52 protein-coding genes, 3 tRNA genes, 2 pseudogenes and 1 riboswitch (2 of these 58 only partly in view) are annotated in these 57,671 nt (G+C 37.1%); of the genes and pseudogenes, 11 read left to right on the top strand and 46 right to left on the bottom strand.

All coding sequences use genetic code 11. The features are described 5' to 3' along the window. The 3 genes from IGL13_RS05555 to IGL13_RS05545 form a co-directional block, all read left to right on the top strand. On the top strand, positions 1-480 hold the 3' portion of the coding sequence (locus IGL13_RS05555) for an ATP-binding cassette domain-containing protein (protein ID WP_002360456.1). Its footprint begins 1,860 nt before the window's first position; only the last 480 of its 2,340 coding nucleotides appear in the window; its start codon lies off the left edge, out of view; the stop codon is at positions 478-480. A gap of 118 nt (positions 481-598) precedes the next feature. Then, positions 599-1,099: a plasmid sex pheromone cAM373 precursor gene (gene camE, locus IGL13_RS05550; RefSeq protein ID WP_002358931.1), complete on the top strand. Its 501-nt coding sequence runs from the start codon at positions 599-601 to the stop codon at positions 1,097-1,099. Between the two features lie 196 nt (positions 1,100-1,295). After that, a complete protein-coding gene (locus IGL13_RS05545; RefSeq protein ID WP_002355960.1) occupies positions 1,296-1,757 on the top strand; it encodes a hypothetical protein in 462 nt (153 codons plus the stop codon). Positions 1,758-1,799: 42 nt separating this feature from the next. On the opposite strand, the gene trxB is transcribed toward IGL13_RS05545, so the two are convergent. Next, a complete protein-coding gene (gene trxB, locus IGL13_RS05540; protein WP_002357780.1) occupies positions 1,800-2,714 on the bottom strand; it encodes a thioredoxin-disulfide reductase in 915 nt (304 codons plus the stop codon). Between the two features lie 168 nt (positions 2,715-2,882). Next, positions 2,883-3,314, bottom strand: a pseudogene (locus IGL13_RS05535) (cupin domain-containing protein). Between the two features lie 576 nt (positions 3,315-3,890). Here IGL13_RS05535 and IGL13_RS05530 point away from each other — a divergent pair. Next, complete coding sequence (locus tag IGL13_RS05530) at positions 3,891-4,595, top strand: LytR/AlgR family response regulator transcription factor (RefSeq protein ID WP_002399975.1); 705 nt, start codon at positions 3,891-3,893, stop codon at positions 4,593-4,595. Further along, entirely contained in the window at positions 4,595-5,905 is a 1,311-nt protein-coding gene (locus IGL13_RS05525) for a sensor histidine kinase (RefSeq protein WP_002401514.1), read from the top strand. Before IGL13_RS05530 ends, IGL13_RS05525 begins: the two co-directional genes overlap by 1 nt. A gap of 21 nt (positions 5,906-5,926) precedes the next feature. Here the strand turns inward: IGL13_RS05525 and IGL13_RS05520 are convergent, their stop codons facing one another. From IGL13_RS05520 to IGL13_RS05485, 8 genes and pseudogenes are all read right to left on the bottom strand, one after another. After that, entirely contained in the window at positions 5,927-6,661 is a 735-nt protein-coding gene (locus IGL13_RS05520) for a hypothetical protein (protein WP_002382255.1), read from the bottom strand. Then, a complete protein-coding gene (locus tag IGL13_RS05515) occupies positions 6,633-7,346 on the bottom strand; it encodes an ATP-binding cassette domain-containing protein (RefSeq protein WP_002378341.1) in 714 nt (237 codons plus the stop codon). Before IGL13_RS05515 ends, IGL13_RS05520 begins: the two co-directional genes overlap by 29 nt. Before the next feature lie 8 nt (positions 7,347-7,354). Then, entirely contained in the window at positions 7,355-8,113 is a 759-nt protein-coding gene (locus IGL13_RS05510) for an ABC transporter permease (RefSeq protein WP_002401516.1), read from the bottom strand. Beyond that, positions 8,091-9,035, bottom strand: coding sequence for an ABC transporter ATP-binding protein (locus tag IGL13_RS05505; protein WP_002378343.1), 945 nt, complete (start codon positions 9,033-9,035; stop codon positions 8,091-8,093). Before IGL13_RS05505 ends, IGL13_RS05510 begins: the two co-directional genes overlap by 23 nt. Before the next feature lie 260 nt (positions 9,036-9,295). Next, positions 9,296-9,901, bottom strand: coding sequence for a hypothetical protein (locus IGL13_RS05500; protein WP_002378344.1), 606 nt, complete (start codon positions 9,899-9,901; stop codon positions 9,296-9,298). Beyond that, positions 9,865-10,862: pseudogene (locus IGL13_RS05495) on the bottom strand (ThiF family adenylyltransferase). The gene IGL13_RS05500 and the pseudogene IGL13_RS05495 overlap by 37 nt, the downstream one beginning before the upstream one ends. A gap of 664 nt (positions 10,863-11,526) precedes the next feature. Beyond that, the gene (locus tag IGL13_RS05490) at positions 11,527-12,234 is read right to left on the bottom strand and encodes a GntR family transcriptional regulator (RefSeq protein WP_002357800.1); all 708 of its coding nucleotides are present in this window, start codon (positions 12,232-12,234) and stop codon (positions 11,527-11,529) included. Positions 12,235-12,440: 206 nt separating this feature from the next. After that, entirely contained in the window at positions 12,441-16,688 is a 4,248-nt protein-coding gene (locus IGL13_RS05485) for a 2-hydroxyacyl-CoA dehydratase (RefSeq protein WP_002401519.1), read from the bottom strand. A gap of 175 nt (positions 16,689-16,863) precedes the next feature. Here IGL13_RS05485 and IGL13_RS05480 point away from each other — a divergent pair, with 175 nt between their 5' ends. Beyond that, entirely contained in the window at positions 16,864-17,475 is a 612-nt protein-coding gene (locus tag IGL13_RS05480) for a TetR/AcrR family transcriptional regulator (RefSeq protein ID WP_002357803.1), read from the top strand. A gap of 55 nt (positions 17,476-17,530) precedes the next feature. Here the strand turns inward: IGL13_RS05480 and IGL13_RS05475 are convergent, their stop codons facing one another. From IGL13_RS05475 to IGL13_RS05440, 8 genes are all read right to left on the bottom strand, one after another. After that, positions 17,531-17,710, bottom strand: coding sequence for a hypothetical protein (locus IGL13_RS05475; protein ID WP_002357804.1), 180 nt, complete (start codon positions 17,708-17,710; stop codon positions 17,531-17,533). Positions 17,711-17,864: 154 nt separating this feature from the next. Further along, positions 17,865-17,936, bottom strand: a tRNA-Gln gene (locus tag IGL13_RS05470). Positions 17,937-17,945: 9 nt separating this feature from the next. Beyond that, positions 17,946-18,026 (bottom strand) — tRNA-Tyr (locus IGL13_RS05465). A 96-nt stretch (positions 18,027-18,122) separates the two neighbouring features. Beyond that, positions 18,123-18,356 carry a DUF2969 domain-containing protein gene (locus tag IGL13_RS05460; protein WP_002357806.1) on the bottom strand — a complete coding sequence of 78 codons (234 nt, stop codon included), beginning with the start codon at positions 18,354-18,356 and terminating at the stop codon, positions 18,123-18,125. Between the two features lie 146 nt (positions 18,357-18,502). Continuing rightward, positions 18,503-19,972 carry a flotillin family protein gene (locus IGL13_RS05455; RefSeq protein ID WP_002357808.1) on the bottom strand — a complete coding sequence of 490 codons (1,470 nt, stop codon included), beginning with the start codon at positions 19,970-19,972 and terminating at the stop codon, positions 18,503-18,505. 16 nt (positions 19,973-19,988) lie between these two features. Beyond that, complete coding sequence (locus IGL13_RS05450) at positions 19,989-20,522, bottom strand: hypothetical protein (RefSeq protein ID WP_002357809.1); 534 nt, start codon at positions 20,520-20,522, stop codon at positions 19,989-19,991. A 183-nt stretch (positions 20,523-20,705) separates the two neighbouring features. Beyond that, entirely contained in the window at positions 20,706-23,342 is a 2,637-nt protein-coding gene (locus IGL13_RS05445) for an FtsX-like permease family protein (RefSeq protein ID WP_002388781.1), read from the bottom strand. Positions 23,343-23,351: 9 nt separating this feature from the next. Further along, positions 23,352-24,053, bottom strand: coding sequence for an ABC transporter ATP-binding protein (locus tag IGL13_RS05440; protein WP_002360463.1), 702 nt, complete (start codon positions 24,051-24,053; stop codon positions 23,352-23,354). 160 nt (positions 24,054-24,213) lie between these two features. Between IGL13_RS05440 and IGL13_RS05435 the strand changes: the two genes are divergently transcribed. Further along, complete coding sequence (locus tag IGL13_RS05435) at positions 24,214-24,873, top strand: DNA/RNA non-specific endonuclease (protein ID WP_002363828.1); 660 nt, start codon at positions 24,214-24,216, stop codon at positions 24,871-24,873. 13 nt (positions 24,874-24,886) lie between these two features. Next, on the top strand, positions 24,887-25,273 hold the full coding sequence (locus IGL13_RS05430) for a hypothetical protein (RefSeq protein ID WP_002360464.1): 387 nt from the start codon (positions 24,887-24,889) through the stop codon (positions 25,271-25,273). A 43-nt stretch (positions 25,274-25,316) separates the two neighbouring features. Here IGL13_RS05430 and nagA read toward each other — a convergent pair whose 3' ends face one another. Next, complete coding sequence (gene nagA / locus IGL13_RS05425) at positions 25,317-26,465, bottom strand: N-acetylglucosamine-6-phosphate deacetylase (RefSeq protein WP_002357814.1); 1,149 nt, start codon at positions 26,463-26,465, stop codon at positions 25,317-25,319. A 100-nt stretch (positions 26,466-26,565) separates the two neighbouring features. Next, positions 26,566-27,393, bottom strand: coding sequence for a helix-turn-helix domain-containing protein (locus IGL13_RS05420; protein ID WP_002381942.1), 828 nt, complete (start codon positions 27,391-27,393; stop codon positions 26,566-26,568). 177 nt (positions 27,394-27,570) lie between these two features. On the opposite strand from IGL13_RS05420, the gene IGL13_RS05415 reads away from it, so the two are divergent. Then, the gene (locus IGL13_RS05415) at positions 27,571-27,747 is read left to right on the top strand and encodes a hypothetical protein (RefSeq protein ID WP_002357816.1); all 177 of its coding nucleotides are present in this window, start codon (positions 27,571-27,573) and stop codon (positions 27,745-27,747) included. Positions 27,748-27,812: 65 nt separating this feature from the next. On the opposite strand, the gene IGL13_RS05410 is transcribed toward IGL13_RS05415, so the two are convergent. The 12 genes from IGL13_RS05410 to mgtA all read right to left on the bottom strand — a co-directional run bounded on the left by IGL13_RS05410 (position 27,813) and on the right by mgtA (position 42,445). Continuing rightward, on the bottom strand, positions 27,813-29,030 hold the full coding sequence (locus IGL13_RS05410; RefSeq protein WP_002357817.1) for a pyridoxal phosphate-dependent aminotransferase: 1,218 nt from the start codon (positions 29,028-29,030) through the stop codon (positions 27,813-27,815). 246 nt (positions 29,031-29,276) lie between these two features. Beyond that, positions 29,277-29,360: transfer RNA gene (locus tag IGL13_RS05405), tRNA-Leu, on the bottom strand. A 68-nt stretch (positions 29,361-29,428) separates the two neighbouring features. Then, positions 29,429-29,890, bottom strand: coding sequence for a SprT family protein (locus IGL13_RS05400; protein ID WP_033600782.1), 462 nt, complete (start codon positions 29,888-29,890; stop codon positions 29,429-29,431). Between the two features lie 26 nt (positions 29,891-29,916). After that, positions 29,917-32,109 (bottom strand): Tex family protein, encoded by a 2,193-nt coding sequence (locus IGL13_RS05395; RefSeq protein WP_002366578.1) that lies wholly within the window; start codon positions 32,107-32,109, stop codon positions 29,917-29,919. A gap of 97 nt (positions 32,110-32,206) precedes the next feature. After that, entirely contained in the window at positions 32,207-32,941 is a 735-nt protein-coding gene (locus tag IGL13_RS05390) for a metallophosphoesterase family protein (RefSeq protein WP_002361705.1), read from the bottom strand. Between the two features lie 238 nt (positions 32,942-33,179). Further along, positions 33,180-34,349, bottom strand: coding sequence for a molecular chaperone DnaJ (gene dnaJ, locus IGL13_RS05385; RefSeq protein ID WP_002357822.1), 1,170 nt, complete (start codon positions 34,347-34,349; stop codon positions 33,180-33,182). A 54-nt stretch (positions 34,350-34,403) separates the two neighbouring features. Beyond that, entirely contained in the window at positions 34,404-34,526 is a 123-nt protein-coding gene (locus tag IGL13_RS05380; protein WP_002357824.1) for a hypothetical protein, read from the bottom strand. 114 nt (positions 34,527-34,640) lie between these two features. Beyond that, entirely contained in the window at positions 34,641-36,470 is a 1,830-nt protein-coding gene (gene dnaK, locus IGL13_RS05375; protein ID WP_002357825.1) for a molecular chaperone DnaK, read from the bottom strand. Positions 36,471-36,529: 59 nt separating this feature from the next. Further along, positions 36,530-37,069 carry a nucleotide exchange factor GrpE gene (gene grpE, locus IGL13_RS05370; RefSeq protein ID WP_002357827.1) on the bottom strand — a complete coding sequence of 180 codons (540 nt, stop codon included), beginning with the start codon at positions 37,067-37,069 and terminating at the stop codon, positions 36,530-36,532. 54 nt (positions 37,070-37,123) lie between these two features. Continuing rightward, complete coding sequence (gene hrcA / locus IGL13_RS05365; protein ID WP_002357828.1) at positions 37,124-38,167, bottom strand: heat-inducible transcriptional repressor HrcA; 1,044 nt, start codon at positions 38,165-38,167, stop codon at positions 37,124-37,126. Positions 38,168-38,392: 225 nt separating this feature from the next. Continuing rightward, positions 38,393-39,541, bottom strand: coding sequence for a radical SAM family heme chaperone HemW (hemW, locus tag IGL13_RS05360; protein WP_430604642.1), 1,149 nt, complete (start codon positions 39,539-39,541; stop codon positions 38,393-38,395). Between the two features lie 243 nt (positions 39,542-39,784). Next, positions 39,785-42,445 carry a magnesium-translocating P-type ATPase gene (gene mgtA / locus IGL13_RS05355; protein WP_002378256.1) on the bottom strand — a complete coding sequence of 887 codons (2,661 nt, stop codon included), beginning with the start codon at positions 42,443-42,445 and terminating at the stop codon, positions 39,785-39,787. Positions 42,446-42,558: 113 nt separating this feature from the next. Then, positions 42,559-42,729: riboswitch (M-box (ykoK) riboswitch) on the bottom strand. A 252-nt stretch (positions 42,730-42,981) separates the two neighbouring features. On the opposite strand from mgtA, the gene IGL13_RS05350 reads away from it, so the two are divergent. Together IGL13_RS05350 and IGL13_RS05345 are read left to right on the top strand one after the other, a co-directional pair. Next, positions 42,982-43,857 (top strand): LysR family transcriptional regulator, encoded by an 876-nt coding sequence (locus tag IGL13_RS05350; RefSeq protein ID WP_002382245.1) that lies wholly within the window; start codon positions 42,982-42,984, stop codon positions 43,855-43,857. Between the two features lie 23 nt (positions 43,858-43,880). Further along, complete coding sequence (locus IGL13_RS05345) at positions 43,881-44,768, top strand: LysR family transcriptional regulator (RefSeq protein WP_002357832.1); 888 nt, start codon at positions 43,881-43,883, stop codon at positions 44,766-44,768. Between the two features lie 61 nt (positions 44,769-44,829). Here IGL13_RS05345 and IGL13_RS05340 read toward each other — a convergent pair whose 3' ends face one another. The 14 genes from IGL13_RS05340 to IGL13_RS05275 all read right to left on the bottom strand — a co-directional run. Then, positions 44,830-45,978: an FtsW/RodA/SpoVE family cell cycle protein gene (locus IGL13_RS05340; RefSeq protein WP_002357833.1), complete on the bottom strand. Its 1,149-nt coding sequence runs from the start codon at positions 45,976-45,978 to the stop codon at positions 44,830-44,832. Continuing rightward, positions 45,944-47,119 carry an FtsW/RodA/SpoVE family cell cycle protein gene (locus IGL13_RS05335; RefSeq protein ID WP_002378254.1) on the bottom strand — a complete coding sequence of 392 codons (1,176 nt, stop codon included), beginning with the start codon at positions 47,117-47,119 and terminating at the stop codon, positions 45,944-45,946. Before IGL13_RS05335 ends, IGL13_RS05340 begins: the two co-directional genes overlap by 35 nt. A 158-nt stretch (positions 47,120-47,277) precedes the next feature. Then, the gene (locus IGL13_RS05330) at positions 47,278-47,538 is read right to left on the bottom strand and encodes a DUF2087 domain-containing protein (RefSeq protein WP_002378253.1); all 261 of its coding nucleotides are present in this window, start codon (positions 47,536-47,538) and stop codon (positions 47,278-47,280) included. Positions 47,539-47,563: 25 nt separating this feature from the next. Next, on the bottom strand, positions 47,564-47,905 hold the full coding sequence (locus IGL13_RS05325) for a DUF1048 domain-containing protein (protein WP_002357836.1): 342 nt from the start codon (positions 47,903-47,905) through the stop codon (positions 47,564-47,566). 3 nt (positions 47,906-47,908) lie between these two features. Next, positions 47,909-48,232: a PadR family transcriptional regulator gene (locus IGL13_RS05320; RefSeq protein ID WP_002357837.1), complete on the bottom strand. Its 324-nt coding sequence runs from the start codon at positions 48,230-48,232 to the stop codon at positions 47,909-47,911. Between the two features lie 149 nt (positions 48,233-48,381). Further along, complete coding sequence (locus IGL13_RS05315) at positions 48,382-48,978, bottom strand: GNAT family N-acetyltransferase (protein ID WP_002360474.1); 597 nt, start codon at positions 48,976-48,978, stop codon at positions 48,382-48,384. After that, a complete protein-coding gene (gene ribF / locus IGL13_RS05310; RefSeq protein ID WP_002363808.1) occupies positions 48,978-49,928 on the bottom strand; it encodes a riboflavin biosynthesis protein RibF in 951 nt (316 codons plus the stop codon). Before ribF ends, IGL13_RS05315 begins: the two co-directional genes overlap by 1 nt. A gap of 25 nt (positions 49,929-49,953) precedes the next feature. Then, on the bottom strand, positions 49,954-50,874 hold the full coding sequence (truB, locus tag IGL13_RS05305) for a tRNA pseudouridine(55) synthase TruB (RefSeq protein ID WP_002378252.1): 921 nt from the start codon (positions 50,872-50,874) through the stop codon (positions 49,954-49,956). A gap of 154 nt (positions 50,875-51,028) precedes the next feature. Beyond that, a complete protein-coding gene (locus IGL13_RS05300) occupies positions 51,029-52,153 on the bottom strand; it encodes an SH3 domain-containing protein (protein WP_002401525.1) in 1,125 nt (374 codons plus the stop codon). A 118-nt stretch (positions 52,154-52,271) separates the two neighbouring features. Next, positions 52,272-52,667 (bottom strand): phage holin family protein, encoded by a 396-nt coding sequence (locus tag IGL13_RS05295; protein WP_002357842.1) that lies wholly within the window; start codon positions 52,665-52,667, stop codon positions 52,272-52,274. A 23-nt stretch (positions 52,668-52,690) separates the two neighbouring features. After that, on the bottom strand, positions 52,691-54,460 hold the full coding sequence (locus tag IGL13_RS05290) for a hypothetical protein (RefSeq protein ID WP_002378249.1): 1,770 nt from the start codon (positions 54,458-54,460) through the stop codon (positions 52,691-52,693). 32 nt (positions 54,461-54,492) lie between these two features. Further along, positions 54,493-55,950, bottom strand: coding sequence for a phage tail protein (locus IGL13_RS05285; protein ID WP_002378248.1), 1,458 nt, complete (start codon positions 55,948-55,950; stop codon positions 54,493-54,495). Positions 55,951-55,962: 12 nt separating this feature from the next. Then, a complete protein-coding gene (locus IGL13_RS05280) occupies positions 55,963-56,889 on the bottom strand; it encodes a distal tail protein Dit (RefSeq protein ID WP_002365553.1) in 927 nt (308 codons plus the stop codon). Between the two features lies 1 nt (position 56,890). After that, positions 56,891-57,671, bottom strand: the 3' end of a protein-coding gene (locus IGL13_RS05275) for a phage tail protein (RefSeq protein ID WP_016627154.1). 2,153 nt of this gene lie beyond the right edge of the window; 781 of the gene's 2,934 nt are visible here — the last part of the coding sequence; its start codon lies off the right edge, out of view; it ends in the stop codon at positions 56,891-56,893.

The following is a 57,671-nucleotide window of genomic DNA, read 5'->3' as shown; positions in this document are numbered from 1 at the left end:
AAAGATAAAAAAGACCAAATCATCTATTCTGATTTAGCTGGAACAATGACCCGCTTAACAGGTGGTTTAATGGATGCCATCACTTATGTGCTGATTGCATTTGCTGGGATTTCCCTTGTTACAAGTATGATTATGATTGGGATTATCACCTATACTTCTGTCATTGAGCGGACCAAAGAAATCGGTATCCTGAAAGCGTTAGGAGCTCGTAAAAAAGATATTACCCGGGTGTTCGATGCCGAAACTGCTATTTTAGGCGTTGCCTCTGGTATTCTTGGTGTTGTGATTGCCTTTCTCGCAACATTTCCGATCAATGCAGTGCTCTATAACCTGACTGATTTAGAAAATGTTGCCACCTTAAATCCAATTCACGGGATTATTTTGATTGTAATTAGCACAATCTTAACCATGATTGGTGGCCATATTCCTGCCCGAATGGCAGCGAAAAAAGATGCGGCAGTTGCTTTACGTGCAGAATAAATAACAAAAAATAATCCTTTAATTTCTCTTAAAGGATTATTTTTTGTTTGTAATTTTTATAAAACCACCGTATACTAAATGATTGTGAATGCTTAATAAAAAGAAACGAGGTAATTTCATGTTAAAAAAACCATTTTTACTATTTTTTTCACTTTTAGGAGCTATTTTTATTTTAGCTAGTTGTGGCATAGGAAAAGATGCTGTCACTGATACTAAGTACAAAGTTAGTTTGCAGCAAGCTGCTGAAATCTATGAAAAAGAAGCTGGCAACAGCAAACCATTAGTAAATGTCCAATTTGATACAGAACCAGCAAGTGACTACAGCTATATCTTTACTAACGATACAGAAACACTTTACGTGAATCCTGAAACAGGAAAAGTCACCAAAAATACTGAAGCAAATCAACTTGGAGAAAACGAGACAGCCTTTTCAGCTGCTGAAGTCAAAGAATTAGGCGCTGTTAACGACGTTTTAGCCAAAGCAAAAAAAGAAGTTGGAGGACTTTCTCCACGTATTTTGACTTGGAAGTTAACCAAAAATAACAATAAACTTGTTTATACAGTAGATGTTAAAACAACTACGGCAGATGAAAAAGTTACCTTAGATGCCAACAAATAAGCACAAGCGTATAACTTATCACGAAATAACCAAATCTTAAAATACTCTTTGGGACAGAACCTACGCATTCGGAAACCTTAACATTTTCCGAAGCCGATCGTTCTGTCCCAATTTCATTCTTTTAAGTAATAATAATTGTTCGTTACCCCTGCTACCGTTATACTTAGTTTAAAAGAAAAGATGGGAGTATCAATTCATGGTTTATACAGTTGATTTTAAAGAAGTAGCCACTATTGGTTTAGAAAGTTCACCAGTGGCACCTGCCCTTGCTGGACTAAGAGCGAATGAAGCTCGCTATTTTTGGAATAAATACAAACATCGCTTTACGACCGTCCCTGCCTCTGAAGCTCCAGAAACATTGGCCTGGATTGAAAAAATTTTATTAGAACGAGAATTACATTTCCCTTACAAGCCACTTGAAATTTCTTCTTTCACTTTAGATGGCATAAAAATGGCCTATGTATTTTATGAAAACGGCTTAGCAGTTAACGTGATGTACACATTAGCTGAGGAAGGCAAACGCGCCGTTGGGTTTAAACTTTCAGATGGTATGGCAATCCCTGCAGAATTTGAAGGAAAATTCAAATTTGCTCGTCAAAAATCAAAATTAGCTGGAACCATTCGCGGCTCTTATTTTGTCATTAAAGGAACCTATTAAAAAAATGCTTTTGCCCTTATTATTAAAGGCAAAAGCATTTTTTTATTTTAATTCTTCAATATAGTTAAATACTTGTTGTCCAGCAATACCGCCTTCACCGACCGCTGTCGTGATTTGACGCAATGTTTTTTCACGGACATCACCAATGGCATAAACACCAGGAATTTTTGTTCTCATTTCTTGGTCTGTTTCAATCCAACCAGCCTCATTCGTAATACCAGCTTTTTTAAATGGTTCTGTTAATGGATCTAGCCCCACGTAAATGAACACGCCGTTTGCTTCAATTTCAGAAACTTCATCTGTTTTGACATTCCGTGCTTTCACACCTGTCACGACCATTTCATTGCCAACAATTTCTTCGACAACTGTATCCCAAACAAAGGAAATCTTTTCATTTGCAAAGGCACGATCTTGAATGATTTTTTGCGCACGCAATTCATCACGACGGTGAACAATCACTACTTCAGAAGCAAATTGCGTTAAATAGATTGCTTCTTCAACTGCAGAATCGCCGCCGCCAACGACTACTAAGCGTTTATTTTTAAAGAAAGCACCGTCACAAACAGCACAATAAGAAACACCACGGCCAGCAAATTCTTCTTCGCCTTTTACACCCAATTTTCGGTGTTCACAGCCTGTTGCAATAATTACCGCTTTAGCTTCATAAGATTTGTCATCACAAATCACTTCTTTATAGGATCCGTGGTCTTCAATGCCCATCACAATACCATACGCATTTTCCGTACCAAATTTTTCTACATTTTCATACATTTTATAGGCCAATTCTGGACCCATAATAGAATCAAAGCCTGGGTAATTCTCTACCTCAGCAGTGTTGTTCATTTGCCCACCAGGCGCACCGCGTTCAATCATTAATACAGAAAGATTGGACCGTGATGCATAAAGTGCTGCCGTCATCCCAGCAGGACCGGCACCAATGATAATTACATCATACATTTTATTTCCCCCAAAATTTTAAGTAAGTTTACTTTACTCCTTAAACAATTTCTTGTCTACTTTTCTGCCCTTTTTTGACATTCGGAGTAGGTGTGTCTATTACGTAAGTTATTGTACCACGGTTTTGTGTTTTCTAGGAGGGGGAAAAGAAAAGTTTAAAAATAACGATCACAACGAATCATTGATTTTTAGAAGCCGTTGTACTGCCGCATCAGAGAATTCTTCTTTATCATTTTTTATGCATTCTTGTTGATTTTGCCCTTGTGGAACAAAACGAAATACTGTAAATGATGCAGATAACGTATCAGGATTACTAATCCGATGAAGACTTTTATGCATCCGAATAAGTTCTCCTTCTGCACAAATTCTTGAAATAATTTGCTAATTTTCTAGCTCTTCTATTTTCACTTTTCCCGACTGCACAAGTAAAACTTCTTCGATTTCGTGATGCTTATGCCAACCTTGCACAGTTTTTCCTGGCAAGCTATTTATATGTATTTCAAACTCTGGAAATAGAAAATAATTTACTTCTGTTCCATCTGGCTTTTTACGAAAGATGACCTCGTCTCTTGTTAAAATTTCTATATATTTCTGTAACATGGCAGGCTCCTTTTAACTTTTTTTATAGCCGAAAGCTATTCTTTCAAACTAAGTTTGAAGCTACTTTCTGAAAATTCGAGTTCCTTTAAATATACTTTTATTACCATTTGAAAATCACTTTTTTTAAAACAATTGACTGTTCAGTATCAATCTTCACTAATCCATCTGTTCACCAGAAAAAATATAGTATTTCCGATTATTCACGAACTTATTATTCAACTTCAAAGGAAAATCAGTCAACATACAGCCCACATATCTAACATCAGAAACACTTCTACTTTTCTCAAGTACTGCTATGGTATACATTGACCTTACTAGTAACATTATAGCATCAAGTTTTAATCATATGTAGATTTAAAAAAAACTGATAGCACCCTAACAGATGTTTTCGTTGCTCATTTAATTTACATGATTATTTTTTAGATGCTAATTAAATGTTTGTCAGTAACCTGAATTTTTGATATTTTTATCCAGATTACTTATGTCGGTTTATCAGTTGTGCTAACAAAAAATGATTGTTTTTAAAGATAATTTAATTCATAATATATATAGAATGAAAAAAAGGAGGTTTTATTGTTGAAAGTTGCTATTTGTGATGACAATCCAACGTTAACCGAAAAAATAAACACGATGCTATTTAATTATAACCCAAATATATTTGAAACCTATACCTACTACAATCCTCTCAAGTTAGTCAATCAACTTGACCAAGAAAATTTTGACTTTTTTATTTTAGATATAGAAATGAGTGAAATGAGCGGAATAGACTTGGCAAAAAAAATCCGAGAACGTGATATTTTATCACCTATCGTTTTTTTGACGAGTTACAAAGAATACATGGAAGAAGTCTTCCAAGTACAAACTTTTGATTATTTATTGAAACCGCCTACGGAAGATCGGTTGCACCAAGTTTTGGAAAAACTGAGACAACAGCTAGAAAAAAAAAGAAATTACTTTGTATTTTCTAGTAACAAAGTTACTTATAAAATACCAACCAAAGATATCATTTATTTCGAAAAAGATAAAAGACAAGTATTGATTCATACAGTTGGAGAAATCTACAAACCCTATATGTCAACGAATCAGATAAACGAACAACTTGATACGAATTTTGTGCAAGTCCACTCTTCTTTCATAATAAATTGCGCTTATATAAAAGAGTTAGGAAAAAATTTCCTATTAATGGATTCTAAAGAAAAATGTATTGAAATACCAATAAGTAGGCGCTTCAAAGCCGCCGCTCATAAAAGTATAGTTATGTCCATGAGAGGAAAGATATAATGCTTGATATAACATTACGAAGCCTAAGTTTGTTAGTTTATTTATTTCTTATCTCTTATTTTTTTTCTAATTGGTCAACAGCTATTAAAAGTCATAGAGAATTTTATAATGTCATCTGGATTGTTATAATCATATCAGCCATGGTTACGATTATATTATCCAATGCTTACATACCGAACATTTATTTACCGTATCTTAACTTATTACTAAGTTTCATTTTAACTTACACTATTGCTATGCTACACTCGGTCCCTTATCTCGACTCGGCCGTATGGACAATGACACTTATATCAATAAATTTAATCTGTGAAGTATTGTCGTTACACTTTACGAAAATAATTTTAAATGCAGAATTAACATCCTATGGTAGCCCTACTTTTTTCATAACTTCAATAACAATTACAACTTTGATTGGGGTAGCCTGGATAGTCATACTTAAATTTTCAATAGTTAAAGAAGCAAAGTCTGAATTATCGACAAACTTATCATTTATTGTGATTTTATTACCTATTCCCATACTATCAATAATCATTTTATTTGGGCTTTTAATAGGAAACAACAATGACAAAATTTCTGAGATTACTATTACGATTAGTGTCATATTTTTAAACATCTGTGTAATTTTTCTTTATAAAATCACTATAGAATATCAAAAAAATCAATATGATCTTACTTTGAGAAAAAAAAATATCGAAGTGGAGTATAGAATTTTAAATGAAATAAAGAGAAACAGAACTAACGTTTTAAAATTAAAACATGATTTGAAGAATCAATACTTAACAATCCTCGGACTTATCGAAAATGAAGAAGTTAATGAAGCTATCGATTATATTAAGAGTAGTTTTGATATTTTAGAACCACCAACAAAAACTTATGCTGCCGATGGAGTATTAAACTACCTATTGAATGAAAAGCTTGCTGAAGCAAGAAAGAATCAAATTAATGTTGATCATCAGATATTTGTCTCTAAAAATATAAAAATTAATAATGACGTTCTAACTATTGTAATTGGAAATATAATTGATAACGCCATACAAGCATCGAAGAGAATCAAGCCGATTGACAGATATGTCAATATAATTATCAAGCAAGTCAATAATGATTTATTTATTGAAGTATCTAATAACTATAATTCTGAAGAAATTTTTACAAGAAAACATAGAAAAAATAAAGGTTTAGGAATGAAAAACATTGATGATCTCTTACAACAATTAGGTGGTATTCAACGTCACTGGACGAAAGAACGTAGATATTTTGTAACTATAGTTATATTTAATGTATACAAAGGAAACAAATGCGGTGATAACTAATCAAGTAAATCACCGCATTTTTTAGTATACTTCCATGTCGCATAATTTATCAGAAAATTTCAAAAATAACCAAACAAGCATCAATCCCATAATCGTTGAAAATAGGAACGTTATAGTTGGAAAATTCATAAGACCCATAGCAGAAAAATTCGAATATATTAGCATTAGTACCACTGACGTTATTATTGAAGCAATTTCCGATTGTTTCCAAATTGAAATTATTTCTGACAATATCAAAATTACGAATAGTAGACTACAACTTGTAACTATGGTAATAAGACCAAGGTAAATTTCAAAAAATAAATTTGAACTATGAAACTTCAAAATTAAGTTAAGCAAAACCTCAGTCACAAATGAAATAAGAAGCGCACTTCCAAAGCTAGATAAGATTATTACGTAAAAAGAACTTGTTTTTTTTACGAGAAGCTCTTTTCGATCAATCGGAAAAAGAAACGTTCTATTCCGGTGATTGCCAACATAAAATCGTACAAGCTCTTTCCTTAGTAATACAGCTCCATAAATTGATATGCCGCACATAGAAACAGTGTTCGATAATGCTATAATTCCTTGAAATGACGAGATCGTATCAGCACTTTCATCAAATATTCCCACAAATGAGAAAAACATAAAAAATAACATTTGGATTACCAGTGTAATTAAGAAAACTTTAAACCAAACATTTTTAATTTTATCTAATTCATATCTATAAACATTCAATTTTGAGTCACTAATCATGTTTTCTCTTTTGTTCATCATAATACTCTTTCAACCCCTCTCTATACTCTTCTCGAATCTCAACCATTGATTTTGGTTCTTGTACATTGCCTTTCTCTATAAATATAACGTCATCAAGAAATGTTTCCATATCTCTCAATATATGACTACTAATTATCAACACTCTATTTTCGGACAAGGTCTTAACATTCTCAATAAATAACTCTACACCATCAGGATCTAAACCGTTAAATGGCTCATCTAATAATACTAATGAAGGGTTGTGAGCTGTAGCAAGACCTAGCAAAAACCTTTGTTTCATTCCTAAAGACATTGTATTAAACTTTCTTTTTTTATTTACATTTAGACCAACATCCATTAATAGAGTCTCTATCATTAACAAATTTTTTAACTTGTAATAAAAAGCATGGTCATTATATATATCTTCAAGCATAAATCCATTTAAACTATCTGAGTTAACAAAGTTAGTACCCACCTGCAATAATATTTTAGGGTCTGCTATTTCTACTTGCCGATTGTCTATTTTAAGTATTCCACTATCAGGTCTAAGCAAACTACATAGACATTTCATCAAAGTTGTTTTACCTGCACCATTCGGACCAACTAATCCATAAATTTTCCCTACTTCTAAATCTAATTGATCAACCTTTAAATTGAATGTATCACTTACTTTTTTATATAAATTATTTATATTTATTGTTTGCATTTTGCAATTCAGTCCCTTCTTGACAATGAAATAAGTGAAAGTAATGTAGTTAACACGAACCAAAAACAAACTACAATAATATTAGAAACATTAACAGTATTCTGTTCATAAAACAGTGATCTTATCAAATTACTCGATGGAACAAATGGTAAAAATTCAAAAAAGTTCACTAAAGCAGAAGGCAATCTATCTGTTGGATAAGTAATAGGCGAGAATAAAAGTCCACCTATCATAATTATCTGAGTTGCTAATCCTACTACATTAGGTGTTAGCCAATATGCCAAAGCAAAACCTATAGAGATCATACATAATTGAATTAGACTAAGAATAGCTAGGGCCTTCATTGAGAATCTAATTTGGACATCGAATCTTAAATATGCCGCTAAAAATGACATAAACACCCCAGGTAGTGAGGCCATTCCCCAAATTATAAAGTCGGAAATTAATATGTTCAACCGAGAAACTGGCAATGTCCTTTGATAGTCCACAATGCCCTCTTGTTTTGCTGTACTTACTATTTGAGCAGCAAGAACGCGCCCTACCGCAATAATCCCAAGAGTAGTTGCTCCAGATGACAGATAGATAGCTGTCTGATTATTCACATCTGGTATTAGAAGTGCTAACCCGTAGACAATTGCTAATGATAGAAATACTTGAGTTAATGTAAAAACAGGCAATAAGTATTTATGTCTTAATAAACTCCACCCTACTAAAGCAAATAATTCCTTAATCATTGATTTTCTTCTATAATTTTTTATCATTTTCATCTATTAACTCTCCATAGGTTTCATTTAAGGATTTTGGGGAAACTTTATAATTTTGAATTTTTCTTTCTATTACTAATTTCATGACCCAGTCAACTGCTTCTAACACTTGACTGTTCTCTAATTCCATTTCTATCATTAATTCCTCATCGTTTATGTTAGTCTGAATTGCACTCGGTACTATTACACTCTTCAAATCACTTAGATTAAGAAAGTTAACAGTCATATAATTTCGATCGTTTATTTTTATAGACTGTTTTTTTAAGTTCTTATCCTCAAGAACCTTTCCATGATTCATTAAAATATATCTATCAGCATATTTTTCAACTTCTAAAATATTGTGTGTGACCACGATGATTATATGCCCCTTATTAGATAATTCTTTCAGATATCTCCATATTTTTTGCCGTCTAATAGGATCCACATCATTAGTAGGTTCGTCAAGGACTATTATTGGAGAAGGATATACAACGGCCATTGCAAATGAAGTGAGCCTTCTAAGTCCGCCTGAAAGTTTCTGTCCTGGTATATCTTTCCATCCATCTATTTTTAATTCTTTTAAAATTTTAATACACTCTTCTTCAGCTATTTTCTGACTGCCTCCTCTTATTCTTATTATTGACTCGACAGATTGAGCCATCGTTATACCTGCCAAGGGAGCATGTAGTTGAGGCATCATAGAGACATATTCTCTTGCAATTTTACTATCTCTCGCAAATGATAGACCATTAAATGTTATAGAGCCCTTTGTTGATTTCGTTATACCTATAATCTGATTCAACATTGTTGTTTTACCAGCGCCGTTATGTCCAGCTATGGCAGTTATTTCACCTTTATTAAAGCGCAAATTTATATTATCATTTGCATAGCTCTCTGATTTCTTGTACTTTTTACTTAGCGAATGTAATTCTAACTGTTGATTCAAAGCAAACCTCCTATATTTAGACTTAATTAAATTGATTGATAACAGGTTGGAACCATAACCAAATTATCATTGCTAGCACACTTATGCTTATTACTTTAATAATGATTAATTTCATAATTGCGACCTCTTCAAAGTAGAAAGGATTATCAACCACAAAAGAAATCAAAATGTTAATATCTGTTTTTTGTATAATGATAAATTGCCACAATATCCTTGTTATAAGTATTGATGCCGCAATAGAATTAACTCCAACACTTTTATTATTCATAATCAAAAAAAATAACAAGAATATTGCATCCGACGACATTCCAGAGGTGATCGCCGTGATTCGTCATAGGTATCGTAGCAACGGCTTTAGCTATGTTTAAATTGATTTTCCTTGAATTCCTTGAAAATATAATGTGCATAAATTCATGAAAAGTTGTAGATACGATTGAGACAAGAATAGCAATTAGAAGAAATTTTAAAGGATTTGTAAACAAAACATTTACTGCACTTCCAAAAGGAGACCCCTTGATTACGAATAAAAATATGCTAATCGTAAACGCAACAATACCGTTAACATCAATCAGGAAAGAGGAGCTTTTAAATAAGATATTCTTAGGCTCGACAAATAGCGGCTTATAATCATCTCTCTGATCGGCTTTTTTTATCATAATTTTATTTTCAACTAATTCATTAAGTACCTCTTCTTCGATTAGTTCGGATGAATTAATTTGTCTCGCCACTTCATCACTCAACACTAATAGTTGATTTTCTTCTGATACATAAACCCAATCGCCATTGTTTAGCTTACGTTTTAACGTACGAGCTTCGGTATAGTCTCGGCCTATTTCTTCTCTTGATAATATTGAAATATTTCCCATTGGGAGACATCTCCTTTACCACAAGTTGGACATTCACTCTCAAACCTTGGCCAAGTTTTATGCGTGAACGAGTTTCCGTCCTCATAGTTAATTTCATATTGCGTTCCCAAACTTTTTGGCTCAGCATATCTTGTTACCACTCTTATTAACTCATCTACAATTGATGCTGTTAATTGAAAGATACCAGGACCATAAGCTATGGATGGGGGAGCAAATTGAATATTTCTAAAACCTACAAATTGTTCAACAAATTTAGGGTCATTTTTACTGAAGTTCAAATTCATGCAATCAAAGCATCCTGTTTTCTGGGGTATTACAGTGTATACTCTTCCTCGGCTAACCTGTGAGGCACCAAACACGCACGGCAAACCAACTTTTACAATAGCTTCATTCACAATTCTATGTATAAGGAAAGGGGGTTCATCAATAGCGCAAACAATGATATCTATTCCTTCTGTCAATTCAACAACATCATTCACATCTATTATTTTTTTATCTACAGTTTCAACGTTAATATTTGAGTTCATTTCATTAATGGATCTTTTAGCAACTACAGTTTTCTTCTCACCAATATCTGCTTCTCTATATAGTAATTGACGACCTAAATTACTTGCTTCAACTCGGTCATAGTCCACCATTCTGATCATCTTGGGGCCAAGACCCGCTAGTAAAGTTAGAATATTTGATCCTCCTCCACCAAGACCTAATAATAGTATTTTCAAGTTATTTATCTTTTCCTGTATTTCAAATCTATCATCATCAGCTTTACAGTACCTACTAAAGTAATTCACATTAGCTAAGTATCTATCTTCAATCATTCTACCAGGAAACGTCTCCTCGATTAGACCTTCATCATCATCAAATTCAATAGTGATTCCTAATTGGGCCCAACTCTAAATCTCTCTTTATTTAATTGATATAATGGATAGATTGGTTTTATTCTGGGATATTTATACTTCATTTTTTTCACTCCTTATTAAAAAAATGACGAGATATTTCTATCTCGTCTAACCGTTATTTGGTTATCAAATTAGATAATAATCCACCATGCTGTTGCATCAACTGTATCGGCTTTACGTACGTTAATTTTTTTCATTCCGCATCACTCCTTCCGCTAAACTTTTTATTGAAAAAGAAAATAAATTTCTCTTTCAGTATATCTATATAATAACTTTGACAATCATAAGTATTATTGATTGGTAATAACTAACAATTTCAATGTAACAATTTGCAAAACAACTGCTGATTTTGCAACTATTTGATTAAAGCGTTGAACGGGTATATCTTATATTAGGTTACAGTTTAAAAAAGAAATGTAAAAAATGGACAAAAATGAACTACAGCCAAAAAAAGAATAAAAGCAAATAAACTAGCAGCTATTATAAGTTTATTTTTTAACAATATTTATAGCGGGACAAACCATCTCACTTTTCTGGTATTCAGACTTGCTACTCTATTCAATATTTATTTGAATTGAGATGCTTTCACTAATTTTAATTTGAATTCTACCTGATAAGTTCATAAAAAATAACCTCCAAAAATTGTATTTTTCAGATACAACTTTTGGAGGTTAAAATATCTTACCTCAGCCTATTTCTTGGCATTTTTCCATACTTATCATTTCTCTACTTCTCTAAATAAAACTCAAATCGACTTCCTGCATACTGCGTACGAACATATTCAAAAGGTAGTCCGTTTTCAAAATAGGATACTTGGCGCACACGCAGAATCGCATCGCCTCGTTTAATCTCTAAATATTCTGCGATCTGTTCCGATGCTTGAACAGCAGAGATTGTTTGGTTAGAATGGCCAATTTTGTGGCCAGATTTGGCTTCAAGTGTTTTATAAAAAGAGTTCGTGATTTCAGATTTGCCATATTGCGAGACCAATGAATAAGGAATGCTCGCCACCTCAAAACAAATCGGAATGTCATCCGCAAAACGAATTCTTTCCATTCGTAAAATTGAATCTTCTGGACCTAGTTGTAATTTTTCCATCTCACTAGAACTAGGTTTCGCTACAAAATAAGACACCGTCCGACTAGAAGGAACGCGATTTTGAGACAAGGTAATTTCTGTAAAACTAGTGGTACCTGTCATTGTTTCTTGAACTTTCTTACGTGCTACATACGTTCCTGAACCAATTTTTCGTTCTAAAATCCCTTCGTCTGCTAAAGTCTGGATGGCTTGGCGTAAGGTCATTCGACTAACATCAAATTTCAAGGCTAATTCTCGCTCAGAGGGCAAACGATCCCCGATGCTCCAGACACCTTTTTCAATATCTTCTTTGATTTTATCGTGAATTTGAATATAAATTGGTATATTTTGAACCATTTACGCTTCCTCCTCTTCGTTCATCTCCTCTTCTATTATAACTGGTATAGACCGTGTAAACAACCAAAAAATGATAAATAAAAGAGGAATTGGAATTTTTATCAAAGTTGGTCTAGTTGCATGCTTTCTTTTTATAACAAAAACATTTGGCTTAGTCAGTAAAAAGTGACCAAGTCAAATGTTTTTAAACGAATTTCTATTAGTTATTATCTTTTTACATTTTCTTCTTTCAACAACTTGTTCGCTGTGGCCATCATCAAACGGATTCGGTTCAACTGATTAACCAAAGATACCCCTGGATCATAATCCACCGCCGCAATGTTTGCTTGCGGATATTGACGTCGTAGCTCTTTCACGACCCCTTTTCCAACAATATGGTTTGGTAAACATCCAAACGGCTGCATACAAACGATGTTATTCACCTCGTGTTTTAAGAGCTCAATCATTTCAGCTGTTAAAAACCAACCTTCACCCGTATGATTTCCAATTGATAAAATTTTACTTGCGTCTGCTGCCATATCATAAATGGAATGAATACCATCAAAACGGACCGATTTTCTCAATGCCTTATCCATTGGTTTTTCTACCAATTCAATGATTTTTATCGCAAATTCTGCTAAACGTTTGCTTTGTTTTGACATGCCCATATTTTCGTATTTCCAAATTTGATTGTACAAAGAATAGTTCATAAAGCCAACAATATCTGGCACAACTGCTTCAGCACCTTCTTCTTCTAGCAAACGCACAATATCATTATTCGCTGTCGGCGAATATTTCACTAAAATTTCCCCGACCACACCGACTTTTGGTTTTTTTATCTCTTGTAAAGGAATTTCATCAAACGTCCGAATAATTTTTTTCATGAAGTGATTAAATTGTGTCAGCGAACCATTCCGGACATTGGCTTCCACTCTTTTTAGCCAATCTTGGTGCAGTTGATCCACCATTCCTTTTTCTGTTTCATAAGGTCTTGTTCGATAAACTACTCGTTCGAATAAGTCACCATATAAAAAGGCAACTACTAAGCGCTTGATCATTGGCAACGTAAATTTAAATCCTGGATTGGATTCGACTCCTTTATTGCCCATCGAAACTGAAACTACAGGAACTTGAGAAAAACCAGCATCATTTAAGGCTTTTCGTAATAATGGAATGTAATTCGTTGCGCGACAACCGCCCCCTGTTTGCGTCATTAAGACACTGACATTATCCAAATCATATTGACCACTTTCCAAAGCTTCAACTAGTTGTCCGATGGAAATAATTGCTGGGTAACACGCATCATTATTGACATATTTTAACCCGACATTCACAGCTTCTTTGTCTTGCGCAGGCAAACAGACGACATGATAGCCAGAAGCTTGTAATGCTACATCGACTAATCCAGATTGATGAATCGGGCTAAGCATTGGTAACAGTAAAGTATGTGTTTTTTTCATTTGTTTTGTAAACACAATTTTCTCTGGCTCTTCCATTTGCATATGCGGAACAAACTGTTGCTTCTCCCGCTCATTGACAGCCGCTTTCAAGGAGCGCAACCGAATACGAATTGCGCCCAAATTCGCGCCTTCATCGATTTTGAGGACTGTATAAATTTTGCCAGACCGATCCATGATTTCTTCTACTTGATCGGTTGTCACAGCATCTAAGCCGCAACCAAAGGAATTCAGTTGGACAAGTTCTAAATTTTTCGTCTTAGCCACTACTTTAGCCGCCGCATATAAGCGAGAATGATAGACCCATTGATTCACCACACGTAAATTCTGCACGTCTCCAAGATGCGAGATACTGTCTTCTGTCAAGACATGGAATCCTTCCTGTGTAATGACTTCGGCAATGCCGTGATTAATCTCTGGATCCAAGTGATACGGTCGCCCCGATAAGACAATCCCTCTCTGGCCTTTTTCAGTTAACATGGCTAACGTTTCTTCGCCTTTTTCTTGAATTTCTTTTTTAAAGGCTGCTAATTCTTGATAACCATGATGCAGCGCTGTTTGAATTTCTTCTAAGGAAATCCCTAAATCAGCAAAATTTTCAGCTAAAACTTTGGCAACTGCAGTTTCATTCGCTAAATTAAGATAGGGATTTCGATAATCCACTTGGCCCTCTCTGATGGCATCCACATTATTTCGAATAACATCTGGGTAGCTTTGCACAATTGGACAATTAAAATGATTATCTGCTTCCACTGTTTCTTGCTGTTCAAAAACGACACCAGGATAAAAGATGATTGGCACGTGCGCATCAATTAATGCTTGAATATGTCCATGCGCCATTTTCGCTGGGTAACAAACCGTATCACTGGGAATCGTTTCAAGGCCTTGTTCATAGATTTGTTTATTAGAACGTGGCGATAATTCGACCCGAAAGCCTAAGTCAGTAAAAAATGTATGCCACAAAGGATAATTTTCATACATGTTTAGGACTCTAGGGATACCCACGCGCCCACGAAACGCTTTACTTTCCCGCAAAGGTCGGTACTTAAATAACTTGCGGTACTTATAATCAACCAAATTCACTTTGCGTTCTTCTCGTTTAATTTTAATTCGTGCACCACGTTCACAGCGATTTCCCGTAATAAATTGGCGCCCATCTGAAAACACTGTGACCGTTAATTGACAATTGTTTTCACACAAGCCGCAATGAGTAAATTCCTTTTCAGAGGTAAATGCCGCTAACTCTTCTAAAGAAAGAAGCGTGGTTTCTTCCCCAATTTCATAAGCGTCCAAAGCAATCAGCGCTGCTCCATAGGCCCCCATCAAACCAGCAATAGATGGACGAACCACTTCACGACCGCTAATTTTTTCAAAAGCTCTCAAGACCGCTTCATTGTAAAATGTTCCTCCCTGGCAGACAATCTTTTCTCCCAACTCTTCAGGTCGGCGAACTTTAATGACTTTATAAATGGCATTTTTGATGACTGAATAAGATAGTCCAGCAGAAATATCGCCGACAGAGGCCCCTTCTTTTTGAACCTGTTTCACTTTTGAGTTCATAAAAACAGTACACCGAGAACCTAAATCAACAGGCGCTTGCGATTCTAAAGCCGCCAAAGCAAAATCCTTCACATTATATTTTAAAGATTGCGCAAAGGTTTCGATAAAGGAACCGCACCCAGAAGAACAAGCTTCATTTAATTGTATCGAGGAAAGCACGCCATTTTTAATGGTCATCGCTTTCATATCTTGTCCTCCGATATCCAAAATAAAATCCACACCTGGCTGAAAATGGTTGGCTGCTTTGTAATGGGCCATCGTTTCAACTTCACCAATATCGACTTTTAACGCATTTTTTATTAGCTGTTCTCCATATCCTGTAACAGCCGCTTTTCCGATAAAAACTTCTTCAGGCAGTTGTTGATAAAGTGATTTCAGTACTGTCATGGCGGTTTCTAAAGGTTGCCCTTGGTTATTACCATAAAAAGAAAACAACAAATGACCATCTTCATCAATCAATGTGACTTTTGTCGTTGTAGAGCCTGCATCAATCCCTAAAAAGGTCACGCCAGTATGTTGAGATAAAGGTTTCTCCGTTGCTTGAGCTTGCGCGTGTCTTTCTCGAAAATCTGCCAAATCTTCTGCGCTGTTAAATAACGGTGGTAACGTGTCGCTCGGCTGTAAATCAGTAGCCTGGCTGTTCACTAAGCGCTGAATTAATTCTTCCAATGTACATTCGGCTGCATCTTCTGAATAAAGTGCTGCACCCATTGCTACAAACAGTTGCGGTTGTTCTGGAAAAATAACATCTTCTGGCTGAATTGCTAAGGTTTCAACAAACCGTTTTCTCAATTCTGACATGAAAAATAAAGGTCCCCCTAAAAATGCTACTTTACCTTTAATTTTGCGACCAGCAGCTAACCCGGCGATTGTTTGATTAACTACCGCTTGAAAAATACTCGCCGCGATATCTTCTTTCGCTGCTCCTTCATTGATTAAAGGTTGAACATCCGTTTTAGCAAAAACCCCACAGCGGGAAGCAATCGGATAAATAGTTTGATAATTCTTCGCCAATTCATTCACTCCATTGGCATCCGTTTTAAGTAAAACAGCCATTTGATCGATGAAGGCGCCTGTCCCACCTGCACAACTACCATTCATTCGTTGCTCTAAAGCACCATCAAAAAAAGTGATTTTTGCATCTTCTCCGCCAAGTTCAATAGCAACATCCGTTTCTGGGATTATTGTTTCAACAGTTCGTGTACACGCGATAACTTCTTGAACAAAGGGAATCCCTAATACCTCAGCCAGCCCCATACCACCAGAGCCAGTTATGCTCATTGTCACAGGTTGGTCTGCACCGATCCTTGCTAGCCCTTCTTTTAAAATGCGTTCCGTTGCTGCTTTGACATCTGAAAAATGGCGTTCATATTTTGTAAAAATAGGCTGATTTTGTTTATTTAAAAATACTAATTTTACTGTCGTTGACCCAACATCAATCCCTGCTCTCATAACCATCAATTAAAATACCCCTTCATTTCCCAACAGTTTGTTGATTATTATACAAACTGTTTGTTATAATAGATATACCTATTTTAGAAAGGTTCTAAATGATTTGCAACAAGCAATTTACCCTATTTTGTGAGATAAACAACAAAGTTTCCGCGAATGTTGACTATCTCGAAAGGAATTTATGATGGCAAAGAAAACAGACCTTAGAGTACAACGAACCAGAAAAATGATTATTGAAGCTTTTTTTAAACTTGTAGAAACGAAAGGCTACGAAGCGGTGACGATTCAAGATATTGCTGATGAAGCTATGATTAATCGTGCGACTTTTTATGCTCATTTTAAAGACAAACAGCATTTATATGATGCAATCTTCACCTTTACGCTTAGTGCTTTTACCGCTATTCTTGATTCGCAACAACTGGTTAATGGCAACCGTGTCCGCGTGAAGCACATTGAAGAACTTCTGACGCAACTCTATATTAATATTCAAGAGAACAAATCTTTCTTCTTAACTATCATGGACAATAATTTCAACGAACACTTTCGAAAACGCTTAGCTGAAATTATCGAAGAAAAATATGCGACGATTTTTTCGCAGTTGCGTATTACCGAAAATGATATTGATGTACCGATAGATTTTGTTATTGAATATATGACCTCTATCTTCATCGGTACCCTTCATTGGTGGATTACTAGCGAAACGGATATGACACCCAACCACTTAGCCCAATTAGTTATCAAATTAGTTGGTAATGGTCATTTAACTGTCTTAGGCATCGAATTAGAAAAATAAAAACACCGGAGTAGACAATAATTTTGTCTGCTCCGGTGTTTCTGTTAAAGACGAATTAGTTTTTTGAACGCCATTTGATATTGTGGGCTGTATTTCTTGAAGAAGTGACTTTAACACCACTTTTGATGTTGCCTTTTTTACGAGGAATTAAGTCAACTTTGACATCATACTTACCATCGCGTGCTAAATCGTAAACATTTTCAACCATTTCTGTAATTTTTTCTTTAAAGTTCATTCTTATCAACTCCAGACTATTCTTTCTTAATACTTTAGCATATTCTTATATAAATGAAAACTTTTCTAGCCTGTACATGAGGAAAATCTTACCTCATTTTTGTTATATAATTATACAAAAAAAGAACATCTCTCTACCAGAAATGTTCTGAAAACTGGGGTAGCTGGATTCGAACCAACGCATGACGGAGTCAAAGTCCGTTGCCTTACCGCTTGGCTATACCCCAAAAAGAAAATGGAGGAAAGTGGATTCGAACCACTGAACCCTAAGGAACGGATTTACAGTCCGTCGCGTTTAGCCACTTCGCTATTCCTCCAAAAAGTCATTGTCGCTGTAACGACCTGACTTAGTTATAATACAATCTTTTCCAGAAAAAAGCAACCCTTTTTTTAAAAAAATTGTTATTTATTTTTTATTCACTTAAATTCCATTGACGAATAATTGTTTCAAAGGCTTCGTCCAGATTTTTTGCTGTACCTTCTTGCTTGCCATCAATTTCAATGATGAATTTTTTATCATTTTGCGGAATGACACGACCGATTTCTTTTTTACCAATAAATAATTTGTTCATTAAAACATTTGCTCCATTGTATTGGGCTTTTTCTTCTTCGACACGTACTTCAATATCTTTATTCTTTTTTGACATCTCTATCCCTCCAAGAACTCTATGTTATCAGAATCTTTGAAACAAAACAAGCACTCGCTATTTCTCTGTCAGCTTGTTCGTTTATCGTTTCAATGCAGCATTAAGGAGTAACGAAATGCGATTCGCTACTCCTTAAAGGCTGATTTCTATTCTTTTTCTGAACCTTCTGTTGCATGATAGTTCACGCTATTTGAGGTACCTTTTTTAGAAAAGTTTTCAATTAGCTCTTTCACGTCGAGGCCCGTTGTTTCTTTTAGTGTTTCTTGTGTACCAGCCAACAAGTTTGTTGCATAATTGGTAATACGGTTGGCGCCAGAATTTTCGCCACCTGCGCCTGTATCTACCACTGAAATCTTGTCGATGTTGCCCAATGGTTGTGCTGCTTCTTTCATTAATTGTGGTAACATTTCCATCACCATACTTAACACAGCTGCTTCACCATATTCTTTGAAGGCATCAGCAATCTTTTGTTTGGCTTCGGCTTCCGCTGCACCACGAGCTAAAATAGCTTCGGCTTGCGCTTGACCTGTTAAACGCGTTTTGTTGGCTTCCGCTTCGGCTAATGCTTCAACTTTGAAGCGTTCTGCTTCGGCTTCTGCCACTTCGCGTGCCTTTTGAGCAAGAGCTTCTTGTTCGCGTGCGTAACGATCTGCATCGGCTTTTTTCTTCACTTCTGAGTCGTATTGTTTTTCACGACGCGTAATTTCTTTTTCTTCTAACTCAATTTGTTTTTGACGTTCAACGACTTTGACTTCCATTTCTTGTTCCACCACGTGTTGTTGTGCACGCGCGCTTTCCAAGTTATAGGCTTGGTCTGCTTTGGCTTTGGCAATATCTTGTTCTTGTTTGTATAACGCTAATTTCAATTCTTTTTCTTTTGAAGCTTCTGCAATTTCTGTTTGACGTTGCAATTCCGCTTGTTGTGATTCTTTTTCTGCTTCCGCTTTTTTGATGCGAGTTTCTTTCAAGGCTTCTGCTTCAGCAATATCTGCATCACGTTTAACTTGAGCGATTCTTGGTTTCCCTAATGAATCCAAGTATCCATTTTTATCACGAACTTCTTTAATTGTGAACGACACAATAACTAAGCCCATTTTAGCTAAGTCAACACTGGCAACTTCTTGTACACTTTGGCTAAATTTATCACGATTTTGGTAAATTTCTTCCACTGTCATTGAACCTAAAATCGAACGTAAATGTCCTTCTAATACTTCACGTGCTTCATTTTCTAATTCTTCTGTTGTTTTTCCTAAAAATTGTTCCGCTGCTGTCGCAATTTCTTCAACTGACGAACCAATTTTAATGATTGATGTCCCATCACACATTACAGGAACCCCTTGTTCTGTGTACACTTCTGGTGTAGAAACATCTAATTTACTTGAAAGCAAACTAATTCGATTTGAACGTTGGAACACTGGTAAGACAAACGCACCACCGCCACGAACGATTTTAATTTTGTTGCCACCTTCGTCTACATGAACATTTTTAGAGCCTAGATAGCTCCCGCTGATAATTAACGCTTCATCAGGTTTGGCTGTCTGATATTTAGAAACAAACACAATTAATAACATTAATAATACTAAAACTGCAATAATAATCGGTAACAAAATCCCCATTTTCTTCTCTCCTACTCTATATTTTTAGACTGCCTTCGTAAGGAATGACATAACAAACCCGTTCTTTCAATTCAATAATCAATACCTCACTACCTCTTGGCGCAGCCACTTCTTGTGGCACATAAAATGCTGCTGGTCGACTTAACGAACCTGTGACACTCTTCAATTGAATCTCGCCCATTCCCCGGACAGGGATTGGGGTAATCACAGTAGCAACACGACCCTCCATGTCTTTTTCCGAAATAGAAATTGTGGCCTCCGAATTTTTCAAAGGGACCAACACATAAAAATTTAGGAAGAAAACAATAATGGTTGAAAGAATACCACTGACAATTAAAATAAGCCAACTATTCACCGCTGTTAATTCTTCCCCAAGGTACCCAAACAGCGAGGTAAAAGCAATCCATGGAATAATCAGCATTGGGTCCACCGGTCCATCAAAATTAAAAACATCCCCAAAAATAATTAGTAAAAAAGCGAGGACCGCGCTCCCCACTAATGCATAAAAATAAACCGTTTCCAATGGTAGACCTTCTAACACTTTTCCCACACTCCTTTCTGTGCTATAACCTAGTAATAGTGTACCAATTTTTAAATAAAAAGAGTAGTAATTTCCAAATAAATCTCAAAAGATACATCTTAAGACCTATTTTTTCTTAATAAAAGAAGCAACAATAAACGAGCAGCCCTAGAATTATCGAACTTCTACGGACTCCTCGTTTTTTAAAATGTTCTATTCATTTGATTTTAACGCTTCAATCATATTGATTTTCTTCAATTTTCGATGCATAATGACCATCACAAACAACGTGAAACACATGGTGATGACTGCGGAATACAGATAACTTGGCCAATGAATAATTGGCGAAAACATAATTAAATCAACTTCAACGGTTGCTAAAATATACTGATGCAAAATTTTCCCAAAGAAGCAGCCAACAATAATACCAATGAACGTTAAAATAATGTTTTCACGGTAAACATAGGTGGTGACTTCACGATCGTAAAACCCTAAAACCTTAATCGTGGAAAGTTCTCGAATCCGTTCAGAAACATTAATGTTGGTTAAATTATATAACACAATTAACGCTAAAGAACCAGAAACAGCAATTAGTACCCAAATGACAATATCAAGGCTTTTCAGCATATCATCAAACGAACCTTTCATCGCAGTTAAAAACGTAATGTTCAACACTTTCGGCTGTTTTGTCAACGCCTCTCCGATTGAGGTTTCTTGTTTTGAGGATAACTTTTTGTCAAAAAGTAGGAATTCTGTATTATACTCCGGCTTCTGTTTCGTCATCGTCTGGTAGAGTTTCGGCGTCATATAGACAAAATGACCCGTGTAGTTCTCTGCAATCGCGGCAATTTTCACGTGATAGGTTTGATTATCACTATTTTCTAAATTTAATTGATCTCCGACTTTATAGCCAAATAATTTAGCTAATTTTTCATTAATGATTACACCGTCATCGTTGAGGGAATATTTTTCTCCAGTGACTCGATCATTAAATAACTGAAAATCAGCCATTTTCGAAGGATCTTGTGGCACATAAAGAGTAATATTTTGAGTTGGTGCGCCTTTGCCCTTCGTTTTAAAGATTTCTGAATATAACGGAATTGTTTTATTCAAACCATCCAGTTTGCGCAACGTTTCTTGATACTCTTTTGTCTCTTCAGGTGTTGTTTGCTCTTTAAAAGTCACGACTGCTTGGTAATGCCAGATTTTATTAAATTGAATTGTAGCGACATCCACAATTGAATCGCGTAAACCAAAACCAACAATTAACAGCCCCATACAACCAGCTATTCCGATAACGGTCATCAGCATCCGTCGTTTATAGCGGAACAGATTTCTAGCGGTCACTTTTTGAATAAAGCTCATGCGTTGCCATAAAGGGCGGATTCGTTCTAATAAAATCCGTTGGCCTGCTTTCGGCGCTTTGGGTCTTAGCAAGGTAGCTGGGGTACTTAATAAATCGATTCTTAATGTCACTAAGGCCGCTCCCACAGTACAAGCTAAGGCTACAATGATGCCCCATAAACTGTAATTTAAGTACCACGGTGTAACTAAATCAGGAATATTGTACATTTGACCGTAGGCATCAAAAATTATTTTAGGGAATAGATAATAGCCAACTGCCAATCCTAATAATGCACCTGTTAGGCTGGCAACCGTTGCATAGGTAATAAAAATCGAAGCAATTTCACGATTACGATAACCTAAAGCTTTCAAACTACCAATTTCCATTCTTTTTTCTTCCACCATACGTGTCATGGTAGTTAAGCTGACTAATGCCGCAATTAGGAAAAAGAACAACGGGAACAGCGTGGCTAAAGAAGAAATCCGATCAGCGTTATCTTGATATTCAGAAAATCCTGGATTGTCTTCCCTAGTAAAATAATAATACGTTGGGGCTTTCAAATTGGCTAGCTCTGTTTCTTTTTCAGCCAACAGTTGTTCTTGTTTAGCCAATTCGTCTTTTTGCTTTTCAAGCATCTCAGCTGGAATTCCTGGTTGTTGCTCCAACTGCGCAAGCGCTTGTTTTCCCGTTTCCAGCGCTTGCCGACCTTGGTTAATGTCCGGCTGAGCCGAATCACGCAGAGCCGCAATCTGTTCTTCTGGCCGATTTTTCAGTGCCTCTTTTACCTGATTCAAGGCCTGCTCTCTTTTCTTTTCATAATCAGAGAAATACGTATTTTGATGTTTTAATGAACGAAATGAGATTAGCAATTCTGGATATCGTTGACTGTCAAAGGCTTTTTCCGAAACCACGCCAAAAAAGTTTAACGTTCCAGAACCGACCGTTGTGGTTCCCCTGGATGTATTATCAATATATTCTGCTGAATTGATAAATCCAACAACAGTAAAATGAGTTTGCGTCAGTCCTTTTTCTTTAATCGCTACATCGTTTAAAGTGATTTTATCACCCATTTTATAGTCATATCTAGTTTTCGCTAATGTATCTAATGCAATTTCATTTGTTTGTTTAGGTAACCGACCGTCAACTACTTGATAGTTAACCGATCCTGCTTGATTTTTTCGATAGCCAAACAATTTTACTGCATTATTTTGCGGCCCAATCGTGGCATCTATTGTATACCGCGGCACAACTGTTTCGACATCTTTTAAAGACTGTAATGTTGTTAAATCTTTCTTTTCCAGTCCCATTGTAGAAATTATTCGCGCATCTGGAAGCTGCTCTTTCTGGTAATAATTATTCGCGGTTTTAATCATATCTGGTCCAGTAGCTTTCAAACCAACAAAAACCATTACACCAAGGAAAATAATTCCCATAATCGATAAAAACCGTGTAGTAGATTGTCTAATTTCACGTAAGCTTGTTTTAATTAGCGCTGTTTTCTTCATTTTAGGCACCTACCATTCAATTTCAGCAACCAATTTAGGCTGATCATTCACAGTCATTTCGCGAACTTTCGCATCATTAATTCGAATTACCCGATCGGCCATTTCTGCAATGGCTGAATTGTGGGTAATAATTAAGACGGTCGTTCCAGTTTCACGAGCAGTGTTTTGCAAAATGGTTAAAATTTGTTTCCCTGTTTCATAATCCAGTGCTCCTGTCGGTTCATCACATAAAAGTAACTTGGGCTTTTTAGCAATCGCACGGGCGATGGTCACTCGTTGTTGTTCACCACCAGAAAGTTGCGCTGGAAAATTATCTAAACGTTCCCCTAAACCCACCGATTGTAAAACAGTGGTCGAATCCAACGCATCCGCAACGATTTGCGAAGCCAATTCGACATTTTCTTTTGCCGTTAAATTTGGGACTAAATTGTAAAATTGGAAAACAAACCCGACATCATTGCGTCGATAAGTGGTTAATTGTTTCTCTGAAAACTGAGCGATATCTGTGCCATCAATAATAATTTCCCCTTCATCACAGCTGTCCATTCCACCAAGAATATTTAAAACAGTTGATTTTCCAGCACCGCTGGGGCCTAAAATAACCGCTACTTCTCCTTTTTCCACTTCAAAAGAAATGCCGTCATTCGCAGTAATAGTTGTCTCTCCCATTTGGTAACGCTTGTATTCATTTTTGACTTCAATATAGGCCATCCACTATCCCTTCCCTTCTACATTAAAATAGTAACATATCTGAGAAAACAAGTCTTTCAAAGAAAAGCCTTTTTTGATTTTTTAGCAAATTTACGTATAATAGAAAAGATGGTCCACTTAAATTTGGACTATTGCAAGTATAAAATTAGAGGAGCACGTTATGGCAAACAGAAAGAAGAAACCACCATTTAATTCAACCATCATGCTGATTGGCGCATTAATCATTTTAATTTTAGGCGCGGTTGGCGTTAAAGTTCCTGATGCTTTACAAGATTTATTTAATGTTCAACCACAAACAACCACCCCCTCAAGCACACCAGCACCAAAAGGAGATAATCCTGGACCCATTGAAAATGGTAAAGCCACATTTTCAGCAGAGGAATTAAAGGATAGCTCAAACGGCTGGATTACTTATCATTCTCTAGATCGTCTAAAACGAGCGACAGGCGCTGATGCGCTATTAAAACCCGCAATGGTCAATACAGGAACTTCCGCTAATAAAGATATTCGACCAGCTGGTTTCATTTCAGGAAAAGCTAATCATTCGCGTGGCCACCTAATCGGCCGTCAAATGGGAGGCAGTGGTGATGATCCACGTAACTTAACCACCTTGTATCAGAATCCTGTCAACACTCCTTATATGACGAAATATGAAAATCAGATTCGGGCAGCTCTTGATCGCGGCGAAACCGTTCGTTATCGCGTGACACCTGTATATAACGGAAACGATTTGTTGGCTGAAAAAATCATCTTAGAAGCCAAAAGCCTTAAAACAAATTCACCCATTGATTTTTCAGTAACTATTTTAAACAAACAATAAGGAGGAACTTTCATTGGATTTTGAACAGCTAAAAGAAACATTACCCGATGCAAAACCACAAACATTTTTGCAAGCAATCCTCTCTCAACCTCAAGAAGAGGATGCTGAATTAACTTTCAGTGAAGAAATTGATGAACAGTTTGTCGAAAATTGTAAATTTTTAGCCTCTCCAGAAACCATTTCTGAAACAGATGTGGAACATTGGCGCAAACAAGAATTTTTAGTTGTCGCCCAAAGTTTAGATGGCGATTATCTAGCAGGCACCCTAGAGCAAACCTTTGTGATTCCCAGCTCCCTTTACAAAGAGGATATTGAGCAATTTGACAAGCAATTAATCGATTTTTTTATTGCCTACGAGAACAAAGAAATCACTTCTGCGATTTTACCAAAAGAATTATAAAAAAAAGCTTGCGGATAAATTTCCGCAAGCTTTTTCTTGTGTCTTATGCTCGATAACGTTCTACGCCATCTAAATAAGTGGCTGCTAATTCCATGGTTGGTTCTAATACGATAAAGTCAGCATCGCGACCATTTGCAATCATGCCGCATTGATCATCAATTTTACAGCTAATCGCAGGAACTAATGAAGCCATCATAATTGCTTGTGCAGGTGTTGCAATACCCCAATCAACTACATTTTTAATTGCTTCTTTTAGTTTTAAAATACTTCCTGCTAAGTTCCCAGTATCCAAACGAGCCGTTCCTTCTGCTACCACAACAGGAAATTCACCTAAATTGTAGTTGCCATCTGGCATACCGCCAGCCATCATGCAGTCTGTAATTAACGCAACGTGATCATGGCCCGCTTTTTCCATCAATACTTCAGCCGCTTGCGGATGTACATGGTGTCCATCACAAATTAATTCAGAGAAAACGTGTTGTAACGTTAACAATGCACCAACCATCCCTGGTTCACGGTGATTTAAGCCACGCATCCCATTATAGGCATGAACAAAAACGCTAGCGCCTGCTTCAACTGCCACATCAGCTTCTTCTAAGGTCGCATTACTATGGCCTAAAGCAACAACGACACCTTCATCTGTAACGGTTTCAACAAATTCTTTCACACCATTACGTTCTGGAGCCAACGCAATTTTCTTAATAATTCCGCCTGAAGCTTCTTGCCATTCGTGGAATGTATCAAGGTCTGGATCTCCAAAATAACTTGGATTTTGTGCGCCTTTATGTTCTTCAGTAAAGAAAGGTCCTTCAAAGTAAATCCCTTGAATTTTTGCACCAGGTACTTCTTGGTAGACTTGACCAATCGTACGTGCAACGTCTGTTAAACGTTCTTTACTTGAAGTTAATGTTGTTGGTAAAAATGAAGTTACACCACAAGATAACAAGCCTTCAGACATCACTTTAATGCCTTCTGCATCGTTATCCATTACGTCATGATTCATGTAACCATGAATATGAGTATCGACTAAACCTGGGGCAATCCATTTGCCTTCCTCACGAATAATTTTTACGTCCCCTTGCGGTTCATCCTTTGTATAATTACCAAAGATACCATCCGTGATTTCTAAATAACCAGGTCCTTTAACATCGCTTTTTAAAAAGAACTTGTCTGCAAAGATAAATGTTTTCATCTTCATCCTTCTTTCTTTATTTTACTTACTTCAAAAGTACTCTTAATCAGTACAAAAGTCAAGAAATGGTGTAGACCTTTTAAGCAATTCTGAGGATTTTTTAAAGATTGCCACTTTCCACGTTTTTCATTTGTTGTGCTAAGTTCAGATAACGTTCTGCTTCTTCATGTTTATTCTTTCTCATTAAAACTAAATATTTTAGATTTAATAATTCACTTAAATAATAATAACTATTTTTTTTGCGGGCCCAAGTAATTCCTTGATCCACATAAATTTCGGCATCTTTTTCTGTATAATTTTTGAATAAGAAATCAGCATAATTAAAAAATATTTTCGTTAATTCTGCATTACTGCGTTCATTTGGCAATTGATTAAAATAATGAATACTCAAACTTAAAAATCGTTCTGCTTCTACTCGATTGCCCATGTAACCATAAGTAGCACCTAGACAACTAATTAATTGAATCTCTAAATCAGAAACATTTAACTTATCAGCTTTATAGGTGAAAGATAACCCTTTACGCAAGCTAGCAATAGCTTTTTCATAATCATTTAGAACAAACAATTCACAACTACCTAAATAATAATAATATTTTTGCCAGTCCGTATCTAAATACAATTGTTCTTCAATACGATTTTCCTTTAAATAATTTAATAATAATTGATATTTTTTATGGCGAAAATATTCAGCCATTTTTTCAAATGAATACGTAACAACGTGCACATCACCAGATTTATAACGCATAATCTGGTCAACAGTCACACCTAAACGATCACAAAGTTGTTGCATTACGAGAACGTTTGGCAACTCTTCATTGTTTTCAATGCGACTTAAAACACTTTGCGAACAGATGTCTTCAGATAACATTTTCTGTGTCAATTTTCTATTTTTTCTAATTTCTTTAATAACTGCACCTAAAGAATTCATCACAATAGCTCCTATTTATATCGGCCATTTTCCTTGCAAAATGGGGATTTTGTCAAAATATGCGAATTCGCATTATGCTTTTATTGTACTTTATTGCATAATATACTGCAAGAACATTATCTAAGGTTTTCTTAGAAAATAAATAGGTTCATTTTTATTAAAAAGGAGTGTTATTGTATGGCCGAAGAGAAAAAGGTTCACTTCATTTGGGAAAAAACAAATTATTCAGGCTTTGTGGAGAAGGAGTATGAAAATTCTTATCTCATCGTAGTAGCAAATCCTAGTCCTGATATGGAAGAAAAATATACCAACCGAATGATTATTAGTAAAAAAGCATGTGAAACCGCAGAATAGTATTGTTGATAAAACAAGAACTACCAAAAAATAGCTTCGTTAGAGGCTATTTTTTGGTAGTTCTTTTATTTTTGTTTGTAGGTACTTAAAAATTCACGCATTTTATCTGCTGTAGTTTTTAAGTCTTCCATCTTCGGTAAATAAACAATACGGAAGTGATCTGGTTGTTGCCAGTTGAACCCACCACCATGGACTAATAAAATATGATGTTTGTGTAAGAAATCTAAAACAAATTTTTCATCATCATAAATGTCAAATTTGGCCGTATCAATTTTCGGGAAAATATAGAAAGCTGCTTTAGGCTTCACGGCTGATAAACCAGGAATATCATTTATCGCATTGTAAATAAATTCTCGTTGTTCGTAAATTCTGCCACCTGGCAAAAGTAAATCATCGACACTTTGATAGCCACCTAATGCGGTTTGAATGATTTGTTGTGACAATACATTCGAGCATAACCGCATGGAAGCAAGCATATTTAGCCCTTCGATATACCCTTTTACTCGTGATTTATCTCCACTTAACACCATCCAACCGCATCGGAAGCCTGCCACTCGATGTGATTTTGACAAACCATTCAATGTTACGACAAATAAATCAGGTGCTAATGTAGCAATCGGTACATGAACCAAACCGTCCATGACCAAACGATCATAAATTTCATCGGAGTAAATAATTAAATCATTTTGACGTGCCACTTCGACAATTTCTAGTAATAACTCTTTCGGATATAAAGCACCAGTCGGATTATTGGGATTGATAATAACGATTGCTTTTGTATTCGAAGTTATTTTTGATTTTATATCATCAATGTCTGGATACCATTCTGCTTGCTCATCACAAATATAATGAACGGGTGTACCGCCCGCCAAAGAAACAGAAGCAGTCCATAAAGGATAGTCTGGCATTGGCACAAGTACTTCATCGCCGTTATTTAACAAGCCTTGCATACACATGGTAATTAGTTCACTCACGCCATTACCAGTGTAAATATCATTAATCGTTACATTAGGAAATTTTTTTAATTGGCAATATTGTTCAATCGCTTTTCTTGCAGAAAAAATACCTTTTGAATCGGAATAACCTTCTGAATCGCGAACATTCACAATCATGTCGCGCACAATTTCATTTGGGGCATCAAAACCAAATGGCGCTGGATTCCCTGTATTTAATTTCAAAATACGTATGCCCTCTTCTTGCATGCGTTCTGCTTCTTCTAAAACAGGACCACGGACATCGTAACTTACGTTATTTAATTTATCGGATTTTTTAAAATTTCTCACACGGACTCCCTCGCTTCACAAATTTATACTCTAAAGTTACGCCAACTATAATGAAAAAGCAATAATAAATATCAGAATTTAATAAAAAATTGATGGTTTTTCCGTAATAAACAAGAGCGTGGGACAAAAATCACTTTGGATTTTTGCTCCACGCTCAAAAACTGATAAACGGCGGGAACAGAAGCAACTCCTTCTTATTTCTCGGAGTTAAACACTTCTGTCCCGACCTCTTGTTATACTAGTTGATGCAGATGATGGGACTCGAACCCACACGGACATCTGTCCACATGACCCTCAATCATGCTTGTCTGCCAATTCCAACACATCTGCATTTTAAGAGCACTTATTTATCCTAAAATAATTACTGGTCTTTGTCAAGATAACAAAGACCAGAATCGTTAGATTTGTTCTTTTTTCACTTGCCAGGACAAACGCCCATGACATTTTCCGCAGACATATCGTGTCGTATCAATTCGTCGTTTTCTGAGGATGACTTCTCCACAAGACTGACATTGGTACTGATGAAAAACTGCTTTTTTCCGTTCTACTAGAGGCGGTGCATAACGGGCACCGCCAGTCTTAGCCAATAACTCTTTAAAGTCCTTATCTTTATGCTGATAGCCTTTGCCAGCTAAATGTAAATGATAATGACATAACTCATGCTTAATGACTTTTTCCAGTTCCTCTTGTCCATACTTTAAAAAGACAGTTGGATTAAAATCCAGGTGATGCGAAGCTAAATGATAGCGACCGCCCGTAGTTTTTAACCGCCGATTAAATGTAGCTTGATGCAGAAAAGGTTTCTGAAAAAATACGATTGAAATTTTTTCCACTAGCGTTTGAAGCGCTTGATCTGTCATCAAGACTGGTTGAGACTCTTTCATTGTTACTCTTTTCTATCAGCACGAGGCAACATGGTTAAACTAATACGCCCCTTTTTCAAGTCAACATCTTCTACCCAAACTGTGACTACATCCCCCACCGCAACAACATCCGTTGGGTGCTTAACAAATTTAGTACTTAACTTAGAAATGTGGACTAAGCCATCTTGCTTCACACCAATATCGACAAACGCACCAAAGTCAATTACGTTTCGAACAGTCCCTTGCATTTCCATTCCTGGTTTCAAATCTTCCATCGTCAACACGTCTTTACGTAAAAGTGGTGCTGACATCTCATCGCGCATATCACGACCTGGTTGGATTAAACTAGCAATAATATCCGTGAGTGTTTCTGAACCTACTTCTAACTCAGTAGCTAATTGATTCACTGGTAACTGTTTCAATTTTTCGATAGCTTCTGCTGTCCCTAATTCTTTAGAAGCAATCTCTGCTTTTTCTAAAATTGCTTGTGCTACTGGATAACTTTCTGGGTGAATGCCAGTGTTATCTAACACATTTTTGCCATTAGGAATTCGTAAAAAGCCAATTGCTTGTTCAAATGCTTTTGGTCCTAAACGAGGTACTTTTTTGACTTGATTTCGTGCTGTAAAGACACCATTTTCATCACGATAAGTGACTAAGTTTTGCGCCGTTGTTTTATTTAAGCCAGAAATATGTTGTAAAAGTTGAGCACTCGCTGTATTCACATCAACACCAACTTGGTTTACCGCAGTTTCTACAACAAAATCCAATTGCTCGGCAAGACGTTTTTGCGATACGTCATGCTGATATTGACCAACCCCGACTGCTTTGGGATCAATTTTTACTAATTCTGCCAACGGATCTTGTAAACGACGTGCAATGCTGACCGCACTTCGTTCTTCGACTTGTAAATCAGGAAACTCTTTACGAGCTACTTCACTCGCAGAGTAAACGGAAGCCCCTGCTTCATTAACAATCACGTAAAAGACGTCCCGTTTCACCGCTTTTAATTGCTCTGCCACAAACAATTCAGATTCACGACTTGCCGTTCCGTTTCCAATAGCTACCATGTCCACTTGATAGTCTTCAATGATCTTTTTAAAGGCTGGACCAGCGGCTTCACGTTTCGCAGCAGTCGCTGGTTTATGTGGATAAATCACTTGAATTGCTAAAACTTTACCAGTTTCATCGACAACTGCTAATTTACAGCCTGTCCGATAAGCCGGGTCAAATCCTAGAACAACTTTTCCTTTAAGTGGTGACTGTAATAATAAATTACGTAAATTTTCACCGAAAATTGCAATCGCTTGTTCATCAGCTTTTTCTGTTAATTCATTGCGGATCTCCCGTTCAATCGCTGGTCCAATAAATCGTTTATAGCTATCTAAATAAGCAGCTTCAATGTATGGAGCAGCTAAACTTGTTGCTTGTTTGCCGATTAGTTGACGTTGGAAATAATCATTAATTTTTGTTTCATCAGCGACAAGGGAAACCTTTAAAATGTCTTCTTTTTCACCACGATTCGTTGCTAAGACACGGTGCGGCACCATTTTGCTAACTGGTTCTGCAAAATCGTAATACATTTCATAGGTCCGCTTTTCGTCTTTTTCTTCGTCCTTAACTACGCTAACGTATTGCGCATGTTTAACCATATAATCACGTAACCATGTTCGGTATTTTGGTTCATCGCTAATACGTTCTGCTAAAATTTCATGAGCACCTTGCAAGGCTATCTCGGCGGTTGCAACTTCTTTTTCTTCATTAATAAAAGTAGCCGCTTTGGCTAAGATATCCGCGTTTTCAGGTAAAGAGAGCAACCAATCTGCTAATGGTTCCAACCCTTTTTCTTTCGCGATAGTCGCTTTAGTCCGACGTTTTTGTTTATATGGTCGATATAAATCTTCCACTTGTTGCATTTTTACTGCTTTTTGAATATCTGTTTTGAGTTCTTTTGTTAGTTTTCCTTGCTCTTCAATTAAACGGAGAACTTCTTCTTTCCGCTTTTTCAAGTTTTGTAAATAATGATAACGTTCTTCTATTTCACGGATTTGGACTTCATCTAAACTTCCAGTCATTTCTTTCCGGTAACGGGCAATAAAAGGAACTGTATTTCCTTCATTTAATAAAGTTAAAACCGTTGTTATTTGTTTTGAACGATACGTTGTCAATTCTTTTTGAAGTAGCGCTACTACTTCTTCGTTATAAGCTTCTGCCATTAACTAGATACCTCTTTTCTTATGCATACTTATCTATTTTAGCATATTTTTGCTTCTAAATATAGAAGTGAGGTAACTGATTCGTGCGATTAAGGAATCAAAATTCTGGTTGCCATGCAGGGGTGCGTTTTTGATATTCGATATCTTGGACAATGCCTTTTTCATTAAAAATCACACCATGCACAGAGCCACCAAAAATAGCACCACCATCTATGCCAATTTTTCCATCACTTTGCCAAAGGTCCGTGGTCTGCATATCACCATGTAACATCGGAGTAATGGTATGACCAAAAACAATGGTCTTGCCTGTATTATTTTTCCCTTGATGAAAGGGTTCGCGAATCCACAAAAAATCCTTAGGTGCTGTTTGCCGCCAATCTTCCATCGTTAAATCAACCCCAGCATGCACAAATAAGTAATGCTGCCATTCAAAATAAAGCGGTCGTTTTGTTAAAAAATCAACTAACTCTGGATAGCGACTACGGATCATTAAGGCCATTTCTGTTGGTGAGTATTCTGCAGTAGCTCCTGGATGCAAGAGACTTTCAATTGTTTCCTTGCCACCATTGCGAACATATCCTGCAAACCAGTCCTCTGGATTTTGAAGAAACTGCAAAAAATATTCTTCATGATTGCCTCGCAAATAAACAGCGTCGTGTTGCTCGACAAGTTCTTTTCCTTTGAGAAAACAGGCTTTAGAATGCGGACCACGGTCGTTTAAATCACCAATTAAAACTAGCTGATGCTCGACTGGGTCATAGTCTGTGAGTAAGGCATCAAACAAATCTGCTTGTCCATGAATATCACTGATTACATAAACATATGGTTTCATAAATAAGCCCTCCTAACTTGCTTATATTAAGTATACGCTAAATTTTAAAATATTCTCGTAAAATGTTTGGAAATAAAAAACGAAAATAGGACATAAGTCAAAACGACTTATGTCCCACTCTCTAAATCTTAAAATAATCAGTTGAACAAAAGCAGCACCTGCAATTACTCGCTGCAATTTAGCTTTCAAGAGTGATGAACACTTGGAGCTAACTGCTTTTGTCTCTGACTCGTTTGGTTTATTTTTTCTTCTTACCGCCAAACGCATCTTTCATTTTATCAAAGAAGCCTTCTTCTTGTTGTTCAGTTACATTTTGTCCGCCAGCTTTTGCAAAAGCTCGTAGGGCATCCTTTTGTTCTTCATTAAGATTTTTTGGTGTTATTAATTTCACTTTCACGTGTTGATCACCATTGCCCCCACCACGTAAACGTGGCGCACCTTTGCCTCTTAAGCGGAAGTTTGTGCCAGTTTGTGTTCCAGCCGGAATTTTTAATTTCACGTCACCATGAACAGTTGGGACAGTTACTTCGTCCCCTAGAGCCGCTTGGACGAAACTTACTGGTAAATCATAGTAGATTTCTGCGCCATCTCGATCGAAAATATCACTATCTTCAACACGAAAGACTACATATAAATCACCATAAGGTCCACCATTGGTACCCGCTTCTCCTTGGTTAGCTAAGCGCATTTGTTGACCGTCTTCTACTCCAGCAGGCACATTTACTTTGACAGTATGTGCTTTTTTCTCATGACCTGTGCCATGACAAGTTGGACATGGTTCTTTGATTTCTTTCCCTGTGCCATGACACACATCACAAGTTTGACGACTCATCATACGACCTAATGGCGTTTGACGTTCAACATTGATTGTTCCAGAGCCATGACATTTATGACAAGTTTCTGGGTGTGTGCCTGGTTTGGCGCCATTACCGCCACAGGTTGCACAAGTATCTTCTCGATTGTACTTAATCTCTTTTTCGACACCGAAAATAGCTTCTTCAAATTTCAATTGAATTGTATATTGTAAATCGGCGCCTTGTCTTGGTGCATTTGGATCAACAGAACGGCCACCGCCGCCACCAAAGAATGAATCGAAAATATCTTCGAATCCACCAAAACCACTACTGCTAAATCCGCCGCCACCGAAACCGCCAAAGCCACCAGCGCCGCCACCGTAATTAGGATCAGTTCCTGCATGGCCATATTGGTCATAGGCCGCTTTTTTCTGTGGATCACTTAATACTTCATACGCTTCAGAAACTTCTTTAAATTTTTCTTCCGCATCGGCTTCTTTGTTAATATCTGGATGGTACTTTTTGGAAAGTTTGCGGTATGCTTTTTTAATTTCATCATCTGAAGCACCTTTTGCTAATCCTAGCACTTCATAATAATCTCGTTTCGTCGCCATTGACTTCCCTCCAACTTTCTTCAAACTTTACAATGTGTTTAGAACCAGCCAAATTCATCGATTGCTTTCGGTCTCTCTGGTTGGATTATCTGTCACACCTTGAATCAGTGTTACTAGCTGTGAATAGGTATTTTCAGCTTGTTTAACATCGTTGTAATCATACCACAGTTCTTTCAAAACCTAAATAGTTTCTTGCTAACTTGATTGTGGTTGATTTTCTCACAAAAGACAAGGGACTGGGACATTAGTCATTGTACTAATGATCCAGTCCCTAAAATCAATTGTTATTGATTATTTGTCATCACCATTTACTTCTTCAAAATCAGCATCAACAACATCATCAGCGCCACCTTGGGCAGCTTCAGGATTTTCTTGTGCTTGTTGTTGCGCAGCTTGTTCGTAAAGTTTTACTGTTAAGTTTTGGACGATTTCATTCAATGAATCACGTTTTGCTTTCATTTGTTCGATATCGTTTGCTTCGATGGCTGCTTTTAATTCATCACGCGCATCTTCTGCTTTTTTCACTTCTTCAGCGTCTACTTTGCCTTCTAATTCTTTCAATGTTTTATCAACAGTGAATAATAAAGCATCTGCATCGTTACGTAAGTCAACTTCTTCTTTACGTTGTTTATCTGCTTCAGCGTTTGCTTCAGCATCTTTCACCATACGTTCGATTTCATCATCAGATAAACCTGAAGAAGATTTAATCGTGATTGTTTGTTCTTTTTGAGTGCCTAAGTCTTTCGCACGAACATTTACAATCCCGTTTTTATCAATGTCAAAGCTTACTTCAATTTGTGGCACACCACGAGGAGCTGCAGGAATATCTGTTAATTGGAAACGACCTAATGTTTTATTATCAGCGGCCATTGGACGTTCACCTTGTAAAACGTGAATATCAACAGCTGGTTGATTGTCAGCAGCAGTTGAGAAGACTTGTGATTTACTTGTTGGAATCGTAGTGTTACGATCAATTAATTTTGTAAATACGCCACCCATTGTTTCAATCCCTAATGACAACGGTGTTACGTCTAATAAGACAACGTCTTTAACATCACCAGTGATTACGCCACCTTGGATTGCAGCACCCATTGCTACTACTTCGTCAGGGTTAACTGATTTGTTTGGTTCTTTGTTTGTTTCTTTGCGAACAGCTTCAACTACAGCTGGAATACGTGTTGAACCACCAACTAGGATAACTTCGTCGATTTCAGAAGGATTTAAACCAGCATCTTTCAAGGCTTGACGTACTGGTACTTTTGTACGTTCAACTAAATCACTTGTTAATTCATCAAATTTTGCACGAGTTAAGTTCATTTCTAAGTGCAATGGTCCTGCTTCGCCAGCAGTAATAAATGGCAAGCTGATTTGTGTGCTTGTTACACCTGATAAGTCTTTTTTCGCTTTTTCAGCAGCATCTTTCAAACGTTGTAATGCCATTTTATCGTTAGCTAAGTCAATGCCATTTTCTTTTTTAAATTCTGCAACCATGTAGTCAATGATTTTATTATCAAAGTCATCCCCACCTAGGTTGTTATCACCGGCTGTTGATAATACATCGAAAACGCCATCGCCTAATTCAAGGATTGACACGTCGAATGTACCACCACCAAGGTCAAAGACAAGAATTTTTTCATCTTTGTCTGTTTTATCTAAGCCATAAGCTAAAGCTGCTGCTGTTGGTTCGTTAACGATCCGTTCTACTTCTAAACCAGCAATTTTACCAGCATCTTTTGTTGCTTGACGTTGCGCATCGTTGAAATATGCAGGAACTGTAATAACTGCTTTTTCAACTTTTTCACCTAAATAGTCTTCAGCAAAACCTTTTAAATATTGTAAGATCATTGCAGAAACTTCTTGTGGTGTATATGATTTTCCTTCAACATCAACTTTGTATCCAGCTTCACCCATGTGACGTTTAATAGATGAAATCGTGTTAGGATTTGTAACAGCTTGACGTTTTGCTACTTCGCCCACTTGAATTTCACCGTTTTTGAATGAAACGACCGAAGGAGTTGTGCGGTTACCTTCTGGGTTTGCAATAATTTTCGCTTCGCCGCCTTCTAGCACTGCGACAGCTGAGTTTGTTGTTCCTAAGTCAATACCAATAATTTTACTCATAGTGAATATCTCCAATCTGTATTAGTTTTCTATAATAATATATTTTTAATTAACGTTTGTTATTGTGCAACAATGACCATTGATGGTCGCAACACACGATCTTGTAATTTGTACCCTTTTTGTAGAACTTCAACAATGGTATCTGCTGGGGTTTCTTCAGAAGCAGGGACTGTTTGAACGGCTTGATGTAAATTTGGATCAAAGGTTTCACCCATTGCTGGGATTTCTTCAATTCCTTCTTCTTTTAAAGCCACAGTAATACTTTCTAGCACCATCGAAATACCTTTTTTCAAGCTTTCGCCTTGTTCATCTGATACTTCAATAGCCATTGCTCGTTCTAAATTATCAATGGATGGTAAAATCTTTTTACCTAAATCTTGTGAGCGGTAACGAACTAATAATTCTCGTTCGTTTTTATTTCGATTGCTCATATTAGCAATTTCGGCTCTTGCCCGCAAGAACTTGTCTTCCATTTCGGAAAGCTCTGCTTTAAGATTTTCAATCTCTGTTGCTTCAACTTCTACTTCAGAAACGCCAGCAGCATCAACAGCTTCCATTTCTTCTTGTAATTCTTCTTGCTTCTCTTCTTTTTTACTCACTTCAGCAACTTCCTTTCTCTTTATGCATCTACTTCTTATCCTAACAAGGTTTGCTTAATTACCTAAAAAACGGTAATAGTCACCTAGTTGTGAAGCTAGCTCATGTCGAAACGTGTCTACCAAACCGAATATTTTTGAATACGGCATACTGGTTGGTCCTAGCAGGGCAATTGTTCCTTTGCCATGTCCTGATACTTCATACGTAGCAGTGATCATGCTCATATCTTCTAAGAGATTGTTGCCAATTTCTGAGCCGATACGAAAAACAATTGGATTTTCTGTTGTTGCAGAACCATTTAATAAATGCGTCAGCTCATCAGAATTTTGCATAAAGGAATAGACAGATTTCAATTGTTCAATATCTTGTTTGATGCCAAAATCTAACAAATTCATGCGACCACCGACAAAGACTTTTTCTTCAAAGGCATGTCCTAACATCTCATCGAATAAGTTCATCATTCCTTCTGGCGTTTGGAAATAGCGATGTAAAATCATCGGAATCTCCGTCCGCAAACGATGATAAACGGTCAACAAAGGTTGTCCAACCAACTTATCATTGATGATTTGTGTCATTTTTTCAAGATCTTGGCTAGAAACAGCGGCAGGAATGGCAAATACTTGGTTTTCAACATTGCCTTTATCTGTCACTATAATAGCAAGGACTTGCCGATCATTCAAAGGAACCATTCGAAAGCCGGTTAATTTCCGTTCTTTCACTTCAGGTCCTAATGAAAAAGCAGTATAACTTGTCAATTCTGATAGAATTTCAGCTGATTGTCGAATAATATCATTAATCTCATGAAATTCTTTTCCAAAAGATTGACGGATTCTTCTAAGTTCGTTCTCTTCTACTTGTGTTGGTTGTAAAAGATGATCCACGTAGTAACGATAACCAGCCATTGAGGGGATTCGCCCTGAAGAAGAATGGGTCTTAGCTAATAAGCCGTATTCCTCTAATGCTTTCATATCATTACGAATTGTGGCAGAACTAGAGGCAATGCCATCCTCCATCAATTTCTTAGAACCGACAGGTAAGCCCGTGTTCGTGTAATTTTGGATGATAAGTCTCAAGATATTTTGTTGTCTTTCTGTAATCATCGTTATTACCACCCTTCATTAGCACTCTTAACATCTAAGTGCTAACTACATATACTAATATAACAAGTCCTTACCTTTTTGTCAAGGGAAATACGCAACTTTTTAGCACTCTTCACACAAGAGTGCTAATCGCTGCAAACCACCTTCAAAAACCATCAATACCAACTTTTGTAATAAAAAAATCATCGAAATGCTTTGTCACACTTCGATGATTTTTTTATTTTTTTACTCTTTTTCACTTAACAAAAATGCTTCAAAAACATTATTCCCCACAAATAGTCCTTTTTTCGTTAAATGTAAGATATCTGCTTCTTCAATTAATAATTCTTCTTTGATTAAGCGTTGAATGACCTCTCCATAAATTGCTTCAATTGGTTCATGAAATTTTTGTTGGAATTTTTGTTTAGAAATGCCTACTTTTTTACGTAAGCCTAAAAATAGCTCTTCTTCTATTTGATTTAGACGAGTTAATTCTTCAGTCTCCACAATTGGCAATTGATTTTCTCGCAAGGGTTTCAAATAATGTTGGATTGGACCGTGATTTTTGTAACGAGTTTGCCCAAGATAGCCGCTGGCACCTGCGCCAAATCCATAGTAGTGGTCATTATTCCAATAAGCCAGATTATGCTGGCTTTCTTTTCCTGTTAAAGCAAAATTACTGACTTCATATTGGTGACGTCCTTTTTTCTCCATTGCTTCAATCGTTTCGTCAAACATTTGTGCTTCGATTTCTTCTTCAGGCAGCTGTAACCGTCCTTGACGAACCCAGTTCATGAACATTGTTTTATTTTCAAGAATTAATGAATAAAGCGAATAGTGCGGCAAGTCCAATGCTAAGGCTCTTGTCAAAGTATCGCGAAAACTTTCCAATGTTTGTCCAGGTAAAGCATAGATTAAGTCAATACTGACATTGGTAAAATTTTCTTTCTCTAAAAATTTCATTGTTTCATAAACATCTGCGGCGGTGTGCTTGCGACCGATTTTTTTGAGCAAGCGATCATCAAATGTCTGAACGCCCATCGAAAGACGATTGACGCCATAGTTTTTCATGACTTGTAATTTTTCTTGGGTTAAATCACCAGGGTTTGCTTCCACCGTAAATTCATTTCGGTCATCAAACGTTAGCTGTTCGCGAACCCCTTTTAGTAGCACATCTAACTGTTTCGCTGATAATGAAGTTGGCGTGCCTCCGCCAATATAGATGGTTTTCATTTCTTGTTCTGGATACAATGCTTGCGTAAGTTGAATTTCTTTTAATAAACTCTGAATATATTCATCAACTGGTTGTCCTTCTAAAAAGACCTTGTTAAAATCGCAATAATAACAAATATGCTCACAAAATGGAATATGAATATAGGCCGACCGATCGAACATCGGCGTTGAAGTTGAAAGTTGGTTTGTTTTGGTCATTAGCTCGTTTTATCTCCTTATTACCAAAAAGCTCGTTCTTTTTGGAAAGTCTCTACTAGCCATACTAACTGTAAATGACAAATAAATCCATAAAAAAATTCGCACAGTCACTTAAAACAACAACGAGGAGCTGTCATAAAAACCGACACCTCCTCAACCTTGAAAGAAAAGTAAAAAAATTTTTCTATATATAATAGTACAAATCAGTTACAGTAATTGACCGTAACGTTTGACGTATAAAACTTTAATGAACGCAACCAGTGCTAAATAAGCAATAATTGTCGGGATTAAATACAAGAAATAGCTTGGTGATAAACCGACAAATCCTAGTTCTGCACCGAAAGCGGTAAAGGGTAAAACAGTTCCGAGAACAATCCCTGCTGTAGTGACTAACGTCATAATTCCAGAAGCACTACTTTGAAGGAAAGGCATTTTTTCTGTTCGTAGGAAATGCAAGACGAGCATTTGGGACCATAAGGACTCAATGAACCACCCTGCATGGAAAATACCGATAAAGAGCAATTGATCTGCTCCATTTAATTCAAAGAATGAGCCACCTAGGATAGCCGGACACACAATGAAATACATAAATAAATAGGTAACAATATCAAAAATAGAACTCGTTGGGCCAAACCAACGCATAAAATTACCAATTGATTTTGGTTCCCATTTTTTTGGTTTTTCTACGTATTCTTCATCTACTTTGTCCCAAGGAACTGACATACACGAAGTATCGTAAATTAGATTTAATAATAGCGATTGAATCGGAGCAATCGGTAAAAATGGTAAAAAGATACTTGCTGGGATCACGGAAAAAACATTGCCAAAATTAGAACTTGCTGTTAATTTGACGTACTTCATCGTGTTCGTAAACACGCGCCGTCCAGATAAAATTCCTTTTTCCAAAACCATTAAATCTTTTCTCAATAAAATTACATCCGCCGATTCTTTCGCCACATCGACAGCTGTATCAACAGAGATTCCTACATCAGCAGCACGCATTGCTCCAGCATCATTTATTCCATCACCTAAAAAGCCAACAGTTTGACCATTTTCAGTTAACGCATTTACAATACGAACTTTTTGGTCAGGCGTAATTTTGGCGAAAATATTATACGCTTGAACGGTTTTTCTTAATTCTTCTTGGTTTAATTGTTGAAGTTCATTTCCTGTAATAATTTTTTCGCCAGCCAGACCAACTTCTTTACAAACAGAATGCGTCACATACTGATTGTCCCCCGTTAATACTTTCACAGCTACATTATGTTGATGCAAGGCGTGAATAGCTGCCGCCGCTGTTTCTTTTGGTGGATCTAAGAAAGCAAGATAGCCTTGTAAAATCAACTCTGATTCATCTTTAGTTGTATACTCCCATTCAGCCGCTTCGACTTTTTTATCGGCAATTGCTAGAACGCGCAAACCATCTCGATTTAAAGCTTCAACGTCTTTGGTAATTTTTTGACGCAGCGTCTCTGTTAAGGGCACAATTTCGCCATCTAAAAGTACCTGTGTGCAGACCAAGAGCATTTCTTCAACCGCACCTTTGGTAATTAAGCGTGTTTCTCGCGTTTTAAACTCTTTGATAATCACGCTCATTCGACGTCGATTGAAATCGAAAGGAATTTCATCTACTTTATAAAAATCATCTGATTGTATATCACTTTCTTGTGTCGCCGCTTGAATAACGGCGTTATCCATTAAATTACGCAAACCTGTTTGAAAATAACTGTTTAGAAATGCTAAATCCAAGACTTTTTGATCTTCTTGGCACCCAATATTATAGTGGTATTCTAAAATTACTTTATCTTGTGTTAAGGTACCTGTTTTATCCGTACAAAGTACATCCATCCCGCCAAAATTTTGAATGGCATTGACATTTTTCATAATCGTGCCTTCTTTAGCCATTTCTCGAGAACCTTTGACTAAATTGGTTGTTACAATCATGGGTAACATTTCTGGTGTCAAGCCGACAGCTGTGGCAATCGCAAACATTAACGCTTCCACCCAATCGCCTTTTGTTAACCCATTAATTAGAAAAACAGTTGGCGTAATAACCAACATAAAGCGAATCAGCACCCACGTTGTTTTATTAATTCCTGTTTCAAAACTCGTCTGCTGCTGCTCTTCTCCGTTATCAGAAGCCATCCGTCCGAATAAAGTTTGATTACCAACTTTAATGACAATGCCCAAACCAGTGCCACTAATGACATTTGTTCCTAAAAACAAAAGATTGTCGTATTCTGTATCAATTTGATCACTATCTTTTTGATGAGTCGCGTGTTTTTCAATGGGAAAACTCTCTCCAGTCAAGGATGATTGGGAAACAAATAAGTCCTTAGATTGGATTAAACGTAAATCGGCTGGAATCATATCGCCAGCGGATAGTTGGACTAAGTCGCCACACACAACTTCCTCAATAGGAATTTCCATTTGCTTCTTGTCACGAATGACTGTCGCTGTAACTTTAATCATATTTTGTAATTTTTCAACTGCATTGCTTGATTTGACTGATTGGACAAAACTCATCGTGCCGCTTAAGATGACCATCGCTAACATAATTAACACGCCAGTAACATCTTTTTCCTCTGGCGCAGCATAGACATATTCTGTAAAAAATGAAATTGTGGCTAGTGCTAATAACACCAAAGTAAACGGCGTGATATACGATTTTATAAAAAGTCGCAGCCGTGAAGCTTTTTTTTCATTCATAATTTTGTTGCGGCCATAACGTTCTTGTAATTCTTCAATATCTTGGTGTTTAATGCCATCCCAAGTTGAGCCGAAACGTTGTAAAACTTTTTCTACTTCTGAATGGGCAAACTTTTTGTAACTATAGTCATGGCCCAAGTGACGCATTTTCTTTTCCATTTTCTTTCACCTCATTTATCTGTTGTTGACTTGAATTGACGATCGGTTCATCTTCCATTTTCCTCACCCTTTCCACAAAAAAAGACACGCTGAAAACTCAACGTGTCAAAGAATAATCGTTCTTATCGTTGAGCTTTAGCACTATACAACGTAAAAAGCGATTGCTTTTAGCTACCTTAAGAAAAGCCTTCATTCGACAGTTCCTGTTCTACCCATTGGCGTCTCTCGACATTTTTGGGCAGTAGCCTATGTTTGTATAGGAGCCTCACCTAACAAATCTTATTTAATTACAACAGCAAGTATAATTCTTCCTTGAAAAAATAACGATATAGAAAAAGTTTTTAGCAGATAACTTTTTGTCCATTCAGTAACAAAAAGAAAAATAATCCGCTTATTTACTATGGTTTTCTGGTATGATTCGTATTTATTCATAGAATCATAACTGGTTAAATTAATCTAAAGACCGTCAGATAGCCTTGTCGAGAAGCTTTTCTTCTGCTATTTTTTGTATAGTTAAAGAAACGGCGGTGAGGAAAATGAAATTACAACAACTAGAATATTTTATGGCAGTTTCAAAGTATGCGAGCTTTACTTTAGCTTCTCAAAAGCTCCATACGAGTCAACCTTATTTAAGTACCCAGCTCAAGGAGTTGGAACGTGAATTAGGTGCTTCATTAATTTTAAGAGACAAGAAACATTGTCGGCTTTCTCCAGCAGGCGAAGTCGTCGCCAAGCGAACAGAAATGATTTTTGCACTCATTAAGGAAGCGCAAGAAGAGATTAATGAATTAGTGACCCAAGGATCGACAACGACCATTCGGATTGGAACAAACTTAATTGATATAGATAAAGCATTTGGAGAAGTCTTGTTGTTATTTAATCAATCCTATCCGTATGTAAGTATTGATTTTAAGTATTATTACGATCTTGAAACAGCCTTGGAAACAGATTTAATTGACATTGGGATTGGGATATTTTTGGATACCTCGATTCCATTAGAGAAAGAATTAATTTATACAGAAAGCTATCTCCTTTGTGTCAATAAAAATCATCCTTTAGCCCATGCCGATAGCGTAACGATTGACGAAATTCGTTCTTTACCTTTTGCTGCATATTCCGATCAAGTATATGAAAAAAAAGTGTTTAAACGTTGGGAACGTAAAATCAATTGGGAAAATCGGCAAATCGTCATCGAACTTCCTTCTCTTCATTTAGTCTTAGACATGGTCCAACGAGAAAAAGCCTGTAGCATCCTTCCCTATTCACTCACTGATGAACTAAACAGACGTAACTTAGTTGGTATTCCTCTGGAAGATAGTCCAGAACGAGCCATCTATTTAGTTCAGAATAATCATCACGGACATTGTGAAGCACACCGTTATTTATTCGAACAATTACGTTATTTATTCTAGGAATAGAAAAAGGAGGAATTCCCATGGAACTATTTCGTTTACATTATTTTTTAGAGTTATGCAAAGTGAAACAATTTACTAAAGCAGCCGAAAATTTAGCAATTTCTCAAGCTGCATTAAGTAAGCAAATAAAAATTCTTGAAGCAACGTTAGGCGCGGAACTTTTTAATCGCCAAGGTCAAACTACCACCTTAACACCAGCTGGATTAATTTTAGAAAAATATTGTTGGCGCATCACCAATGAGTTGGTCTCAATTGAAGAAGAGCTAAAAGAAATTAATCATTCTTCCAACCATATTTATGTAGCCACTTATCTCTGTGATTTAGAATATAAATTGAATGACTTACTAATGACAACATTAACGGATCGTTCATCCAACTTACAAGTCCACACTATTATTACAGAAAATATTCTTCAATCCTTGGAAACAATGGATGCAGATTTTGGTATTTCCTTTGCTGACTTACCATTACCTGAACATATTGGTAAAATTGATTTATTTACAGCAAATTATCAATTCATTTTAAGAAATGATCATCCAGCTTTGGCCAAAGCCACGACGGAAGAAATTTTAAAAGAACTAACAATGTACCCCTTCGTCCGTTTAAATACCGAATTTTCCGAGCAAAACAAATTAACCAATTGGCTAGATACTACGTTTTCTAATTTTTCTCCAGAGAAAGTCATTCAAGTGGATACTCTTTCACTTATTACTCACTTGGTGTCTCATTCCGATAGTTTCGCTATTGTCCCCGAATACACAAATATTCAACTTTTAGACAATTCGATCCATACACTAACTTACCAAGAACTACCTAAACGAAACATGGCAGTTTATTATTTAAAAGAACGTTACATGAGTCGACAACTTCAACAACTTTTGGCTGAATGCCAAAAACAATTTCAATAGTAAAAACCAAGACTAGAGCTTGTCGGCAAGCGAGTTCCAGTCTTGGTTTTTATTTGTGTTTTCAGGTAGCGGCTTCTCTTCCTTTGACAAATCCTAAAGAAGTGATAGCCATCACTAACGAAGTGCCTCCTTGACTTAAAAACGGAAGCGGAATACCTTTTAACGGCAACAGTCCAATCACCGCACCGATATTCTCCACCGTTTGAAAAACCAGCGAAAAAATGAGGGCGACACAGATGTACATACAAAAACGCGAATTGCTCCGCAAGCCAGCTACTAAAACTTGATAAAACAAGTAAAAATAGAGAAAAACAACAGTGGCACTGCCCACAAAGCCCCAGGCTTCCCCGATAAAAGTAAAAACCATATCAGACTCACGAACAGGAACATACACTTCAATCCCATGCACACCCTTGCCAAATAAACCACCCGAACCAATTGCCAATAAACCTTGTACTTGTTGATAGGAGATTTTATCGACATAATCATAGGGATGAATCCATGCTAAAATTCGATCCAATTGATATTGTTTAAAATGTAAAAAGAAGAGTACTTTGTGCCCCCACTCTGTAAAGACTAACAGAATCAAGACCACGCCTAACGTTGCTAAAGCACTGAAAATAATGATTAAAATTTTGCGATCAATTCCTGAAATAACTAAAAGAGATAGAATAATCGTTACGAAAACAAGGGATGTCCCAAAATCTTTTTGTACCGCCATCAAGAAAAAAACAGGGACACTAACCGCAACGATTTTTTTTAGAAGTTGCTTGTCTGAACGCCATTTATCGGACCAGTCTTGTTGCTCATGTTGGACAATAATTTTTGCCAACATTAAAATAAACGCAATTTTCGCAATTTCTGATGGCTGAAATTTAATAAACCCTAAATCTAACCAGCGCTTTGTGCCCGTCAATAAATACATTCCTTTGTCATAGGAAAAATACAAAGCGCTCATTAAGATTAATGAAAACCCATAGAAAAAAGGAGCTACTTTCCAAATAAACTTCTGTGACAGCCGACTAGCTAAAAACATGCCTGCATAGCCAACAAAAATAAAGAAGAGTTGTTTTAATGCTGGCACAGTTCCGTCTTTTCCTTCATTAACGGCAATCCAATATTGCACACCAGAAGATAAAAGTGTGAGTAAAAAAATGGGCAATAATAAATCATAATTAAGATGTAAGTTGAATTTTTTTGTATTGACCATTTAACTGCCGCCTTTCGTTTGCAATAATTTTAATGACGATTCCTAATGCCACTGAAAAGATTAAATAACTTGTCCCACCGTAACTAACAAACGGTAAAGGAATTCCCGTCATTGGAATCAAACCCAAAACGCCACCAATGTTAATCGCCGTTTGAGCTAAAATCAAGGTCCCGACCCCTAACAAAAACAAGCCGTAACAATGATTCTTTATTACACAACTACTCCGCAAAATCGAGGCCGCTAAAAATAACAAAAGAAATAGTAATAGTAAGCCGCCAATCAAACCAAGTTCTTCCACAATCACCGCAAAAATAAAATCGGTTTGACCTTCTGGCAAGCCACCTTTTTTTACCATACCATTGGCTAATCCAGTGCCCCAAAACCCACCGTTATACATTGCTAAATAGGCCATTGAAGGCTGAAATCCGCGATCATGAAAGGATAAAAACGGATTTTTCAAAACAACTAAGCGGTCATACACATGCGCAAAAAAATGTGGTAAGTAGCGGTGATCCCCTAGAAAAATAATTATTTTAGAAAGAAGCGCCGCGCTAGCAACGACAATCCCCGCAGCAATTACACTAAATTTTGCATGAATACTTGCTGAGAAAATCAAGACACTGCCAATAACTAAAATAAGAATGGCCCCGCCAACTTTGGGTTGAATCAAAACTAAAAATGCAACGACCAAAACAAACAGCCATTGTTTCCTTAACTGCTTCATTGTCAAGCCATTTTCTTTTTCACCTAAATAACAGCTCAAGTAATAAATAATCGCAAAATTACAAAGTTCTGATGGCTGAAACTGGATTCCAAAGAGAGAAATCCAACGTTGTGCGCCATTCGCTGCTACACCAAAAAAAGGTAGTCGAACCATTAACAGTAATAGTACCGAAACTAAAAGCAGTCCAATCGCAATTTTCTTATTAAATAACACTTCTAGTCGAACTTTGTAAATCACGAACATTAGCACCCAGCTGAGACACATAATAATGCCTTGTTTAATAAACACAGCAGTGGGCTTCACGCCTTGCATCAGCAAGTCATAGCTACTGGCGCTATAAATCATTAACGCGCCAATAATACTTAATATAATAAAGGTCAAAAGAATTTTTGTTAGACCTAAAGTACGTAGATTCATTCTCTCACCTCTATCTTTTTCTAATTAAATCAATCTTACCAGTCTGAGTTAGAAAACAAATAGAGAGTTTTTTATAGAACTATTACTAAGCTTACATAACAAAAAGTAGCTAGACTTGGTTCATTTCACCTAGTTTCGCTACTTTTAAAAAAAGCCATTTATATAATTTTTGTGTGTTGCTCACATTTCTGATAAATTTTTCCAAACTTATCTCTTTCTAAATACTGATAATCTACTAAATACCGTCTCAAAAGTGCATAATCTTCATAGATTTCTCTAAGTCGCTGATTGACTTCTTTTTCCGTATATTCTTTCCCAAATTCAAATTGGTTGGCCCCACGTTGAAACACTTGGACTTTTTTCGCATTTTTCTTGGGAATAACTAGCAACTTTCCTTCTTTAAAAAAATTTTCAACCATGTTTATTCTCTTTTTTTTGTTTTGACTATTGTTTAGAAAATTGATGATTCAGTTTTTCTTTCTGTTTATCGGTCCATTTGCCAGCGACTTCATTGACAATTGTTTCAGCAAAATCACCTACTTTTTCTCCCGTAATATTTTTGATAGGTGTTCCGTTAGCAGCTCCTTCTTCAAACAAATCAAGTAAATCAGTCAACGCATTGAACATATTGGCTCCGCTATGATCTGAAAAATGCCATGCATATTTTTCAATTTCTTGAAATACTTGTCGATACTCTGCTGGTAATGCTGCAATCCGTCGTTTATATTCTTTGTACTCTTTTTTATCCCCCACAACTTTTTTGATCAACGCTTTAAAATTTGACATGCTCTATCCCTCCATTTTTTTCATCTTGTTTACTTGTTTTGAAAGCAACGTCCACCGCTGCCAAAAATCAGCGAGTTCTGCTTCTCCTGATGAGGTTAAGCGATAGAACTTCCGCATTGGCCCTTTTTCTGAAGGCTTTTTTTCAGCTATAACCCATTGATTTTTTTCTAAACGCAGTAAAATCGTATAAACGGTTCCTTCAACAATTTCAGTAAACCCTTGGTCATTTAAAATTTTTGTAATTTCATAACCATATGTTTCTTTCCTTTGGATGATGGCTAAAACTAAACCTTCTAAAATGCCTTTTAGCAACTCTGTCTGCTTCACTGCTTTTCCTCCCTAAACTACTCTTTAGTACTATGTACCACTACATAATAATACTGAGTACCGGTTCTGTCAACTACTTTGTAATAAAAAGTAGTAAAGACGCGACAACCACCAGTACTTAACTAGTAGTTGTCGCGTCTTATTATTCTTTATTCATTTATTCCGAGTTCTGCTTCAAAGGCTTCTAATTCTACAAGGTGTGTTTCTGGATAAGCAAAGCATGTTGAAAAATGCCACTCCCCACCACTTGTGCCAAAATAACCTGGCAGTAATTCCAAAGCCAATAATGCTTCTGATGTTTCTTTTTCCGGTAACGTAATCTGAAAAGTAGTCGCTGGAACAAAACCAAACTTCGTATAGTAAGTTGGATGGCCCAGGATAATCAATCCGCCGACGCCTAATTCTTTGGCCTTCTGCACAGAATGCTTAATTAACGCTGAGCCTACGCCCGTGTTCTGTGCTTCTGGATGGACACTTAGCGGCCCAACGGTCAAAACAGCCTTTTCTGTATGATCAGGTAATCGTAGTTTGGCTTTTGAAGACATAATATGACCCGTTAATTTTCCTTGATCAGTTTCTGAAACTAAGGACAACTCCGGAATAAAGTCGGCACTTTCTCTTAATAAATGCACGATAAAATGCTCTGTGGGACGCCAGTTTTCGGTCAAATTTAATTCCTTGAACGCTTGATACGTTAAACGTTCTACAGCTTGATACTCTGCAGGTTTTTCTTGACGAATCTTCATTATTTATCCTCAGATTGTTGGAAATAGTCAGCCGTATCTCGTTCATCTTGTTTTAATTGGTCGATCAAGGCTTCAGCCCCATTGAATTTCACTTGGTCACGTAAATAATGATTCCAACGAACCACCACTTGCTCACCATAGATGTCTTGATGGAAGTCCAAAATATAGACTTCCACGGTTAAATCGCGTCCTTCTCCAAAGGTGTCATTATGACCAATCGAGCCCATGCCGACATACCATTTGCCACCAACTTCGATTTGCACAGCATAGACGCCAATTCTTGGTAAGCGCACGGTGCTTTTCACTTTGACGTTAGCAGTCGGGAAACCCAATAAACGGCCACGAGCATCGCCATGGACAACTGTTCCTTCTGTTTCATAAATATATCCTAACAACTCCGTGACCTCCTCCATTTCGCCGGCTTCCATTTTTTCGCGAATTCTTGTTGAGCTAATTTTGGCACCAGTCATTTCTTCTTTTGGTACTGTCACCACTTCAAAACGGCCTTGCGCATAAGTTGGTAACTGTTTGACTCCAGCGATTTCTTTAGGACCATACGTATAATCAAACCCAGAGACTGCCACTGCACTATTTAAATTAACGATATACTGATCGACAAAATCTTGCGGTTTTAATTGAGCAAACGCTGAAGTAAATTCGACAATATATAAAATATCAACGCCCAAGTTGGCCATTAGGCGTTCTTTTTGTTCCAAGCTAGTTAAATATTTCATATTTTCTGGTAAAACTTTTTGAAAAACGATTGATGGGTGTTGGTTGAAGGTCATCACAGCTAACTTCAAGCCTTTTTCCTCAGCAATCTTTTTACCTGTTTCGATTACTTTTTGGTGGCCTTTGTGAACACCGTCAAAGAAGCCTAGGACCATCACGACTTCTTCATTAGGAATTTGATTGGGTTCATAGGGATGATGTAGTTGAATAACTTGCATGTGCAAAAACTTCCTTCTTTTTTATTTAATTATTCCGTAGAACTTTACTTGGTTTCAATAATTTATCATGCGTTGGGTGTGGCATGTATAAACTAACCACTTGATTTTGGTAAAATAAGGCAACTAAGGATTCTGGCATTGCCTTTATTCCTAATTCTTTTTTGTGCAAACGCATGCCATTTTTTACTTTTTGATACAATTCATCTGATAAATCAATTCGTGGGAATTGTTCTACTGCTGTCTCAATGGGCAACAGGCATTGATCGATTGTTTCAGCAGCCATTTGTTTGGCTACTTCTTCTAACGTTAAGCATTGCGCAGCTTGCAAACCGCCACTTGCCGTTCTCGTTAAATCCGACATATGGGCAGGATAGCCTAATTTTTTGCCAGTATCCACGGATAGTGTCCGCACATAGGTTCCTTTGCCACAGACCACTTTAAACCGCCAACTTTGTGTTTGAGCAGATTCATTAAAAATTGGATCACTAGTGCGTTCAAATGAATAAATCATTGCTTTTCGTTGGGGCCGTTCAACTTCTTCCCCGTTCCGCGCATATTCATATAAACGTTTACCATTGACTTTCACCGCAGAAAACATCGGTGGGATTTGTGTGATTTCACCTGTCATTTCGGCCATTGCTTGATCAATTTGTTCAGTTGACAGAGGTGTTGTAACTGGTTTTTTTTCAACAATTTCACCACTAACATCTTCGGTTGTCGTAGCAAATCCAAGTGTAATTTCACCTTCATAGGTTTTGCCAGAATCTACCATGTATTCGATCACTTTCGTTCCTTTGCCAACGCAGATGGGTAAGACCCCTTCGACATCTGGATCTAACGTACCACCATGACCAATTTTTTTGGTATGTAAAATTTTTCTCAATTTAAATACGCAGTCATGACTTGTCATGCCACGTTCCTTCCATAACGGTAAAATGCCGTCCATTATAGTTCCTCCAGTTCCGATAATACTAACTTTGTCATTATAGCATAAAAGTACCTAGCTTCGCAGTCTCCATTGCTTATTCCCTTTGGCAAAATCTCTGCTAAATGCACAAAAAGCCACAAACTCTGCTTTTATCAGAGTTTGTGGCTTTTTTTTAGCTAGTAAATGATCCCCATGTATTCTGTGCGTTGCCATCGTTTGGTCCGATTGGCAAATAAATTCTCGCGCCTGTCGTATCTGTTCCACCAATAAAAACATACCCATCTGCAATATAAAATGCATCGTAATAAAAGCGAGTATTTTGGGGCCAGATACCATAAATGGGTGCTGACAAACTAGGTTGGTCCGCTCTTAAAACAATGCCTTCGTCCACACCAATTAGAAATGATTTCTTCGTTTGCGGGCGCCAAAGTTCAGCAATGTCGCCGTCGTTCACATAGCCTAACAAATGTCCGCTATTTTCAATACGGTAAAGGTTTTGTCGGTCGGGTAATTTCGCTGTAATTGTTCCTACTTGTGTCCAAAGTGCCTCTGCTGATAGATGTTCATTGATTAAAGCATCTGGTGTTGGATAGATTGAAGTGAAACGAATTGCTTGTCCTACTTGATATTTTGGCGCATTAGGTTTACCTGGCTGAATAATGACAGTCTCACCTGTTTCAGAAACGCCCGTTTGTAAATCTTGTGCCAACTGCGCTTTACTAATCCCCCAACGCGCTAAATAACCATAAGGATCTGTATGATCTCCCCACCAATTTTTTGTAATCCAATCATGAGTGACTATGCCATAACCTGTTCCATCGTCCAGCGAAAAATCAGCACCAATGTTCTGAGCCAAATCACGGGCCAAATTAACATAGGCAGCATAATCTTTTTTAAACGTCGTCGCATTATTCGTTCGAGCCAATTCGATTTGCGCATAGGCTTTTTGATTAGCTAAAGAACCTGCGCCATATTGAATTTGGCCAGCAGGAGCTAATTGTTTCACTCGTCCACCAGATCCGACAAAATATGAGACATAAGCATTTGACCAATTTCGTTTCATATAGGCCACTTCATTGTCTAAACTGTGTGGTCCTAGGTTCCGCTCGTTTCCTGATTCATGTAAAACAATTAATTCATTGGTTGCAGAGCCGGGAAAATAAGTAAAGTTGATTGGATCCGCTTCGATGGTGTAAGCGCAAGCCGTCATCGGAATCGTTAAACTTAAGCCAATTACTAAAGCAAGTTGAATCATTAATTTTTTAAACATAGCATGCTCCTTTCTTAAAAAAGCCATGAAAAGAAAGTCAAAACAAATTCCCTTCCACGGCTTAAACCCGCAGATAAATGGCGGGACAGAAGTAATTTCTTCGGCAATCAGCCGAAAGTTCTACGTTTGTCCCGACCACTTCTACTTAATCATCTTTATTTTTTAACTGAATAAATAACTCTTTTAACTTTTTCGGCATAGGAATAAAGGTCGCAATGTTTTCAAAAAAAGAAAGTCCTTCGTTCGCAATGTAAAAAATCAGAACCATTTCCCGAATTGGCAAATTGTTCCCCACAACTTTTTCAACACGAACCGCTACGGCAACCACAAATAACATCGTCACTTTTTTCGCAATTCCGAGCATACCAATCCGACTGGACAATTCTTTTGTGGCGATTGCCTTAATCCAACCTGTGATGAAATCGACAATAATTAAAAAGAGGAAGACATCCAACAATTGATCTAATCCACCTAATAAACGTACGACAATCCCACCGAAAATGCTTAAAAGCATTGTTATTGTGTTGAGATAACGTTCCATAAAAAGTCTCCTAAACTAGCTTGTTATTTTGTCGGAAACGGATCGTCCGTGTACCAACTTCCTTGTAGGTAAACATTTCCGGCTCTGCTTGAGGCAAAAATTATCCCTTGATTTCCAATTTCATATAGTGCATTACAATTAGGATACGGAAAAGCGGCAGGTGCAACTGACAGCGGAATATTCCAGACACTAGCACTTATTTTTGAGGACATTTTGTACCCAGTTGGTATATTAAATATTTTAGGCATGTGGGTATTCAATTTCGTTGGATCACTCAAATTACATCTTACAAATGCATCGACACGATTTCCCACCCTGATTAATACAAATTTCATATTATCCTTATTAAAGGCCGCCTGATATTTTGCCTCGACTTCACCGACTCCACTAGCTTCATAAATGGCCATTCTAGAGGATTCCAAAGGCACACCATTGACGGTTGGCATAGTCACAAAATTCTTCACCCCAGCAATCTCTTGATCACCTGTTTGTGTCACAGCTTGACCTTTAATCGCTTCCGCAACGTTTTTCGGGTGCATATATTTACTCGTTAAAGTTCCCGCGACTGCTTCGCTGTCTGATGCGAAGCCATAATTTTCTACATTGCCTAGCCCCACTTGTTCAGCGGTTACTTGGTGCGGGTTATCTTGATTTTCCATATGGGTATTGAGTTGCTCTGCTTGAACAAAACCACTCTTCGCTAAAACCGCTTGGGCATCAACAGACAGCCCAATATGAAGCCCCACGTAATCAACTTCTACGCTGGCTGGCGTTACCCCATTTGATGAATCTGTATAGCTCATTAAATAAATGAAACCTTCATCTGTGATAAAATTCTGATCATTGATTTGAATTGAAAAATCGCCGAACTCTTTTGCTGATTCTTGGATTTGAGTTACCCAATTATCCGTAGTTGGTAAATACGTAGCGATTTTAATCGTTTGATTATTGGGCGCAGCGGCTTTCACACGTTGATTAATCGTAAAAAATTGAACGTTCTGGCGAATAAATGCCACCGACTCGTCAGTTGTGAATGTTTCAAACATTTGTGGAATTAATTTTTTTGCGGCTTCAACGAGATTGAAGGCCGCTAACTGTTGTGGAATTACACCGCTTTGGGTGGAACCTGTTTTCACACCCTCATCATCACGGCTGGCCATTTTATTGTAGTCCGCTTGGGAAACTTCCTCCCAAACGTCTGTTGGCTTCTTAAGAATTTTAGCCGTAAAATCAGTGGAATAACTGTTTGCATTGGTGGCTGTATTGCCGGCCGTTTTACCGTTAAAGTCTAACTTCAATTTGACAGTGGTTGGCTTAGCCAATAAAGAAATACCGTCTGCTTTTGTCATACGGTCATTCAAATCAATTTGAAGACGATTCGCTAAGGTAGCTTGTTTGATGCCTTGTGTATCTGTGCGTGCTTGGACAATTTCTGGATTACTATCACCCGCTTCTGCTACTAATTGATTGAAATCATTTCGCAAAGTATCAAATTCTTGTTTATTATTATTTGCCGTTGAAACTGCATTTCCTGCAATCGTAATTGCTGTTTTGGCATTGTTCATCGCTTGGTTGGCTGTTTCATTTGCTTGATTGCCTGCATCGGTGGCAATTTGTACGGCTTCTTTGCCAGCTTCATCTGCGATGTTTTTCGCTTCAGAAATTCCATTCGTTAACTGGACTTGATAAGCATCTACTTTCTCAGCTGATGCATTCGACTGATCCAAGATTGCATTGATTTTAAGGCGACCTTGGTTCAGGGTATCTAATTCTTCAATATGTTCTACTGACATTTCGTCACACTCCTCTAGTTTTCATTATTTTATTAAAACTGGCCACCCAATTGGGATTGAATATACACACGACAGATGACCGAAGCATCCAACCATAGTGGCTGATGAGAGAAAAATTGAAGCGTGTGATTGCCGCGTTCGATTTTTCCATCTGTTGTTTTTCGTAAATAACTCAAAATGTTTAGCCGTTGTTGTTGCAATGATAGTTGGGGTGATTTTTTGCCATCTACTACCAAATCAATGTTCGTTACAGAATGCGAAGGTCCTTTAGCAGTTGCCTTGAACGTTAATTCTGCGGTGTTTATATAAAGAATGTCCTCGTCAAAGTATAAATTCAGCTCCACTGGCTGTGTCTTGCTAAGTTCTCCTTGTATTGAACGATTTAAAAGTGTCGTCGCCCCTTGTGCGTAAGTTTCGCTAATCTCTTGTTTCCGACTGAAAGCTGTCATGGTACTATGAATTGTTTCTTGCAGATTTCCCAACTCTAGCTGAATGTCTTGGGGGGCACCAAAGACATCTTTTTTACTTTCTTTTTTGATACGAAGGTTGACACTCCCAAACTCATTCGTATTAATCATGATAACCGTGCCCAACCGCAAACGATCGATTGCTAAAGGTTGATCTGTTAATTTAATTAAATCAGCTGCAGTCACTACCCAAGAAACTTGTGGCTTGGTCCATTCTTCTAACATTCGCAAAGCATTTTCCTTTAATGCCTTGGGATCAGAAAAACGCTGTTCCACCCAAATTGACTCTAATAAACCATAGCGGTCAATTGCGGCCTTGTTCTCTAAATACGGAACCCCTTGATTGACCGAGCGAATATTGACTTTGTTAACACCTTCGCCTGAACCTAATGGATAAATCCGATTGATTAGCATCTTGGGATTACGTTCTATTTCAAATCCTTGCATGTTGTAACCTTCTTGAATTCGCGCAACTGGTTCTGTTGGCGGTTTGACTAATGAAATTTCAAAAGGATAGACCTCTGTATTCCATTGCCAAAGATATTCCTCTTCGAAATCGGCTGGGATGCTAAATAAAGGCTCGACTAGCCCGTTTTCATTCTCCCATTTATAGGTTAATTTCCTTGAAAAATCACATTTTTTTAGGACCCAATGCTTTGTTTTTTGTTTATTCAATAAAAATTGAATGGCCTCTTTCGTTGTTTTGTTTTTAATTTCGTGACAACCAAAAAGGACAGTATCACCTAAGGTACATAATGCTTCTGTGGCAGAGTAATGAATTTGATTATTGTTCGCATCTTTCTTAATTGTGGTTGGCATCACGCGATATAAACCAATATATTCATTCTCATTGTCGGTCAGTTCCACCCATTGCATTTCTGCAATAAATTCATTTTTAGGATCATCTAGTGGCATGGTAAAATCTAAACTGCCAATTTTGTTCTCTATTTTTTCATAACTGACTTGATAGGCATTATCCAAGATTGCCGTATATGTTCTTTTCAAATCCAGCGCCATTAACATTTAATCACCCTCCTACACAAATCGGTTAGGATAGCGAATCGTCAAGCGGAAGTCGCTATCTTTGGCTTGAATATACAGCGGTTCATTAGGATATAGATAAAAATCGTTCATTGGTCGAATCATCGGTGCACCATTTTTTGTCAGATAAAAATTTTCAGTATCGATAATAATTTCCGAACGATCAAAGTCTCCTAAGTTAATTGTATCGTTCCGTGTTTTAATCCAAACACCACGTCCGGTTCCTGTTAAAATAATGGTCGGTTTGACTTTTAATCCTTCGACCGTAGGATAAATTTCAATTGGCCGAACTTCTTTGCCTAAATCCCCCATCGTGTAGGCCCGATTTTGAAAGGTAATCATGGTTGATCCCCAATAAGCCCCGCCTTCAATTAAAATTGGAAAATCAACTGCACCTGAGCCTGTATTCCCCATTAAGTAATTCGCTTGAAATGTAATGGTTGGCGAACCCCACATCACACTAGTCGCATCACTCCGTGTGTATTTATACGGATCAGAAAGCAATAAAGTAAAGGTGCCTGTTACTTGGTTAACACCTTCGGGTACATCACTCACTGAAGACTTACTGCCAAACCACAGCATTTCCGGTTCATCGTTAAACCAAATAGAAACGTCTTTTTCCGTAAACAAAGCAACGTTTAAATGATTAAATGCATCTCGAAATGCTTCATTATTCACAGCTGAAAGGCGATATTTGACTGTTAATTCTCGTTCTGGAATTCGCGCATAAACGTGACGTTTACCATCACGAATCCCTAATTGATAGCTTTCAATTTCGCTTGGAACTAATTCTCGTCCTGAAACTGATAATGTTTGATAGCCAGGGATGACTTTTTCTAAAAATTGACCGTTAAAATTCAACGCTTCTGAAGGAAGAGGCGTTGAATGAGTTGCTTGATTGGTATCAACAAATTTATACATGTTATCCTCTCCTTCCTAAGCGGTTATTTTGTTTCACTTGTTGTCGTTGTAACTCTGTTGCTAAATAAGGCGCCGTAGTTGCTGCGACAACTTTTCCATCTAACGTTGACTCTACTGTCACAAATAATGGTCGATTGTATGCATCATTTTCTAAACGATGGTCAATCGTTGCCGTGAAGTTTCCTCGACCAGCTAAGTCCAAGGCAAAATCATTTAACAGCGGTAAATCTAAAATAGAAGCCATTGCTCTACTAACGGCTGTTTCGCCTGCATAAATCCCCGTGGCAATCGTGCCGCCGAAATTCAATTTATGCAAATCAGATAAGGGACCTTCTTTTGCTGGTGAAAATGGTAAAAAGTTACGAATTTTACTGACGACCCCATCGATTGCTTCTTTGGCTTTTCCAATTGCGCCTGTAATTCCATCAGCAATCATACCGACAATATTCGCACCGGCATCGGTGAATTTTGAAAACCAACCTTGGATTGCTTGCCAAGCACCTTCAATTACAGAACCAATGGCAGTTTTTACCTGATCGGCTGCATTGGTAACCCCATTTTTGATATTTTCAACTAACTGTCCGCCCGAAGCTAACAGTTGACCAAAATAAGAACCAATCTTCGTGATCATTTGTGAGATTAATGTTCCTGCTGCGGACAGCAAGGCACCCAATAGACTGAGTACACCATTAATTAAGGCTTGAATCAGTTGAATCCCAGCACTTAACAACTGTGGCAACGCATTGATTAACGCACCCATTAAAGCGGTAATTAGCGTAATT

Origin of the sequence: Enterococcus sp. DIV1937 (assembly GCF_050535975.1) — a bacterium.
Classification (GTDB): Bacteria; Bacillota; Bacilli; order Lactobacillales; family Enterococcaceae; genus Enterococcus; species Enterococcus faecalis.
Note: the sequence above shows the minus strand (reverse complement) of the source record. Positions and strands in the feature narration are given on the sequence as shown.

What these genes read in the sequence shown, in the direction of transcription:
- camE (WP_002358931.1), top strand. Translation starts at nt 599, where the DNA reads ATGTTAAAAAAACCATTTTTACTATTTTTTTCACTTTTAGGAGCTATT.
- IGL13_RS05545 (WP_002355960.1), top strand. Translation starts at nt 1,296, where the DNA reads ATGGTTTATACAGTTGATTTTAAAGAAGTAGCCACTATTGGTTTAGAA.
- trxB (WP_002357780.1), bottom strand. Translation starts at nt 2,714, where the DNA reads ATGTATGATGTAATTATCATTGGTGCCGGTCCTGCTGGGATGACGGCA.
- IGL13_RS05525 (WP_002401514.1), top strand. Translation starts at nt 4,595, where the DNA reads ATGCTTGATATAACATTACGAAGCCTAAGTTTGTTAGTTTATTTATTT.
- IGL13_RS05520 (WP_002382255.1), bottom strand. Translation starts at nt 6,661, where the DNA reads ATGATGAACAAAAGAGAAAACATGATTAGTGACTCAAAATTGAATGTT.
- IGL13_RS05515 (WP_002378341.1), bottom strand. Translation starts at nt 7,346, where the DNA reads ATGCAAACAATAAATATAAATAATTTATATAAAAAAGTAAGTGATACA.
- IGL13_RS05510 (WP_002401516.1), bottom strand. Translation starts at nt 8,113, where the DNA reads ATGAAAATGATAAAAAATTATAGAAGAAAATCAATGATTAAGGAATTA.
- IGL13_RS05500 (WP_002378344.1), bottom strand. Translation starts at nt 9,901, where the DNA reads ATGGGAAATATTTCAATATTATCAAGAGAAGAAATAGGCCGAGACTAT.
- IGL13_RS05490 (WP_002357800.1), bottom strand. Translation starts at nt 12,234, where the DNA reads ATGGTTCAAAATATACCAATTTATATTCAAATTCACGATAAAATCAAA.
- IGL13_RS05485 (WP_002401519.1), bottom strand. Translation starts at nt 16,688, where the DNA reads ATGGTTATGAGAGCAGGGATTGATGTTGGGTCAACGACAGTAAAATTA.
- IGL13_RS05480 (WP_002357803.1), top strand. Translation starts at nt 16,864, where the DNA reads ATGATGGCAAAGAAAACAGACCTTAGAGTACAACGAACCAGAAAAATG.
- IGL13_RS05475 (WP_002357804.1), bottom strand. Translation starts at nt 17,710, where the DNA reads ATGAACTTTAAAGAAAAAATTACAGAAATGGTTGAAAATGTTTACGAT.
- IGL13_RS05460 (WP_002357806.1), bottom strand. Translation starts at nt 18,356, where the DNA reads ATGTCAAAAAAGAATAAAGATATTGAAGTACGTGTCGAAGAAGAAAAA.
- IGL13_RS05455 (WP_002357808.1), bottom strand. Translation starts at nt 19,972, where the DNA reads ATGGGGATTTTGTTACCGATTATTATTGCAGTTTTAGTATTATTAATG.
- IGL13_RS05445 (WP_002388781.1), bottom strand. Translation starts at nt 23,342, where the DNA reads ATGAAGAAAACAGCGCTAATTAAAACAAGCTTACGTGAAATTAGACAA.
- IGL13_RS05440 (WP_002360463.1), bottom strand. Translation starts at nt 24,053, where the DNA reads ATGGCCTATATTGAAGTCAAAAATGAATACAAGCGTTACCAAATGGGA.
- IGL13_RS05435 (WP_002363828.1), top strand. Translation starts at nt 24,214, where the DNA reads ATGGCAAACAGAAAGAAGAAACCACCATTTAATTCAACCATCATGCTG.
- nagA (WP_002357814.1), bottom strand. Translation starts at nt 26,465, where the DNA reads ATGAAAACATTTATCTTTGCAGACAAGTTCTTTTTAAAAAGCGATGTT.
- IGL13_RS05420 (WP_002381942.1), bottom strand. Translation starts at nt 27,393, where the DNA reads ATGAATTCTTTAGGTGCAGTTATTAAAGAAATTAGAAAAAATAGAAAA.
- IGL13_RS05415 (WP_002357816.1), top strand. Translation starts at nt 27,571, where the DNA reads ATGGCCGAAGAGAAAAAGGTTCACTTCATTTGGGAAAAAACAAATTAT.
- IGL13_RS05400 (WP_033600782.1), bottom strand. Translation starts at nt 29,890, where the DNA reads ATGACAGATCAAGCGCTTCAAACGCTAGTGGAAAAAATTTCAATCGTA.
- IGL13_RS05395 (WP_002366578.1), bottom strand. Translation starts at nt 32,109, where the DNA reads ATGGCAGAAGCTTATAACGAAGAAGTAGTAGCGCTACTTCAAAAAGAA.
- IGL13_RS05390 (WP_002361705.1), bottom strand. Translation starts at nt 32,941, where the DNA reads ATGAAACCATATGTTTATGTAATCAGTGATATTCATGGACAAGCAGAT.
- dnaJ (WP_002357822.1), bottom strand. Translation starts at nt 34,349, where the DNA reads ATGGCGACGAAACGAGATTATTATGAAGTGCTAGGATTAGCAAAAGGT.
- dnaK (WP_002357825.1), bottom strand. Translation starts at nt 36,470, where the DNA reads ATGAGTAAAATTATTGGTATTGACTTAGGAACAACAAACTCAGCTGTC.
- hrcA (WP_002357828.1), bottom strand. Translation starts at nt 38,167, where the DNA reads ATGATTACAGAAAGACAACAAAATATCTTGAGACTTATCATCCAAAAT.
- hemW (WP_430604642.1), bottom strand. Translation starts at nt 39,541, where the DNA reads ATGTTCGATCGGTCGGCCTATATTCATATTCCATTTTGTGAGCATATT.
- mgtA (WP_002378256.1), bottom strand. Translation starts at nt 42,445, where the DNA reads ATGGAAAAGAAAATGCGTCACTTGGGCCATGACTATAGTTACAAAAAG.
- IGL13_RS05350 (WP_002382245.1), top strand. Translation starts at nt 42,982, where the DNA reads ATGAAATTACAACAACTAGAATATTTTATGGCAGTTTCAAAGTATGCG.
- IGL13_RS05345 (WP_002357832.1), top strand. Translation starts at nt 43,881, where the DNA reads ATGGAACTATTTCGTTTACATTATTTTTTAGAGTTATGCAAAGTGAAA.
- IGL13_RS05340 (WP_002357833.1), bottom strand. Translation starts at nt 45,978, where the DNA reads ATGGTCAATACAAAAAAATTCAACTTACATCTTAATTATGATTTATTA.
- IGL13_RS05335 (WP_002378254.1), bottom strand. Translation starts at nt 47,119, where the DNA reads ATGAATCTACGTACTTTAGGTCTAACAAAAATTCTTTTGACCTTTATT.
- IGL13_RS05330 (WP_002378253.1), bottom strand. Translation starts at nt 47,538, where the DNA reads ATGGTTGAAAATTTTTTTAAAGAAGGAAAGTTGCTAGTTATTCCCAAG.
- IGL13_RS05325 (WP_002357836.1), bottom strand. Translation starts at nt 47,905, where the DNA reads ATGTCAAATTTTAAAGCGTTGATCAAAAAAGTTGTGGGGGATAAAAAA.
- IGL13_RS05315 (WP_002360474.1), bottom strand. Translation starts at nt 48,978, where the DNA reads ATGAAGATTCGTCAAGAAAAACCTGCAGAGTATCAAGCTGTAGAACGT.
- ribF (WP_002363808.1), bottom strand. Translation starts at nt 49,928, where the DNA reads ATGCAAGTTATTCAACTACATCATCCCTATGAACCCAATCAAATTCCT.
- truB (WP_002378252.1), bottom strand. Translation starts at nt 50,874, where the DNA reads ATGGACGGCATTTTACCGTTATGGAAGGAACGTGGCATGACAAGTCAT.
- IGL13_RS05300 (WP_002401525.1), bottom strand. Translation starts at nt 52,153, where the DNA reads ATGGCTTTTTTAAGAAAGGAGCATGCTATGTTTAAAAAATTAATGATT.
- IGL13_RS05295 (WP_002357842.1), bottom strand. Translation starts at nt 52,667, where the DNA reads ATGGAACGTTATCTCAACACAATAACAATGCTTTTAAGCATTTTCGGT.
- IGL13_RS05290 (WP_002378249.1), bottom strand. Translation starts at nt 54,460, where the DNA reads ATGTCAGTAGAACATATTGAAGAATTAGATACCCTGAACCAAGGTCGC.
- IGL13_RS05285 (WP_002378248.1), bottom strand. Translation starts at nt 55,950, where the DNA reads ATGTTAATGGCGCTGGATTTGAAAAGAACATATACGGCAATCTTGGAT.
- IGL13_RS05280 (WP_002365553.1), bottom strand. Translation starts at nt 56,889, where the DNA reads ATGTATAAATTTGTTGATACCAATCAAGCAACTCATTCAACGCCTCTT.